The organism is Serratia sp. JKS000199 (assembly GCF_900215455.1).
GTDB lineage: Bacteria > Pseudomonadota > Gammaproteobacteria > Enterobacterales > Enterobacteriaceae > Serratia > Serratia ureilytica.
Genome location: NZ_LT907843.1, coordinates 1 through 57,671 on the forward strand (window position 1 = coordinate 1; position 57,671 = coordinate 57,671).

General features: G+C 60.5%; 50 protein-coding genes (1 of these 50 running past the window's edge). 35 read left to right on the forward strand and 15 right to left on the reverse strand.

Going from position 1 to position 57,671, the window contains the following annotated elements; translation table 11 throughout:
- On the reverse strand, positions 1–78 hold a 78-nt coding region (locus tag CPH57_RS24640), incomplete at its 3' end, for a hypothetical protein (RefSeq protein ID WP_231922842.1).
- Between the two features lie 872 nt (positions 79–950).
- On the opposite strand from CPH57_RS24640, the gene leuO reads away from it, so the two are divergent.
- From leuO to cra, 5 genes are all read left to right on the forward strand, one after another.
- The gene (gene leuO, locus CPH57_RS00010; RefSeq protein ID WP_033641849.1) at positions 951–1,898 is read left to right on the forward strand and encodes a transcriptional regulator LeuO; all 948 of its coding nucleotides are present in this window, start codon (positions 951–953) and stop codon (positions 1,896–1,898) included.
- A 465-nt stretch (positions 1,899–2,363) separates the two neighbouring features.
- Complete coding sequence (locus CPH57_RS00015; protein WP_047025199.1) at positions 2,364–4,172, forward strand: long-chain fatty acid--CoA ligase; 1,809 nt, start codon at positions 2,364–2,366, stop codon at positions 4,170–4,172.
- Between the two features lie 316 nt (positions 4,173–4,488).
- Positions 4,489–6,207: an acetolactate synthase 3 large subunit gene (gene ilvI / locus CPH57_RS00020; RefSeq protein WP_028127857.1), complete on the forward strand. Its 1,719-nt coding sequence runs from the start codon at positions 4,489–4,491 to the stop codon at positions 6,205–6,207.
- Positions 6,208–6,209: 2 nt separating this feature from the next.
- On the forward strand, positions 6,210–6,701 hold the full coding sequence (gene ilvN, locus CPH57_RS00025; protein WP_004932806.1) for an acetolactate synthase small subunit: 492 nt from the start codon (positions 6,210–6,212) through the stop codon (positions 6,699–6,701).
- Positions 6,702–6,919: 218 nt separating this feature from the next.
- Positions 6,920–7,924: a catabolite repressor/activator gene (gene cra / locus CPH57_RS00030; protein WP_004932801.1), complete on the forward strand. Its 1,005-nt coding sequence runs from the start codon at positions 6,920–6,922 to the stop codon at positions 7,922–7,924.
- Between the two features lie 34 nt (positions 7,925–7,958).
- Here cra and CPH57_RS00035 read toward each other — a convergent pair whose 3' ends face one another.
- A complete protein-coding gene (locus CPH57_RS00035; protein ID WP_096241892.1) occupies positions 7,959–8,399 on the reverse strand; it encodes an L-alanine exporter AlaE in 441 nt (146 codons plus the stop codon).
- Positions 8,400–9,261: 862 nt separating this feature from the next.
- On the opposite strand from CPH57_RS00035, the gene mraZ reads away from it, so the two are divergent.
- The 16 genes from mraZ to lpxC all read left to right on the forward strand — a co-directional run bounded on the left by mraZ (position 9,262) and on the right by lpxC (position 27,113).
- The gene (mraZ, locus tag CPH57_RS00040; protein WP_004932796.1) at positions 9,262–9,720 is read left to right on the forward strand and encodes a division/cell wall cluster transcriptional repressor MraZ; all 459 of its coding nucleotides are present in this window, start codon (positions 9,262–9,264) and stop codon (positions 9,718–9,720) included.
- A 2-nt stretch (positions 9,721–9,722) separates the two neighbouring features.
- On the forward strand, positions 9,723–10,664 hold the full coding sequence (gene rsmH, locus CPH57_RS00045; RefSeq protein WP_004932794.1) for a 16S rRNA (cytosine(1402)-N(4))-methyltransferase RsmH: 942 nt from the start codon (positions 9,723–9,725) through the stop codon (positions 10,662–10,664).
- Positions 10,661–10,981: a cell division protein FtsL gene (gene ftsL / locus CPH57_RS00050; protein ID WP_033651674.1), complete on the forward strand. Its 321-nt coding sequence runs from the start codon at positions 10,661–10,663 to the stop codon at positions 10,979–10,981. Before rsmH ends, ftsL begins: the two co-directional genes overlap by 4 nt.
- A 42-nt stretch (positions 10,982–11,023) precedes the next feature.
- Positions 11,024–12,787 (forward strand): peptidoglycan glycosyltransferase FtsI, encoded by a 1,764-nt coding sequence (locus tag CPH57_RS00055; RefSeq protein ID WP_004932790.1) that lies wholly within the window; start codon positions 11,024–11,026, stop codon positions 12,785–12,787.
- Entirely contained in the window at positions 12,774–14,261 is a 1,488-nt protein-coding gene (gene murE, locus CPH57_RS00060; RefSeq protein ID WP_033641853.1) for a UDP-N-acetylmuramoyl-L-alanyl-D-glutamate--2,6-diaminopimelate ligase, read from the forward strand. The genes CPH57_RS00055 and murE overlap by 14 nt, the downstream gene beginning before the upstream one ends.
- On the forward strand, positions 14,258–15,619 hold the full coding sequence (murF, locus tag CPH57_RS00065; RefSeq protein ID WP_096241893.1) for a UDP-N-acetylmuramoyl-tripeptide--D-alanyl-D-alanine ligase: 1,362 nt from the start codon (positions 14,258–14,260) through the stop codon (positions 15,617–15,619). The genes murE and murF overlap by 4 nt, the downstream gene beginning before the upstream one ends.
- Complete coding sequence (gene mraY / locus CPH57_RS00070; RefSeq protein ID WP_004932782.1) at positions 15,613–16,695, forward strand: phospho-N-acetylmuramoyl-pentapeptide-transferase; 1,083 nt, start codon at positions 15,613–15,615, stop codon at positions 16,693–16,695. The genes murF and mraY overlap by 7 nt, the downstream gene beginning before the upstream one ends.
- Positions 16,696–16,697: 2 nt before the next feature.
- Positions 16,698–18,017: a UDP-N-acetylmuramoyl-L-alanine--D-glutamate ligase gene (gene murD / locus CPH57_RS00075; protein ID WP_025301569.1), complete on the forward strand. Its 1,320-nt coding sequence runs from the start codon at positions 16,698–16,700 to the stop codon at positions 18,015–18,017.
- Positions 18,014–19,216 (forward strand): cell division protein FtsW, encoded by a 1,203-nt coding sequence (gene ftsW, locus CPH57_RS00080; RefSeq protein WP_015376649.1) that lies wholly within the window; start codon positions 18,014–18,016, stop codon positions 19,214–19,216. The genes murD and ftsW overlap by 4 nt, the downstream gene beginning before the upstream one ends.
- Before the next feature lie 3 nt (positions 19,217–19,219).
- Positions 19,220–20,284, forward strand: coding sequence for an undecaprenyldiphospho-muramoylpentapeptide beta-N-acetylglucosaminyltransferase (gene murG, locus CPH57_RS00085; RefSeq protein ID WP_004932773.1), 1,065 nt, complete (start codon positions 19,220–19,222; stop codon positions 20,282–20,284).
- An 84-nt stretch (positions 20,285–20,368) separates the two neighbouring features.
- A complete protein-coding gene (gene murC / locus CPH57_RS00090; RefSeq protein WP_025301571.1) occupies positions 20,369–21,844 on the forward strand; it encodes a UDP-N-acetylmuramate--L-alanine ligase in 1,476 nt (491 codons plus the stop codon).
- Positions 21,837–22,757 carry a D-alanine--D-alanine ligase gene (locus tag CPH57_RS00095; protein ID WP_033651670.1) on the forward strand — a complete coding sequence of 307 codons (921 nt, stop codon included), beginning with the start codon at positions 21,837–21,839 and terminating at the stop codon, positions 22,755–22,757. The genes murC and CPH57_RS00095 overlap by 8 nt, the downstream gene beginning before the upstream one ends.
- A gap of 1 nt (position 22,758) precedes the next feature.
- Positions 22,759–23,610: a cell division protein FtsQ gene (ftsQ, locus tag CPH57_RS00100; protein ID WP_004932761.1), complete on the forward strand. Its 852-nt coding sequence runs from the start codon at positions 22,759–22,761 to the stop codon at positions 23,608–23,610.
- The gene (gene ftsA / locus CPH57_RS00105) at positions 23,607–24,863 is read left to right on the forward strand and encodes a cell division protein FtsA (protein WP_004932758.1); all 1,257 of its coding nucleotides are present in this window, start codon (positions 23,607–23,609) and stop codon (positions 24,861–24,863) included. The genes ftsQ and ftsA overlap by 4 nt, the downstream gene beginning before the upstream one ends.
- A 74-nt stretch (positions 24,864–24,937) precedes the next feature.
- A complete protein-coding gene (ftsZ, locus tag CPH57_RS00110) occupies positions 24,938–26,092 on the forward strand; it encodes a cell division protein FtsZ (RefSeq protein WP_004932757.1) in 1,155 nt (384 codons plus the stop codon).
- Positions 26,093–26,195: 103 nt separating this feature from the next.
- On the forward strand, positions 26,196–27,113 hold the full coding sequence (gene lpxC, locus CPH57_RS00115) for a UDP-3-O-acyl-N-acetylglucosamine deacetylase (protein WP_004932754.1): 918 nt from the start codon (positions 26,196–26,198) through the stop codon (positions 27,111–27,113).
- Between the two features lie 114 nt (positions 27,114–27,227).
- Here lpxC and CPH57_RS00120 read toward each other — a convergent pair whose 3' ends face one another.
- On the reverse strand, positions 27,228–27,743 hold the full coding sequence (locus tag CPH57_RS00120; RefSeq protein WP_004932751.1) for a DUF721 domain-containing protein: 516 nt from the start codon (positions 27,741–27,743) through the stop codon (positions 27,228–27,230).
- Between the two features lie 26 nt (positions 27,744–27,769).
- Between CPH57_RS00120 and secM the strand changes: the two genes are divergently transcribed.
- From secM to mutT, 3 genes are all read left to right on the forward strand, one after another.
- A complete protein-coding gene (gene secM, locus CPH57_RS00125) occupies positions 27,770–28,300 on the forward strand; it encodes a secA translation cis-regulator SecM (RefSeq protein WP_033641856.1) in 531 nt (176 codons plus the stop codon).
- Positions 28,301–28,382: 82 nt separating this feature from the next.
- Entirely contained in the window at positions 28,383–31,091 is a 2,709-nt protein-coding gene (secA, locus tag CPH57_RS00130; protein ID WP_042783690.1) for a preprotein translocase subunit SecA, read from the forward strand.
- Between the two features lie 80 nt (positions 31,092–31,171).
- Positions 31,172–31,576: an 8-oxo-dGTP diphosphatase MutT gene (mutT, locus tag CPH57_RS00135; RefSeq protein ID WP_096241894.1), complete on the forward strand. Its 405-nt coding sequence runs from the start codon at positions 31,172–31,174 to the stop codon at positions 31,574–31,576.
- 39 nt (positions 31,577–31,615) lie between these two features.
- Here mutT and yacG read toward each other — a convergent pair whose 3' ends face one another.
- The 3 genes from yacG to coaE are packed head-to-tail and all read right to left on the reverse strand — an operon-like array spanning position 31,616 to position 33,231.
- Positions 31,616–31,807, reverse strand: coding sequence for a DNA gyrase inhibitor YacG (gene yacG / locus CPH57_RS00140; RefSeq protein WP_025301578.1), 192 nt, complete (start codon positions 31,805–31,807; stop codon positions 31,616–31,618).
- 51 nt (positions 31,808–31,858) lie between these two features.
- The gene (zapD, locus tag CPH57_RS00145; protein ID WP_033641859.1) at positions 31,859–32,611 is read right to left on the reverse strand and encodes a cell division protein ZapD; all 753 of its coding nucleotides are present in this window, start codon (positions 32,609–32,611) and stop codon (positions 31,859–31,861) included.
- A gap of 5 nt (positions 32,612–32,616) precedes the next feature.
- Positions 32,617–33,231 (reverse strand): dephospho-CoA kinase, encoded by a 615-nt coding sequence (coaE, locus tag CPH57_RS00150; RefSeq protein ID WP_047025205.1) that lies wholly within the window; start codon positions 33,229–33,231, stop codon positions 32,617–32,619.
- Positions 33,232–33,593: 362 nt separating this feature from the next.
- Between coaE and CPH57_RS00155 the strand changes: the two genes are divergently transcribed.
- On the forward strand, positions 33,594–34,637 hold the full coding sequence (locus CPH57_RS00155; RefSeq protein WP_015376656.1) for a GMP reductase: 1,044 nt from the start codon (positions 33,594–33,596) through the stop codon (positions 34,635–34,637).
- Positions 34,638–34,691: 54 nt separating this feature from the next.
- Here CPH57_RS00155 and hofC read toward each other — a convergent pair whose 3' ends face one another.
- From hofC to nadC, 4 genes are all read right to left on the reverse strand, one after another.
- A complete protein-coding gene (hofC, locus tag CPH57_RS00160; RefSeq protein WP_033651666.1) occupies positions 34,692–35,891 on the reverse strand; it encodes a protein transport protein HofC in 1,200 nt (399 codons plus the stop codon).
- Positions 35,888–37,330 carry a type II secretion system protein GspE gene (gspE, locus tag CPH57_RS00165; RefSeq protein ID WP_089194285.1) on the reverse strand — a complete coding sequence of 481 codons (1,443 nt, stop codon included), beginning with the start codon at positions 37,328–37,330 and terminating at the stop codon, positions 35,888–35,890. The genes hofC and gspE overlap by 4 nt, the downstream gene beginning before the upstream one ends.
- Positions 37,331–37,335: 5 nt before the next feature.
- Entirely contained in the window at positions 37,336–37,773 is a 438-nt protein-coding gene (ppdD, locus tag CPH57_RS00170; RefSeq protein ID WP_033651664.1) for a prepilin peptidase-dependent pilin, read from the reverse strand.
- A gap of 189 nt (positions 37,774–37,962) precedes the next feature.
- Entirely contained in the window at positions 37,963–38,853 is an 891-nt protein-coding gene (nadC, locus tag CPH57_RS00175; RefSeq protein WP_025301584.1) for a carboxylating nicotinate-nucleotide diphosphorylase, read from the reverse strand.
- Positions 38,854–38,937: 84 nt separating this feature from the next.
- Here nadC and ampD point away from each other — a divergent pair, with 84 nt between their 5' ends.
- Positions 38,938–39,534 carry a 1,6-anhydro-N-acetylmuramyl-L-alanine amidase AmpD gene (ampD, locus tag CPH57_RS00180; RefSeq protein ID WP_025301585.1) on the forward strand — a complete coding sequence of 199 codons (597 nt, stop codon included), beginning with the start codon at positions 38,938–38,940 and terminating at the stop codon, positions 39,532–39,534.
- Entirely contained in the window at positions 39,534–40,388 is an 855-nt protein-coding gene (ampE, locus tag CPH57_RS00185; protein ID WP_033631795.1) for a beta-lactamase regulator AmpE, read from the forward strand. The genes ampD and ampE overlap by 1 nt, the downstream gene beginning before the upstream one ends.
- Positions 40,389–40,450: 62 nt before the next feature.
- Here ampE and hemL read toward each other — a convergent pair whose 3' ends face one another.
- On the reverse strand, positions 40,451–41,740 hold the full coding sequence (gene hemL / locus CPH57_RS00190; RefSeq protein WP_096241895.1) for a glutamate-1-semialdehyde 2,1-aminomutase: 1,290 nt from the start codon (positions 41,738–41,740) through the stop codon (positions 40,451–40,453).
- A 174-nt stretch (positions 41,741–41,914) separates the two neighbouring features.
- On the opposite strand from hemL, the gene clcA reads away from it, so the two are divergent.
- Positions 41,915–43,354 carry a H(+)/Cl(-) exchange transporter ClcA gene (gene clcA, locus CPH57_RS00195; protein WP_033641864.1) on the forward strand — a complete coding sequence of 480 codons (1,440 nt, stop codon included), beginning with the start codon at positions 41,915–41,917 and terminating at the stop codon, positions 43,352–43,354.
- An 89-nt stretch (positions 43,355–43,443) separates the two neighbouring features.
- The gene (gene erpA, locus CPH57_RS00200) at positions 43,444–43,788 is read left to right on the forward strand and encodes an iron-sulfur cluster insertion protein ErpA (protein ID WP_033641865.1); all 345 of its coding nucleotides are present in this window, start codon (positions 43,444–43,446) and stop codon (positions 43,786–43,788) included.
- Between the two features lie 164 nt (positions 43,789–43,952).
- Here erpA and CPH57_RS00205 read toward each other — a convergent pair whose 3' ends face one another.
- From CPH57_RS00205 to mtnN, 3 genes are read right to left on the reverse strand one after another with little or no spacing between them, the layout of a single operon-like run.
- Entirely contained in the window at positions 43,953–44,567 is a 615-nt protein-coding gene (locus CPH57_RS00205; protein WP_096241896.1) for a TRIC cation channel family protein, read from the reverse strand.
- Positions 44,567–45,373, reverse strand: a complete 807-nt coding sequence (btuF, locus tag CPH57_RS00210) for a vitamin B12 ABC transporter substrate-binding protein BtuF (RefSeq protein ID WP_046688235.1) — start codon at positions 45,371–45,373, stop codon at positions 44,567–44,569. Before btuF ends, CPH57_RS00205 begins: the two co-directional genes overlap by 1 nt.
- Before the next feature lies 1 nt (position 45,374).
- Positions 45,375–46,076: a 5'-methylthioadenosine/S-adenosylhomocysteine nucleosidase gene (gene mtnN / locus CPH57_RS00215; RefSeq protein ID WP_019455094.1), complete on the reverse strand. Its 702-nt coding sequence runs from the start codon at positions 46,074–46,076 to the stop codon at positions 45,375–45,377.
- 129 nt (positions 46,077–46,205) lie between these two features.
- On the opposite strand from mtnN, the gene dgt reads away from it, so the two are divergent.
- Both dgt and degP read left to right on the forward strand, forming a co-directional pair.
- Positions 46,206–47,723, forward strand: coding sequence for a dGTPase (gene dgt, locus CPH57_RS00220; protein ID WP_033641868.1), 1,518 nt, complete (start codon positions 46,206–46,208; stop codon positions 47,721–47,723).
- A 181-nt stretch (positions 47,724–47,904) separates the two neighbouring features.
- The gene (gene degP / locus CPH57_RS00225; RefSeq protein WP_033641869.1) at positions 47,905–49,347 is read left to right on the forward strand and encodes a serine endoprotease DegP; all 1,443 of its coding nucleotides are present in this window, start codon (positions 47,905–47,907) and stop codon (positions 49,345–49,347) included.
- Between the two features lie 68 nt (positions 49,348–49,415).
- On the opposite strand, the gene barA is transcribed toward degP, so the two are convergent.
- Positions 49,416–52,142 (reverse strand): two-component sensor histidine kinase BarA, encoded by a 2,727-nt coding sequence (gene barA / locus CPH57_RS00230; RefSeq protein ID WP_033641870.1) that lies wholly within the window; start codon positions 52,140–52,142, stop codon positions 49,416–49,418.
- 66 nt (positions 52,143–52,208) lie between these two features.
- Between barA and rlmD the strand changes: the two genes are divergently transcribed.
- The 4 genes from rlmD to pyrG all read left to right on the forward strand — a co-directional run.
- The gene (gene rlmD, locus CPH57_RS00235; protein ID WP_069101114.1) at positions 52,209–53,558 is read left to right on the forward strand and encodes a 23S rRNA (uracil(1939)-C(5))-methyltransferase RlmD; all 1,350 of its coding nucleotides are present in this window, start codon (positions 52,209–52,211) and stop codon (positions 53,556–53,558) included.
- A 9-nt stretch (positions 53,559–53,567) separates the two neighbouring features.
- Entirely contained in the window at positions 53,568–55,799 is a 2,232-nt protein-coding gene (relA, locus tag CPH57_RS00240; RefSeq protein ID WP_033641872.1) for a GTP diphosphokinase, read from the forward strand.
- 99 nt (positions 55,800–55,898) lie between these two features.
- Entirely contained in the window at positions 55,899–56,693 is a 795-nt protein-coding gene (mazG, locus tag CPH57_RS00245) for a nucleoside triphosphate pyrophosphohydrolase (RefSeq protein ID WP_096241897.1), read from the forward strand.
- Positions 56,694–57,051: 358 nt separating this feature from the next.
- Positions 57,052–57,671 carry the 5' end (the start) of a glutamine hydrolyzing CTP synthase gene (pyrG, locus tag CPH57_RS00250; RefSeq protein ID WP_004932674.1) on the forward strand. The gene runs 1,018 nt beyond the window's last position, so only the first 620 of its 1,638 coding nucleotides appear in the window; it begins with the start codon at positions 57,052–57,054; its stop codon lies beyond the right edge, outside the window.

The window sequence follows — 57,671 nt, forward strand, 5'->3', positions numbered from 1 at the left end:
TTTTACGCTCAGGCTGGCCTGCAATGCCTGTTCGCCATCACGCAGCGTGGTATCGAAAATAATGACTTGTTGGCTCATCGGTGCATTCCTTATCGTGTTGATTTCACGCTAAGCGGGCAAAAAAAAACCCGCGCAGTAGCGCGGGTTTCTTATGGGTGATCGGCTGAGTCAGCTCCGAACTTCGTCCACAGGCATACCGCGCAAACAAGATGCGTTGAGTAGTAGGCCTAGTAGACGGTGAGTACGGATCATAATGGTTCAGCTTCTCTTAAATTGGGTGTCTGCCTAATTTGATACGTGATTGGCCTGGCGATGTCAACACCTGATTGAATGCGGGGACAATGCACCGGCTATGCGTCCAAACAGAGGATCATTCGGTAAAAATGCAGCGCTATAGAGAAAAAATGGGAGCAGTTTGCGTGCTGCTTAGCATAAACGAATCGAATATATACTGCGCTAATTGCTTCTGGATTTTGTTGGGTTAAGATTTGTGATGAAAAAATAAGGAGGATTAATCACGGGAGGAAACAAAATAACATTTTTAATGCGAATGATTTAAATTGAATTCATATGATTAATTGATTGTTTTAGTCATAATATAACAAAATAATGCGATTTTACACAAAGCGATTGATGTTTTTAGATGGTTTGATTGCTTATGATGTGTTTTTATAGTTTGTCTCATACAGTGGGGTTACGTTGTTTAATTGTATTAATCATTGTTAATACCTAATTATTAGTACCACCCAGGTGGCATTCTTCCTGCTGACGGTAGAAGTGACTGATATGCATTCCATATACGACTTAAATCGTGTCGATAACACGAGGTTTTTTATCGGCTGATGACGGTAATGGCAGGATTTGTCGTGCAAAGATAAGACAATGCGGCGTTTCATTGTTTGTCGAGCATAAGGATTAGATTATCTACACAGGATTTAGTGGAGTGAAATATGGCTGAATATGATTCAGAAATCGCCATGGTCAAAGAGCCGGCGGACATCCATTTGCGCAGCGTCGATCTTAATTTGCTGACGGTGTTTGACGCCGTGATGCAAATGCAAAATATTACGCGAGCCGCTAATTCGTTAGGGATGTCGCAGCCGGCGGTGAGCAACGCGGTAGCGCGTCTGAAGGTGATGTTCAACGACGAGCTGTTCGTGCGCTGCGGGCGCGGGATCCAGCCCACCATGCGGGCCAGGCAGCTGTTCGGGCCGGTGCGGCAAGCGCTGCAGCTGGTGCAAAATGAGTTGCCGGGATCTGAGTTTGAGCCGCTGACCAGCACGCGAGCGTTCTCCCTGTCCCTGTGCAGCCCGCTCGATTTGCGTCTGGGCGCCGGGATAATCAATCACGTCAAACAGATAGCGCCGCAGCTTAACCTGCAAATAAAGTCATACATTAACAATAATATTGAACATCAATTGCGTTATCAGGACGTCGAATTTGTCATCGGCTACAGCCGTTTCGAGTCGGCGGAGTTTCGCAGCCTGGCGATGTTCGACGACGAATTAGTGCTGGCGGTTGCGCAGGCGCACCCGCGAATAGGGGAGGAGGTGACGCCGGAACACATGTTGGCCGAACAGCATGCGGCGGTTTCCCTGGAAAGTTTTGGATCGTTCAGTAAACCTTTCTATTTAGAGGAGCCGATGCTGCGCGCCGTGACACAACAGTGCACGGACCTCTACAGCGTGTTGAATATGGTGTCGCAAACGGAAATGGTGGCGATTGCGCCCGCCTGGTTGGTGCGGCAACAGACGGAGGCGTTGAAAATAAAGGCGGTTCCTTTGTGCGCCAATCACAATAAAGCGACCTGCTATCTTTCCTGGCATGAATCCTCCGAACGGGATAAAGGGCACCAGTGGATGAAGTCCGTCCTGATTGAGGCGGGTAACCCAAAGTAAAGCGATAAAAAATGGGGATATATAAAGATAATATTCAACTGAGCGTTTTTTTCTCATGATAAAAACTAAGAACTATCTGGGTTTTTATTAAGATGTTTCTTGGTTTTGCGGCGATTAAATAACTTATTTTCAGGGTGAGTTGGTTCGTTTACCAAAAATAATTAATATAAATTAATATTCTGATTTTTACTTTACGACTGGTATTTTTAACTAACTCGATGCGGCGGCCCGGATGGGCCGCGTTTTATTGCCGCCAGCAAACCTTTTCCTTCCCGTTCTGTCCAACCCATGAAAACGCGAAAGCCGGCCTGAGTTTTGGCTCACACTTCTACGCTGAAATCGCTTTTCCCCCTGCCTGAGAGTAGGTAGACTGCGCGGAAAAAAGTAAACACGTGTAAGCTGAGATGAGGGCCGTAAGGCGTCGTTCAGGCTTAACTGTATGATTCATTTCAGGCTTAGAGCACTATGATCACTAATCTGCTGCAATACCATTTGATCCATCGTATACAGCATCAAATCACCCACCGAGCCGATCGCACAGCTTTTCGCCAATGGTCGCCCAACGGCGAGTTTCAACTGACCTGGGAAGAGGCCGCCGTTCGCATCGATCGCATTGCCGCCGGGCTGTTGGCCCTGGGGGCCGAAGTGCAAGAGCGCATCGGCATTTTCGCCAATAACGGCATGGCCTGGTCGCTGGCCGATCTCGCGATTCTCCACCTGCGCGGCGTCAGCGTGCCGCTCTATTCCACCAATACGCCGGCGCAGGCGGCCTTCGTCATCAACGACGCCGACATTCGCATACTGTTCGTCGGCGAACAGGCGCAGTTGGACGCGGCCATCGCGCTGCGCGGCGTTTGCCCACAGCTGCGCCATATTATCGTGTTTGACCAAGATGCCGACCTGCGCGGCTGCGAGATAGCGCGACACCTGAGCGCCTTCGAGCATGCCGCCGATCCGACGGCTTTTATCGCTCAACGTCGGCAGCGCATTGAAGAGTGCGACCTGCAGGACCTCTTCACCCTGATCTATACCTCGGGCACCACCGGCGAGCCCAAAGGGGTGATGCTGGATTACCGCAACCTGGCGGCGCAGCTCTACCTGCATGATGAGAGACTGACGGTCGGCGAAGAGGATGTGTCGCTCAGTTTCCTGCCGCTGTCGCATGTGTTCGAGCGTGCCTGGAGCTTCTTTGTCATGCATTCCGGCGCGCAGAACGTCTTCCTGCCGAACACCGACTGGGTGCGGGAAGCGATGGGGCAGGTTCGCCCGACGCTGATGTGCGCGGTACCGCGTTTCTACGAGAAGATTTTCAGCGCGGTGCATGAAAAAGTGGCGCGCGCGCCTTGGCTGCGCCGCGCGCTGTTCCACTGGGCGATCGTCTGCGGGGAGCGCAAGTTCCTTCAGGAGCGGGCCGGCAAACCGTTGGGTAAACTGTTCGAACTCTCTCATCGCTGGGCCGACAAGCTGGTATTGAGCAAGCTGCGCGGCATCCTCGGCGGCCGGGTGCGCTTCCTGCCGGCGGCGGGCGCCAAGCTGGATGACAATGTGATCCTGTTTTTCCAGGCGATGGGCGTCAACATCAAGTACGGCTATGGCATGACCGAAACCTGTGCGACCGTGTCCTGCTGGGAAGAAGGGCATTTCCGCTTCGGCTCTATCGGCAAACCGCTGCCGGAGGTCGAGGTGCGCATCGGTGAAGAAAATGAAATCCAGGTGCGCGGGCCGATCGTGATGCGCGGCTATTTCAACAAACCGTTGGAAACCGCCGCGACCTTTACCGCAGACGGCTGGCTGAAAACCGGCGATGCCGGGGCGATCGATGAAGAGGGCAATCTGTTCATCACCGAGCGCCTTAAGGATTTGATGAAAACCTCCGGCGGCAAATACATCGCGCCGCAGATGCTGGAAGGCACGCTGGCGCAGGACCGCTTTATCGAGCAGGTGGCGATCATCGCCGATGCGCGCAAGTTCGTTTCCGCGCTGATCGTGCCGTGCTTTGAGTCGCTGGAAGAGTACGCGAAGTCAGTCAACCTGAAGTATCAGGATCGCCTGGAGCTGCTGCGCAACGGTGAAATCCTCGAGATGTTCGAAAAGCGTCTGCGTGAGATGCAAAAGGAGCTGGCGCGCTTCGAGCAGGTGAAGAAGTTCACGCTGCTGCCGGCGGCCTTTTCCATGGAGCTGGGGGAGCTGACGCCAACGCTGAAGCTGCGCCGCAAAGTGATCCTGCAGCGCTATCAGCGTGAAATCGACTCCATGTACCAGGAACAGGGCTGAGGCCGCCGCCGGACCGCGCGTTCGGCGAAAAAAACGGCATATTCTTCGCCTGATTTAGTTCTGTAATTTTCCCTCTGTTCGAAACAATGCCTAGCCTGACGCCCCTGGGGCTAGCGCATTGTTTTTATAAAGTCGCGATCTCCAGCCGCTTGGCAATAACCCCGCCGTCGTTAAGCCATTTTGCCGTTTGCCTGCCCCATATTCTGACGTTATGTTAATTCGATAGCGACAACCCATAAAAATTTAGGGGCATTGCCCCGCAGCAGGCGCTACGTTCCGGCGCCAGAGAAGAATAAGCAAGCCTGGAGGCAAACCCATGGAGATGTTGTCAGGAGCCGAGATGGTCGTCCGATCGTTGATCGATCAGGGCGTTAAACATGTATTCGGCTACCCCGGCGGGGCGGTGCTCGATATCTACGACGCCCTGCATACGGTCGGAGGGATCGATCATATTCTGGTGCGCCACGAGCAAGGTGCGGTGCACATGGCCGACGGTTACGCGCGCGCCACCGGCGAAGTGGGCGTGGTGCTGGTGACCTCCGGCCCCGGCGCCACCAACGCCATTACCGGTATCGCTACCGCTTATATGGACTCGATCCCGATGGTCGTCCTGTCGGGGCAGGTGCCCAGCTCGCTGATCGGCTACGACGCCTTCCAGGAGTGCGATATGGTGGGGATTTCTCGGCCGGTGGTGAAACACAGCTTCCTGGTGAAACGCACCGAAGACATCCCGGCGGTGTTGAAGAAGGCCTTTTACCTGGCCTCCAGCGGCCGCCCCGGCCCGGTGGTGATCGATCTGCCGAAAGACATCGTCGGCCCGGCGGTGCGGATGCCTTATGCCTATCCGCAGGACGTGAGCATGCGTTCTTACAACCCGACGGTGCAGGGCCACCGCGGGCAAATCAAACGCGCGCTGCAAACCATTCTGGCGGCCAAAAAGCCGGTGATGTACGTCGGCGGCGGCGCGATCAACGCTGGCTGCGAAGCAGAACTGTTGGCGTTGGCGGAGCAGTTGAACCTGCCGGTGACCAGCAGCCTGATGGGGTTGGGGGCCTTCCCCGGTACCCACCGCCAGAGCGTTGGCATGCTCGGCATGCACGGCACCTATGAAGCCAATAAAACCATGCACCATGCCGACGTGATCTTCGCCGTCGGCGTGCGTTTCGACGATCGTACGACCAACAATCTGGCCAAATACTGTCCGGATGCCACCGTGCTGCACATCGATATCGATCCGACCTCGATCTCCAAAACGGTGGACGCCGATATCCCGATCGTCGGCGATGCCAAGCAGGTGCTGGTGCAGATGCTGGAGCTGCTGGCGCAGGACGAGAAAGCGCAGGATCACGATGCGCTGCGCGATTGGTGGCAGTCTATCGAGCAGTGGCGCGCCCGCGACTGCCTGGGCTACGACAAAAACAGCGGCACCATCAAGCCGCAGGCGGTGATTGAAACCCTGCATCGCCTGACCAAAGGCGACGCCTATGTGACCTCGGACGTCGGCCAGCACCAAATGTTCGCCGCGCTCTATTATCCGTTCGACAAACCGCGCCGTTGGATCAACTCCGGCGGCCTCGGTACCATGGGCTTCGGCCTGCCGGCGGCATTGGGCGTCAAGCTGGCACTGCCGGAGGAAACCGTGGTGTGCGTGACCGGCGACGGCAGCATTCAGATGAATATTCAGGAGCTGTCCACCGCGCTGCAATATAACCTGCCGGTGGTGGTGGTGAACCTCAACAACCGCTATCTGGGCATGGTCAAGCAATGGCAGGACATGATTTATTCCGGCCGTCATTCGCAGTCTTACATGGATTCACTGCCGGACTTCGTCAAGCTGGCCGAGGCTTACGGCCATGTCGGTATCGCCATCCGCACGCCGGATGAGCTGGAAAGCAAGCTGGCGCAGGCGCTGGCGGAAAAAGAGCGGCTGGTGTTCGTCGACGTGACCGTCGATGAAACCGAACATGTCTACCCGATGCAGATCCGCGGCGGAAGCATGGACGAAATGTGGCTTAGCAAAACGGAGAGGACCTGATCATGCGCCGTATTTTATCTGTCTTGCTGGAAAACGAATCCGGCGCCCTGTCGCGCGTGGTGGGGTTGTTCTCCCAGCGCGGTTACAACATCGAGAGCCTGACGGTGGCGCCGACCGACGATCCGACGCTGTCGCGCATGACTATCCAGACCGTCGGCGACGAGAAAGTGCTGGAGCAGATTGAGAAGCAGTTGCACAAGCTGGTGGACGTGTTGCGCGTCAGCGAGCTGGTGCAGGGCGCTCACGTTGAACGCGAGATCATGCTGGTGAAGCTGCAGGCCAGCGGCTACGGCCGTGAAGAGGTGAAACGCTGCGCCGATATTTTCCGTGGCCAGATCGTCGATGTGACGGCGACGCTGTATACGGTGCAGCTGGCCGGCACCAGCGACAAGCTGGACGCCTTCCTGAGCGCGGTGCGTGAAGTGGCGGAGATTGTGGAAGTGGCGCGTTCCGGCGTGGTCGGCGTGTCGCGCGGCGACAAAATCATGCGCTGAGCGCGGTCTGGCGGCGAATAATCGGGGGCGCGGCGTGGCTGCGCCCTTTGTTTTTCGGCCTTTTTTGCCCGATTGCCGGCACCTTTCGGCAAAAGCGGTTGCTAGGTAGTGTTTTCTGCTGTTAGATCGCAGAGGCTGGATTGAATAACCGCACGGGATGCCATGGTTAATCCGAGCACAGCCTTCACTTCTATTTTCAGCGTCATTAAGGGGTTAATGTGAAACTGGATGAAATCGCGCGTCTCGCGGGCGTTTCGCGCACGACGGCCAGTTATGTCATCAACGGCAAGGCGAAGCAGTATCGTGTCAGCGATAAAACCGTCGAGAAAGTGATGGCCGTGGTCAGGGAGCATAACTATCACCCGAATGCCGTCGCGGCGGGGCTGCGCGCCGGGCGCACCCGTTCTATCGGCCTGGTGATCCCGGATCTGGAAAATACCAGCTATACCCGCATCGCCAACTACCTGGAGCGCCAGGCGCGCCAGCGGGGTTACCAATTGCTGATCGCCTGTTCCGAAGATCAGCCGGACAACGAAATGCGCTGCATTGAGCACCTGCTGCAGCGTCAGGTGGACGCCATCATCGTCTCCACCGCCTTGCCGCCGGAGCATCCTTTCTATCAACGCTGGGCCAACGATCCGCTGCCGATCATCGCGCTGGACCGCGCGCTGGATCGCGAGCATTTCATCAGCGTTGTGGGCGCCGATCAGGAAGACGCTTTTGCGTTGGCGCAGGAGCTGCGCACCTTCCCGGCGGAGTCGGTGCTGTACCTGGGCGCCTTGCCGGAGCTTTCGGTCAGCTTCCTGCGTGAGCAGGGCTTCCGCCAGGCCTGGCAAGAGGATCCCCGCCACGTCGATTACCTGTACGCCAACAGCTACGAACGCGAAGCCGCCGGCGCGCTGTTTGCCGAATGGTTGAAAACGCACCCGATGCCGCAGGCGCTGTTTACCACGTCGTTCTCTTTATTGCAGGGCGTGATGGACGTGACGCTGAAGCAACGCGGCCGCTTGCCGACCGATCTGGCGATCGCCACCTTCGGCGATCATGAACTGTTGGATTTCCTTGAGTGCCCGGTATTGGCGGTTGCGCAGCGCCATCGCGACGTGGCCGAGCGCGTGCTGGAACTGGTGCTGGCCAGCCTGGACGAACCGCGTAAACCCAAGCCGGGGCTGACGCGCATTCGCCGCAATCTGTTCCGCCGCGGCAGTCTGAGCCGCAAGTAGTTTGGCTGACAGGGGCCCGCGTTGGCGGGCTCCTTTAGACGTAACCCGCTACCCGAAACAGCCGCCGGCAGTACTCCAGGAAGTAACCATACACCACGCCCATCGCCATGGAGACCAGCGCATTGCTGGTTACCGCCGCCAGCATTTGTTGGCCGTCGGCGCCCACGCTCCATAAAATTGCAGCATAAACCGGCGACTGGAAGCTGACATAGGCCAGCAGATCGGCGAGATTGCGCAGTAGGAACTGGCCGTGCGGGCAGCGGCGCGCCGTGCGGATAAACAGATCGCGATAGCGGCCATAAGGCCAGGCGATCAGAATGTTGACCGGGATCGACAACAGGCGTGAAGAGAGGGATTGCTGGAAGCTCATGCCGGAGATCAACACTTCAATCGCCATACCGGCGATAAAGCAGTACACCACCAGTGCAAACGTATCGGCAGCGGCGCTGCGCCAGTGTGCGGCGGGCGAAATCATGTATCTCTCCTTTGTGTTAATGTGCTGTTAATTTTATAATTTGTGGTTGTTAATTCTGGTTTTTTGCTTTTTATATAGTTTACTGATCTGGTTTGTGTTTTTTAACTAGGTTTATATTTTTATTTTTAACATTTGTTCGGTTTTTGTCCCGCAGGGCCGGGGCGCAGGAAGGGATGGAGAGATTAAAATCGGTGTTTTTAAATAAACCTATTAAAAACATGCTGTTGCGATTTTTTGTGTCCGCGGGGGGATTTTTCCGGCAAAAATTGTGGAAATAAAGGTGTAAGAAAATGAAACCATAATTGTAAACAGGTGTTTTGGGAATAATCTTACCAAATTGATTTAAATCGAAATTACTTCTGCTCGTAATATCCGAGCCATTTATTTTCGCCGTGCTCTCATCATGGCGGTGCAAATTGAAGTAAAATAGCGCTCGGTTTTACGGTGAATAACGATTGAGCGTTATTAACTCAAGGAGTTATAGCCTTATTCTGCGGTCGACTCGTCAGGCGCCGAGCCTTGGCGCGCGCGGGGCGGCAGCGGTTACAGCCCTGAGATTGCCGAGCTGAAAAATGAGACATGGCTTGCAGAAGGAAGTAATGAGTTAATTAATCGCCAGTTCGTCAGGTTTTTAATCAGATTCTTTCCGCCTAGAAAATTCTCTCCGTTTATCATGGTGTTAATTTTTAATCGTCGAATAATCAGAGTTTCTTTCGCGAGTCAGCTCCCAAAATGACCAGAGAAATATTGCCAAAGCGCTGGCGCTCTGGCTTGACAAGGTTTTCATACCCTCCGTAAACTCCATTGTGTGGGAATTTGTGGGGTAAAGTGGTGAAAACGGTCACTAAGGGGTAGCTCAGGAATGTTCCGTGGAGCGACGATGGTCAACCTCGACAGCAAAGGGCGGCTCGCCGTACCTACCCGATATCGGGAATTGCTCAACGAGGAATCGCAAGGCCAAATGGTCTGTACCATTGACCTCCATCAGCCCTGCCTGCTGCTTTATCCTTTGCCCGAATGGGAAATTATTGAACAAAAATTATCACGTCTGTCGAGCATGAATCCCGCCGAGCGCCGCGTTCAGCGCCTGCTGTTGGGACATGCCAGTGAGTGTCAGATGGATAGTGCCGGTCGTTTGCTGTTAGCCAGTACGCTGCGGCAACACGCCGGGCTCACGAAAGAAGTGATGCTGGTCGGTCAGTTCAACAAGTTTGAACTGTGGGATGAACAGACCTGGTATCAACAAGTCAAGGATGATATTGACGCTGAACAGTCGACTCAGGAACCGTTGTCTGAGCGGCTACAGGACTTGTCGCTATAAGCATGTTGGAAAACTATAAACACACCACCGTCCTGCTGGACGAAGCCGTCAACGGCCTCAATATCCGCAGCAACGGCATATATATCGACGGTACTTTTGGTCGCGGTGGCCATTCTCGTCTGATTCTGTCCCAACTGGGGCCGGAAGGGCGCTTGCTGGCAATTGACCGTGACCCTCAGGCGATTGCAGCCGCCAAATCTATTGAAGATCCTCGTTTTACCATCGTACACGGCCCATTTTCCGAGTTGTCGCACTATGTGCGGGAGCGCGAGCTGGTGGGCAAGATCGACGGCGTTCTGCTCGATCTGGGCGTTTCCTCGCCGCAGCTTGACGACGCGGAGCGCGGGTTCTCCTTTATGCGCGACGGTCCGCTGGACATGCGCATGGATCCGTCCACCGGCCTGTCTGCCGCAGAGTGGCTGATGAAGGCCGAAGCGGACGACATCGCCTGGGTGCTGAAAACCTTCGGCGAAGAGCGTTTCGCCAAGCGCATCGCGCGCGCCATCGTCGAAAGAAACCGCGTGGAGCCGATGACGCGCACCAAAGAGCTGGCGGATCTGATCGCCGATGCCAGCCCGTTCCGTGAAAAGCACAAGCATCCGGCGACGCGCAGCTTCCAGGCGATCCGCATTTATATCAACAGCGAGCTGGAAGAGATCGAGCGTGCGCTCGACGGCGCGCTGGAAGTGCTGGCCCCGCAGGGCCGTTTGTCGATCATCAGCTTCCATTCGCTGGAAGACCGCATCGTCAAACGCTTTATGCGACACCACAGCCGCGGCGCCCAGGTGCCGGCGGGCATTCCGTTGACCGAGGAGCAACTGCGCGGCATGGGCGGGCGAACGCTGAAAGCGCTGGGCAAAATGATGCCGTCGGAAGCGGAAGTGGCGGACAACCCGCGTGCGCGCAGCTCGGTGCTGCGCATTGCTGAGAGGATGCCCGCGTGATTGGCAACGAACGTCACGGCCTGGTCGGGGTGATTGGCGGCGATCTGCTGCGCAACGCCAAGATCCCCATGATTTTACTGATTGCGTCACTGGTCTCCGCGATTTTCGTGGTGACCACCGCGCACCGCACCCGCCTGCTGACCGCCGAACGCGAGCAGCTGGTTCTGGAGCGCGATGCGCTGGATATCGAGTGGCGCAACCTGATTTTAGAAGAGAACGCCCTCGGCGATCACAGCCGGGTTGAACGTATCGCGACAGAAAAACTGCAGATGCAACACGTTGATCCATCGCAGGAAAATATCATCGTTAAACAATGAATGGTTTAACCGGAATAATGACACGGAGTAGAAAGGAAACGCATGAAAGCAGCGCGCCCCGGTAAGTTGAGACGCCAGGAAGATCAGGCCAGCTTTGTCAGCTGGCGTTTTGCGTTGCTGTGCGGCTGCATTTTGCTGGCGATGGTTGGCCTGATGCTGCGCGTCGCGTACCTGCAGGTCATCAACCCCGATCGTCTGGTGAAAGAAGGCGACATGCGTTCGCTGCGCGTGCAGGAAGTGCCGACCGCGCGCGGCATGATCAGCGATCGCGCCGGCCGCCCGTTGGCGGTCAGCGTGCCGGTGAATGCGGTGTGGGCCGATCCGAAAGAGCTGAACGAACGCGGCGGCATCACGCTGGACAGCCGTTGGAAAGCGCTTTCCGATGCGCTCAACATCCCGCTGGACCAGCTTTCCAACCGCATCAACGCCAACCCGAAAGGGCGCTTCGTTTATCTGGCGCGCCAGGTTAACCCGGCGATCGGCGACTACATCCACAAACTCAAGCTGCCGGGGATCTACCTGCGGCAGGAGTCGCGCCGTTACTACCCGGCGGGGCAGGTGACGTCGCACATCATCGGCGTGACCAACATCGACGGGCAAGGCATCGAAGGCGTCGAGAAGAGCTTCGATCGCTGGCTGACCGGGCAACCGGGCGAGAGAACGGTGCGCAAGGATCGCTTCGGCCGAGTGATTGAAGATATCTCCTCCGTCGATAGCCAGGCGGCGCATAACCTGGTGCTGAGCGTCGATGAGCGCCTGCAGGCGCTGGTGTATCGCGAGCTGAACAACGCCGTGGCGTTCAACAAGGCCGAATCGGGCACTGCGGTGCTGATCGACGTGAACACTGGCGAAGTGCTGGCGATGGCCAACAGCCCGTCTTATAACCCGAACAACATGGCCGGTACGCCGAAAGAAACCATGCGTAACCGCGCTATCACCGATATTTTTGAACCCGGTTCAACCGTGAAGCCAATGGTGGTGATGACCGCGCTGCAAAACGGCGTGGTGAGAGAAAACAGCGTGCTGAACACCATCCCGTACCGCATTCAGGGCCACGAGATCAAAGACGTGGCGCGGTACTCGGAGCTGTCATTGACCGGGATCTTGCAGAAGTCGAGTAACGTCGGTGTTTCAAAGCTGGCGTTAGCGATGCCGTCCTCAGCGTTAGTAGATACTTACTCTCGTTTTGGGCTGGGAAAAGCGACCAATTTGGGGCTGGTCGGAGAAAGCAGTGGCATATACCCAAAAAAACAACGGTGGTCTGACATAGAGAGGGCCACCTTCTCTTTCGGCTACGGGCTGATGGTAACTCCGTTACAGTTGGCGCGAGTCTATGCAACGATCGGCAGTCTGGGCGTGTATCGCCCATTGTCGATCACCAAGGTTGACCCTCCGGTCGCCGGCGAACGCGTTTTCCCTGAACCTCTGGTGCGCACCGTGGTGCACATGATGGAAAGCGTGGCCTTGCCGGGCGGCGGCGGCGTGAAAGCCGCCATCAAGGGATACCGTATCGCCATCAAAACCGGTACCGCGAAAAAAGTGGGCCCGGACGGCAAATACGTCAACCGATACATCGCTTATACCGCCGGCGTCGCGCCGGCAAGTAACCCCCGTTTTGCCCTGGTGGTCGTCATCAACGACCCGCAGGGTGGGAAATACTATGGTGGCGCAATCTCCGCGCCGGTGTTCGGAGCCATCATGGGCGGCGTATTGCGCACCATGAACGTCGAGCCTGACGCGTTGCCCACCGGTGACAAAAGCGAATTAGTGATTAACAAGAAAGAGGGTTCAGGTGGCAGATCGTAATTTGCGCGACTTACTCGCCCCGTGGGTGCCGACGGCGCCCGGGCGCGCGCTGCGGGAAATGACATTAGACAGCCGTGTGGCGGCTGCCGGGGATCTGTTTGTCGCCGTGGTCGGCCATCAAACGGATGGACGCCGCTATATTCCGCAGGCCATTGCGCAGGGCGTCGCCGCCGTGATCGCCGAAGCTGAGGGTCAGGCCGAAGACGGCGCCATCGTTGAGATGCACGGCGTGCCGGTGATCTACCTGAGCCAACTGAACCAGCGCCTTTCCGCGCTGGCCGGGCGTTTTTACCATCAGCCGGGCGAGCGTCTGCGCCTGGTCGGCGTGACCGGCACCAACGGCAAAACCACCACCACGCAGTTGTTGGCGCAGTGGAGCCAACTGCTGGGCGAAACCAGCGCGGTGATGGGCACCGTCGGCAACGGTCTGCTGGGCCAGGTCTGCCCGACCGAGAATACCACCGGTTCTGCGGTGGATGTTCAACACGTATTAAACGACTTGGCGGAACAGGGCGCGACCTTCGCCGCGATGGAAGTCTCATCCCACGGTTTGGTGCAACACCGGGTGGCGGCGCTGCCGTTCGCTGCCGCGGTCTTCACCAACCTGAGCCGCGATCACCTGGATTACCACGGTGACATGGCCAATTACGAAGCGGCCAAATGGTCGCTGTTCGCCGCCCACAATGTGGGGCAGGCGATCATCAACGCCGACGATGAAGTCGGCCAGCGCTGGCTGAGCAAGCTGCCGGATGCGGTGGCGGTGACGATGCAGGGCAACCTGCAGCCGGGCTGTCACGGCCGCTGGCTGAAAACCACGGCGGTCGATTATCACGACAACGGTGCCACGGTTCGGTTCAGCTCCAGCTGGGGCGACGGCGAGATCGAAAGCCGCCTGATGGGCGCTTTCAACGTCAGCAATCTGCTGTTGGCATTGGCGACGCTGCTGTCGCTTGGCTACCCGCTGGAGGCGCTGGTGGAAACCGGCAACCGTCTGCAGCCGGTCTGCGGCCGCATGGAAGTGTTTAACGCGCCGGGCAAACCGACGGTCGTGGTGGATTACGCCCACACGCCGGATGCGCTGGAGAAAGCGCTGGAAGCGGCGCGCCTGCACTGCCAGGGGCAGCTGTGGTGCGTCTTCGGCTGCGGCGGCGATCGCGACAAGGGCAAGCGTCCGCTGATGGGCGGCATCGCCGAGCAGTTCGCCGATCGCGTGGTGATCACCGATGACAACCCGCGTACCGAAGAGCCGCGCGCGATTATCAACGATATCCTGACCGGATTGTTGGATGCCGGGCAAGCGCTGGTGATCCACGGCCGCGCCGAAGCGGTGACCAGCGCCATCATGCAGGCGCAGGAGCAGGATGTGGTGTTGGTGGCGGGCAAAGGCCACGAAGATTATCAGCTGGTGGGCAACCGCCGCCTGGATTACTCCGACCGCACGACGGTCGCCCGACTGCTGGGGGTGCTGGCATGATCCCTGTCTCTCTTCAGACACTGGCTGAGGTATTGAGCGCTGAACCGATCGGCGCCGATTGCCAAATTGTCGAGGTGACGACAGACACCCGCAAGGTGACCGCCGGTTGCCTGTTTGTGGCGCTGAAAGGCGAGCGTTTCGACGCTCACGACTTCGCGGCGGATGCCGTAGCCGCAGGCGCCGGGGCGTTGCTGGTCAGTAAGCGCTTATTGGTGGACGTGCCGCAGCTGGTGGTGAAAGACACCCGTCTGGCGCTGGGGCAGCTTGGCGCCTGGGTGCGTCAGCAGGTGCCGGCGCGCGTGGTGGCGCTGACCGGCTCCTCGGGCAAGACATCGGTGAAAGAAATGACCGCCGCCATTCTGCGTGAATGCGGCGAAGTGCTGTATACCGCCGGCAACTTCAATAACGACATCGGCGTGCCGTTGACGCTGTTGCGTCTGGAGCCGCAGCATGATTTTGCCGTGATAGAGCTGGGCGCTAACCACATTGGCGAAATTGCTTACACCACCGCATTGACGCGTCCGCAGACCGCTTTGGTGAACAACCTGGCGGCGGCGCACCTGGAAGGCTTCGGCTCGCTGGCCGGCGTCGCCCAGGCGAAAGGTGAAATCTTTACCGGCCTGCCGGCCGACGGCGTGGCGATCATCAACGCCGATAACAACGACTGGCCGCACTGGCAGAGCATGCTGGGCGGCAAAACCGTCTGGCGCTTCTCGCCGCAGGCGGCCGAAGGCGTGGACTTCTTCGCGCACGACGTGCGGGTGAACGGCGCAGGCACGCAGTTTACGCTGCACAGCCCGTTCGGCACCGCCGAGATCGCGCTGCCGCTGCCGGGGCGCCACAACGTGGCCAACGCGCTGGCGGCCACGGCGCTGGCGATGTCGGTGGGCGCGACCCTCGAAGCAGTGCGTCAGGGGTTGAAACAATTGCAGGCGGTGCCGGGGCGTTTGTTCCCGGTGGCGCTGGCCGAAGGCAAGCTGCTGCTGGACGACAGCTACAACGCCAACGTCGGGTCGATGACCGCGGCGGCGCAGGTGCTGGCGGAGATGCCGGGCTACCGCGTGATGGTGGTCGGCGATATGGCCGAGCTGGGCGCAGAAGCGGAAGAGTGCCACCGTCAGGTGGGTGAAGCCGCCCGCCAGGCCGGGGTCGATAAAGTGATCAGCGTCGGCGGGTTGAGCCGCGTGCTGAGCGAGGCTTCCGGCAATGGCGAACATTATCAGGACAAGACAGCAGTGATCGCGCGCGTGGCGGAATTACTGTCGGAACATGCGGTCATCACCGTGTTAATCAAAGGTTCACGTAGTGCCGCAATGGAGCAGGTAGTACGCGCGTTACAGGAGAAAGCACCATGTTAGTTTGGCTGGCCGAGCATTTGGTCAAGTATTACTCAGGCTTCAACGTCTTTTCTTATCTGACGTTCCGAGCCATTGTCAGCCTGCTGACCGCGCTGTTCCTGTCGCTGTGGATGGGCCCGCGGGTGATCAAGCGTCTGCAAGAAATGTCCTTCGGCCAGGTGGTGCGTAACGACGGCCCCGAGTCGCACTTCAGCAAGCGCGGCACGCCGACTATGGGCGGCATCATGATCCTGACCTCCATCACCATTTCGGTGCTGATGTGGGCCTACCCGTCCAACCCGTATGTCTGGTGCGTGCTGTTTGTGCTGGTGGGTTACGGCATCGTCGGTTTCGTCGATGACTACCGCAAGGTGGTGCGTAAGGACACCAAAGGGCTGATCGCCCGCTGGAAGTATTTCTGGCAGTCGGTGATTGCGCTGATTGTCGCATTCGCCATGTACGCCGTAGGAAAAGACACGCCAGCCACCGAGCTGGTTGTGCCGTTCTTTAAGGACGTGATGCCGCAGTTGGGCTTGCTGTACATCCTGCTGGCCTATTTCGTCATCGTCGGCACCAGCAACGCGGTCAATCTGACCGACGGTCTGGACGGCCTGGCGATTATGCCGACGGTATTCGTGGCGGCCGGTTTCGCGCTGGTAGCCTGGGCGACCGGTAACATGAACTTCGCCAACTACCTGCATATTCCGTATCTGCGTCATGCCGGTGAGTTGGTGATCGTCTGCACCGCCATCGTCGGCGCCGGCCTCGGCTTCCTGTGGTTCAACACCTACCCGGCTCAGGTGTTTATGGGCGACGTCGGTTCGCTGGCGCTGGGCGGCGCGCTGGGCACCATCGCGGTGCTGCTGCGCCAGGAGTTTTTGTTGGTGATCATGGGCGGCGTGTTCGTGGTAGAGACGCTGTCGGTGATCCTGCAGGTGGGATCGTTCAAGCTGCGCGGACAACGCATTTTCCGCATGGCGCCGATTCACCACCACTATGAATTGAAAGGCTGGCCGGAGCCGCGTGTGATCGTGCGCTTCTGGATCATTTCGCTGATGCTGGTGCTGATTGGCCTGGCAACGCTGAAGGTGCGTTAATCATGGCAGACTATCAGGGTAGAAAAGTCGTCATCATCGGGTTGGGCCTCACCGGCCTGTCCTGTGTCGATTTCTTCATGGCACGCGGCGTGACGCCGCGCGTGATGGATACCCGTATCGCGCCGCCAGGCTTGGACAAACTGCCTGAAAGCGTGGAGCGCCATCTGGGCGATCTGAACCAGGACTGGCTGCTGGCGGCGGATCTGATCGTCGCCAGCCCGGGCGTCGCGCTGGCGACCCCGGCGTTGAGCGCCGCGGCTGACGCCGGCGTGGAAATCGTCGGCGACGTCGAACTGTTCTGCCGCGAGGCGCAGGCGCCGATCGTGGCGATTACCGGCTCCAACGGCAAGAGCACCGTCACCACCCTGGTGGGCGAGATGGCGAAAGCCGCCGGTTGGGCGGTGGGCGTGGGCGGCAATATCGGCCTGCCGGCGCTGAGCCTGTTGCGCCAGGAATGTCAGCTTTACGTGCTGGAGCTGTCCAGCTTCCAGCTGGAAACGACGTATAGCCTGCGGGCGGCGGCGGCGACCATCCTGAACGTGACCGAAGATCATATGGATCGCTATCCGTTCGGCCTGCAGCAGTATCGCGGCGCCAAGCTGCGCGTGTATGAAAACGCCGCGGTGTGCGTGGTGAACGCGGACGATGCGCTGACCATGCCGGTGCGCGGCGCCGACGAACGCTGCGTTAGCTTCGGGGCGGACGTGGGCGACTATCACCTGAACCGTCAGCAGGGCGAAACCTGGCTGCGGGTGCGCGGTGAGAAGGTGCTGAACACGCGCGAGATGAAGCTGACCGGCCGCCACAACTACACCAACGCCCTGGCGGCGCTGGCGTTGGCGGATGCGGTCAATATCCCGCGTGCCTCCAGCCTGAAGGCGTTGACCACCTTCACCGGCCTGGCGCACCGCTTCCAGCTGGCCTGGGAGCACAACGGCGTGCGTTGGATCAACGATTCCAAAGCCACCAACGTCGGCAGCACCGAAGCGGCACTGAACGGCCTGCAGGTGGACGGCACGCTGCATCTGCTGCTGGGCGGCGACGGCAAGTCCGCCGATTTCTCGCCGCTGGCGCGCTATCTGCAGGGCGATAACGTGCGGCTGTATTGCTTTGGCCGCGACGGCGCCCAGCTGGCGCAGCTGCGGCCGGAAGTGGCGACGCTGACCGAGACCATGGAGCAGGCGATGCGCACCATCGCCGGCCGCGTACAGCCCGGCGATATGGTGCTGTTGTCGCCGGCCTGCGCCAGTCTCGATCAGTTCCGTAATTTTGAAGTGCGCGGCGATGAGTTCGCCCGCCTGGCGCAGGAGCTTGGCGGATGAAACTACGCTTGCCGAACTTCGGGCTGACAGAACGGCTGAAAGACTGGGTGACCGGCGCGCGCGACAACGACGCGGTCAACATGGTGCTGTACGATCGCACCCTGCTGTGGCTGACCTTCGGGTTGGCGATCATCGGCTTCGTGATGGTGACCTCGGCGTCGATGCCGATCGGCCAACGCCTGGCGGACGATCCGTTCCTGTTCGCCAAACGCGATGCGCTGTACCTCGGCCTGGCGTTCGGCCTGTCGTTGGTGACGCTGCGCATCCCGATGGAAGTTTGGCAGCGCTACAGCAACGTGATGCTGCTGATGTCGATCGTGATGCTGCTGATCGTCCTGGTGGTGGGGAGCTCGGTGAACGGGGCCTCGCGCTGGATCGCGCTCGGCCCGCTGCGTATTCAGCCGGCGGAGCTGTCCAAGCTGTCGCTGTTCTGCTACCTGGCGAGCTATCTGGTGCGCAAGGTGGAAGAGGTGCGCAGCAACTTCTGGGGCTTCTGTAAGCCGATGGGCGTCATGGTGGTGCTGGCGGTGCTGCTGCTGGCGCAGCCGGATCTCGGCACCGTGGTGGTGCTGTTCATCACCACGCTGGCGATGCTGTTCCTGGCTGGCGCGAAAATGTGGCAGTTCCTGGCGATCATCGGCTCCGGCGTGTTCGCCGTGGTGCTGCTGATTATCGCGGAACCGTACCGTATGCGCCGCGTGACCTCGTTCTGGAACCCGTGGGCCGACCCGTTCGGCAGCGGCTACCAGTTGACCCAGTCGCTGATGGCATTCGGCCGCGGCGAGTTCTGGGGGCAGGGGCTCGGCAACTCGGTGCAGAAACTGGAGTATTTGCCGGAAGCGCACACCGACTTCATCTTCTCCATTTTGGGTGAAGAACTGGGCTATATCGGTGTGGTTTTAGCCCTGTTAATGGTATTCTTCGTCGCTTTTCGCGCGATGTCCATCGGGCGCCGCGCGCTGGAGATCGACCAACGCTTCTCCGGCTTCCTGGCCTGCGCGATCGGCGTGTGGTTCAGCTTCCAGGCGCTGGTTAACGTCGGCGCCGCCGCGGGCATGTTGCCGACCAAAGGTCTGACGCTGCCGCTGATCAGTTACGGCGGCTCGAGCTTGCTGATTATGTCGACGGCGATCGTGCTGTTGCTGCGAATTGATTATGAAACGCGCCTGACCAAGGCTCAGGCGTTTGTGAAGAGGTAAGGGATGAGCGGGAAACCTAAGCGTTTAATGGTGATGGCAGGCGGTACCGGCGGGCACGTGTTCCCGGGGCTGGCGGTCGCGCATCATCTGATGGCGCAGGGCTGGCAGGTGCGCTGGCTCGGAACCGCAGACCGAATGGAAGCCGATCTGGTGCCGAAGCACGGGATCGAGATTGATTTTATCCGCATCTCCGGCCTGCGCGGCAAGGGCCTGAAGGCCCAGTTGACGGCGCCGCTGCGGATCTGGCAGGCGGTGCGGCAGGCGAAAGCCATCATGCGCAGTTATCAGCCGGATGTGGTGCTGGGGATGGGCGGTTACGTTTCCGGCCCCGGCGGCCTGGCGGCCTGGCAGTGCGGCATCCCGGTGGTGCTGCACGAGCAGAACGGCATCGCCGGCTTGACCAACCGCTGGCTGGCGCGCATCGCCGCCAAAGTGATGCAGGCCTTCCCCGGCGCGTTCCCGAACGCCGAGGTGGTGGGCAACCCGGTGCGCACCGACGTGTTGGCGCTGCCGTTGCCGGCGGAGCGGTTGCAAGGGCGCGAAGGCCCGATCCGCGTGCTGGTGATTGGCGGAAGTCAGGGCGCCCGCGTGCTGAATCAGACAGTTCCTGAAGTCGCGGCGCGTTTGGGCGATAGAATTACGCTCTGGCATCAGGTTGGCAAGGGCGCGCTGGAAACGGTGCTGCGCGACTACGAGAGGGTAGGGCAGACACAGCACAAGGTGACCGAGTTCATCGACGACATGGCCGCCGCCTATGCCTGGGCCGACGTAGTGGTCTGCCGCTCCGGCGCGTTGACCGTCAGCGAAATCGCGGCGGCGGGGCTGCCGGCGATCTTCGTGCCGTTCATGCACAAGGATCGTCAACAGTACTGGAACGCACGCCCGCTGGAAGAAGCCGGCGCGGCGAAGATTATCGAACAGCCGCAGTTCAACGCCGATGTGGTGGCCGAACTGCTGGCGAGCTGGGATCGCAAGACGCTGCTGGCCATGGCCGAGAAAGCGCGCGCGGTCGCCATTCCGGACGCCACCGAGCGCGTGGCGGCGGAGCTGGTGCGGCTCGCCAAGTAACGAGTGCAGGGGTTCGGCGCGCCGAACCTGAATAAAAGCAATGTGATGTAGGGCCGGGGTACCGGATCCGGATTAGAGAGAGTGATGAATACACAACAACTGGCGAAACTACGTACTATCGTGCCCGAGATGCGTCGCGTCCGGCACATTCACTTTGTCGGCATCGGTGGCGCCGGCATGGGTGGTATCGCCGAAGTGTTGGCAAACGAAGGGTATCAGATCAGCGGCTCCGACCTGGCGCCGAATCCGGTGACCCAGCAGTTGAGCGCGCTCGGGGCGACGATTTATTTCAATCACCGTCCGGAAAACGTGCTGGATGCGAGCGTGGTGGTGGTGTCTACCGCCATCTCCGCCGACAACCCGGAGATCGTCGCCGCCCGTGAAGCGCGCATCCCGGTGATCCGCCGCGCTGAAATGCTGGCGGAGCTGATGCGTTTTCGCCACGGCATCGCTATCGCCGGCACGCACGGCAAAACCACCACCACGGCGATGGTCTCGAGCATTTACGCCGAAGCCCGTCTGGACCCGACCTTCGTCAACGGCGGGCTGGTGAAGGCGGCGGGGACCCACGCACGACTGGGGTCCAGCCGTTATCTGATCGCGGAAGCGGATGAGAGCGATGCGTCGTTCCTGCATCTGCAGCCGATGGTGGCCGTGGTCACCAACATCGAAGCCGACCATATGGACACCTACCAGGGCGACTTCGAGAACCTGAAGCAGACGTTTATCAATTTCTTGCACAACCTGCCGTTCTACGGTCGCGCGGTGATGTGCATCGACGATCCGGTGGTGCGTGAGCTGCTGCCGCGCGTGGGTCGCCATATCACCACCTACGGTTTCAGTGAAGATGCCGATGTGCGCATCGAAGACTACCGGCAGATTGGGCCGCAGGGGCACTTTACCCTGAGCCGTCAGGACAAACCGTTGCTGACGGTGACGCTGAACGCGCCGGGCCGCCACAATGCGTTGAACGCAGCGGCGGCGGTGGCGGTAGCGACCGAAGAAGGCATCGACGACGAAGATATCCTGCGCGCGCTGGCGGGCTTCCAGGGCACCGGGCGCCGCTTCGATTTCCTCGGCGAGTTTCCGCTGGAGCCGGTCAACGGCAAAGCGGGCAGCGCGATGCTGGTGGACGATTACGGCCACCATCCGACCGAAGTGGACGCCACGTTGAAAGCGGCGCGCGCCGGTTGGCCGGACAAGCGTCTGGTGATGATCTTCCAGCCGCACCGCTACACGCGCACCCGCGATCTGTACGACGATTTCGCCAACGTGCTGTCGCAGGTGGATGTGCTGCTGATGCTCGACGTGTACGCCGCCGGCGAAGCGCCGATCCCGGGCGCGGACAGCCGCTCGCTGTGCCGCACCATCCGCAGCCGCGGCAAGCTGGATCCGATCCTGGTTTCCGATGCCGATACCGTGCCGGAAACGCTGGCGCAGCTGCTGCAGGATGAAGACCTGGTGCTGGTGCAAGGCGCCGGCAACGTGGGCAAAATCGCCCGTAAACTGGCCGAGCTGAAGCTGCAGCCGCCGAAGAAAGAGGAGGAGCACCATGGCTGATAAAGTTGCAGTTCTGCTGGGCGGCACCTCCGCTGAACGTGACGTTTCTCTGCAGTCCGGCGCCGCGGTGCTGGCCGGGTTGCGCGAAGCCGGTATCGATGCGCACGGCGTCGATACCCGCGATTTCCCGGTGACCCAGCTGAAAGAGCAGGGGTTCACCAAAGTGTTTATCGCGCTGCACGGCCGCGGCGGCGAGGACGGCACCCTGCAGGGGCTGCTGGAGTTTCTCGAGTTGCCTTATACCGGCAGCGGCGTGATGGCCTCGGCGCTGACCATGGACAAATGGCGCACCAAGATGGTGTGGCAATCGATGGGCTTGCCGGTGGCGCCTTACGTGGCGCTGAATCGCCAGCTGTATCTCGGCGCCGAAAAAGCGGCGCTGCTGGCGCGCGTGGCGGATCTCGGTCTGCCGGTGATCGTCAAGCCGAGCCGTGAAGGCTCCAGCGTTGGCATGAGCAAGGTCACCGAAAGCGCGGCGTTGGCAGCGGCGTTGGAAGAAGCCTTCCGCCATGACGACGATGTGCTGGTGGAGAAGTGGTTGAGCGGCCCGGAATACACCGTGGCGATGCTGGGCGACCAGGTGCTGCCGTCTATTCGTATCCAGCCGGCCGGCGTGTTTTACGACTATCAGGCCAAGTACATTTCGGACGACACGCAGTACTTCTGCCCGAGCGGTTTGAGCGCCGAGCAGGAAGCCGAGATGGCGGCGTTGGCGCTGCGCGCCTACCGCGGTCTGGACTGCAGCGGCTGGGGCCGCGTCGATGTGATGCAAGACAGCGATGGCAGCTTCTATCTGCTTGAGGTGAATACCTCTCCGGGCATGACCAGTCATAGCCTGGTGCCGATGGCGGCGCGCCAGTTTGGATTAAGCTTCTCGCAGCTAGTGGCGAGAATTTTGGAGTTGGCCGACTGATATGTCGCAAGCTGCCCTGAATGCGCGCGATCGCGAGGTGGATAACGGCCCGCGCCGCAGCAATGGAACCCAGTTGGCGGGAATGATTTTCCTGCTGATGGTGTTGGGAACGGTCGTGTGGAGCGGTTGGGCGGTGCTTGGCTGGATGAAAGACGCCAGTCGCCTGCCGCTCTCAAGGCTGGTGGTGACCGGCGAACGCCATTACACCACCAACGATGATATTCGTCAGGCGATCCTGGCGCTGGGCGCGCCCGGCACCTTTATGACGCAGGATGTGGACGTCATCCAGCAGCAGATCGAACGTCTGCCGTGGATCAAGCAGGCCAGCGTGCGCAAACAATGGCCGGATGAGCTGAAGATCCATCTGGTGGAGTATGTCCCGGTGGCGCGCTGGAACGATTTGCACATGGTGGACGCCGAGGGCAAAGCGTTCAGCGTGCCGGCGGAGCGGGCGGGCAAGCAGAAGTTGCCGCTGCTCTACGGGCCGGAAGGGAGCGAGCAGGATGTGTTGGAAGGCTATCGGGCGATGAGCGCCACGTTGGCGGCCAGCAAATATACGCTGAAAATGGCGGCGATGACCGCGCGCCATTCCTGGCAGCTGGCGCTGGACAACGATGTCCGGCTTGAGCTGGGGCGCGATGACCGCAACGGGCGTTTGCAGCGGTTTATCGAGCTTTACCCGGTATTGCAGCAGCAGGGCCAGGCGGAGAGCAAGCGTGTCAGCTATGTCGATCTGCGCTACGAGTCCGGCGCTTCGGTAGGGTGGGCTCCGGTGTTGGTCGATCCGCAGGCGCTTGGCGGTCAGCAAAACAGTAATCAGCAACAGAATCAGGCACAGGCAAAACAACAATGATCAAGTCGACGGACAGAAAACTGGTAGTTGGACTGGAGATCGGTACTGCAAAAGTCTCCGCGTTGGTAGGGGAAGTTCTGCCCGATGGCATGGTCAACATTATCGGGGTGGGCAGTTGCCCGTCTCGCGGCATGGATAAGGGCGGCGTAAACGACCTGGAGTCGGTGGTGAAGTGCGTACAGCGCGCCATCGATCAGGCCGAGCTGATGGCGGACTGCCAGATCTCGTCGGTGTACCTGGCGCTGTCGGGCAAACACATCAGCTGCCAGAACGAAATCGGCATGGTGCCTATCTCGGAAGAGGAAGTGACGCAGGACGACGTGGAGAACGTGGTGCACACCGCCAAATCGGTGCGCGTGCGCGACGAACACCGCATCCTGCACGTGATTCCTCAGGAATACGCCATCGATTATCAGGAAGGCATCAAAAACCCGGTTGGGCTGTCCGGCGTGCGCATGCAGGCCAAGGTGCATCTGATTACCTGCCATAACGATATGGCGAAGAACATCGTCAAGGCCGTGGAACGTTGCGGCCTGAAAGTTGACCAACTTATTTTCGCCGGTCTGGCCGCGAGCTACGCGGTGCTGACCGAAGATGAACGCGAACTCGGCGTTTGCGTGGTGGATATCGGCGGCGGCACCATGGATATGGCGGTGTACACCGGCGGTGCGCTGCGCCACACCAAAGTGATCCCTTACGCCGGGAACGTGGTCACCAGCGATATCGCTTACGCCTTCGGCACGCCGCCGACCGACGCGGAAGCGATTAAAGTTCGACACGGTTGTGCGCTTGGGTCGATTGTTAGCAAGGATGAGAATGTAGAGGTGCCTAGCGTCGGGGGACGTCCTCCGCGCAGTCTGCAAAGACAGACGCTGGCTGAAGTCATTGAGCCACGCTACACCGAACTGTTGAATCTGGTTAACGATGAAATTTTGCAATTGCAGGAGCAACTGCGTCAGCAAGGGGTGAAGCATCATCTGGCGGCCGGTATCGTGCTGACCGGTGGCGCCGCCCAGATTGATGGCCTGGCAGCCTGTGCGCAACGGGTGTTCCACACCCAGGTACGCATCGGCCAACCCTTGAACATCACGGGTCTGACGGATTATGCGCAGGAGCCTTACTACTCGACGGCGGTAGGTCTGCTGCACTATGGAAAAGAGTCTCACCTGAGCGGTGAGACAGAAGTAGAAAAACGCGCCTCGGTGGGCAATTGGTTTAAACGCATCAATAGCTGGCTGAGAAAAGAGTTTTAATGTTTCAACAAAGAGATCATGCTGAGTAATCTTTTTATGATCTCGCAGCGACAGGCACAAAACGGAGAGAAACTATGTTTGAACCAATGGAACTAACCAATGACGCGGTGATTAAAGTCATCGGCGTCGGCGGCGGCGGTGGCAACGCCGTTGAACACATGGTGCGCGAGCGCATCGAAGGTGTTGAATTCTTCGCTGTGAACACGGACGCCCAGGCGCTCCGCAAAACGGCGGTTGGCCAAACCATCCAGATTGGTAGCGGTATTACCAAAGGTCTGGGTGCGGGCGCGAACCCGGAAGTGGGTCGCAATTCAGCGGAAGAAGACCGCGAAGCCCTGCGCGCAGCGCTGGACGGCGCAGACATGGTCTTCATCGCAGCCGGCATGGGCGGCGGCACCGGTACCGGTGCGGCGCCAGTGGTGGCTGAAGTGGCTAAAGATTTGGGTATTCTGACCGTGGCCGTGGTGACCAAGCCTTTCAACTTCGAAGGCAAAAAGCGCATGGCATTCGCGGAGCAGGGTATCGCTGAACTGTCCAAACACGTGGACTCACTGATCACCATCCCGAACGACAAGTTGTTGAAAGTTCTGGGGCGCGGCATCTCCCTGCTGGACGCGTTCGGCGCGGCCAACGACGTGCTGAAAGGCGCGGTGCAGGGTATCGCTGAGCTGATCACCCGTCCGGGCCTGATGAACGTCGACTTCGCCGACGTGCGCACCGTGATGTCCGAAATGGGCTACGCGATGATGGGTTCCGGTGTGGCTTGCGGTGAAGACCGCGCCGAAGAAGCGGCCGAAATGGCGATCTCCAGCCCACTGCTGGAAGACATCGACCTGTCCGGCGCGCGCGGCGTGCTGGTCAACATTACCGCCGGCTTCGACCTGCGTCTGGATGAGTTCGAAACCGTGGGTAACACCATCCGCGCGTTCGCGTCCGACAACGCTACCGTGGTTATCGGTACCTCGCTGGATCCGGAAATGAACGACGAACTGCGCGTAACCGTGGTTGCAACCGGTATCGGTATGGACAAGCGTCCTGAAATCACCCTGGTGACCAATAAGCAGGCCAGCCAGCCGGTGATGGATCACCGTTATCAGCAGCACGGCATGTCGCCTCTGCCGCAGGAAGTGAAACCTGCCGCGAAGGTGGTCAACGACCAAGCTGCGCAGCCGAATAAAGAGCCCGACTATCTTGATATTCCAGCCTTCCTGCGTAAACAGGCAGACTAAGAATATCCTGAGAATTTGGAATCTCCGCTCTTTGTGCTAAACTGTCCCGCCAGCCATGCTGTATGCTTGGCTGGTAGGATGGATAACATTGCGAGATAAAACGATGATCAAACAAAGGACATTAAAACGTATTGTTCAGGCGACTGGCGTCGGTTTGCATACCGGCAAGAAAGTCACGCTGACAATGCGCCCAGCGCCGGCTAATACCGGGGTCATCTATCGTCGCACTGACTTGAATCCACCGGTTGATTTTCCGGCTGATGCAAAATCCGTGCGTGATACCATGCTCTGTACTTGCCTGGTGAATGAGCATGACGTGCGTATTTCGACCGTTGAGCATCTTAACGCCGCGCTGGCTGGGCTGGGCATCGACAACATCGTCATCGAAGTCGACGCCGCTGAAATCCCAATCATGGACGGCAGCGCCAGTCCGTTCGTGTTCTTGCTGCTGGATGCCGGCATCGAAGAACTGAACTCGGCGAAGAAATTCCTGCGTCTGAAAGAGACCGTACGCGTTGAAGATGGCGACAAGTGGGCCGAGCTGTCCCCGCATAACGGGTTCCGCCTGGACTTCACCATCGACTTCAACCACCCGGCCATCGACGCCAGCTCTCAGCGCTATCGTCTTGATTTCTCGGCTGAGTCGTTCGTGCGTCAAATCAGCCGCGCGCGCACCTTCGGGTTCATGCGTGATATCGAATACCTGCAGTCCCGCGGCCTGGCCTTGGGCGGCAGCTTCGACTGCGCCATCGTGGTAGACGACTACCGCGTGCTGAACGAAGACGGTCTGCGTTTCGAAGACGAATTCGTACGTCACAAAATGCTGGACGCCATCGGCGACCTGTTCATGTGCGGCCACAACATCATTGGCGCGTTCACCGCGTTCAAGTCTGGCCACGCGCTGAACAACAAACTGCTGCAGGCCGTGCTGGCCAAGCAGGAAGCGTGGGAATACGTGACCTTCCAGGACGAGGCAGAAATGCCATTGGCATTCAAGGCACCGTCTACCGTATTGGCGTAAGGTCTGCATTCCTCGCCTGCGAATAACGGCAGGCGCATCCCCTGAGAGCCTGAGAATTCAGGCTCACGATGGTGTGGTGCCGGCTGTCCGGTATTTTGCAGTCCGTGTCGCTGATTACTTATCACGACTGGTTGTGTTGGTACCCTCTCCGGCCAATGCAGCCAGCCGTTCCAATATCTTGCGCAGTTTCTCTGGGCTACGGCTCGCCAATCCCCTCAGCTCTTCCGCACTCTCCAGACTCAAATGCCGCATCGGCACGGGTTTTTCCGGCGCTTTTTCGGCGTTTTGCACCTGGTTGCTGCCTTTCGCCATCAAGGCCGGATTAATCCTGATGTCGATCGACGACAATGATGGTAGAATTTGCGCTCGTAGTGCAGACAGCAAAGCGGGTTGTTCGTAGCGCAAGCGCATCATCCAACTGGCATTTGCCGTTTCGAGCACTAAAATACCCTGTCGGAAATTCGCGACGCGGCACCAGGGATGCAGGGGAGCGGGCAACAGGCCCTTCACTGCACGGTTAAGCTTGAGCAGCGCCACCGCGCGTTGCTGGACGTTATGCAGCGGCCCTTTGCTGCCGGCAGACGCGTCGTCGAACAGGACATCTAATAATTGTGGACGGCTATCGCGCATAATGGGCTCCGGCGGATTATAAACTCGTGATCGGTATTCTAAATCGTTGGCGACAATTTGGCAGACGTTATTTCTGGCCCCATCTCCTGTTAGGGATGGTTGCGGCCACGCTTGGCGCGCCTTCCAATTTGTCCGGCGCGCCCGATCAGGCCGCATTGCCGAGCACATCGTCCAGCCTTAACCGGCAAAATTCGGCCAACGGCACCTTCAACAGCCTGGCCCTGCTGCAGGACGCGCATCGCCGTCCTACCTTCAGCGTAGATTATTGGCAGCAACATGCGCTGCGCACCGTCATTCGTCACCTCTCTTTCGCGCTGGCGCCGCAGGCGGTTTATGCGCGTGTGCAGGAGAGCGAAGCCGAAGCGGAACCCCCTTTGCAGGTAGCGCAACTGGCGCTGCTTTCTACTCTAAACGCGCTGCTGACGCACGAGCCGAAGCCGCCGACCATCATTCGCCACACCCACCTTGAGGTGCTGCCAACGCTGGCGCGGCACCAGACCGGCCTGTGGGTGGCGCAGGTGCAGGGCATTCGCGCCGGGCCCGTCGCCCTCGTCTGATTTCGCCCTTTGGGCACAAAAACCATAAATAATAGCAAGTTGACTGCCGTGCTCGGCGGTCATGACAGAGATATCAAACATCATGTTAGTGAAATTATTAACCAAAGTTTTTGGCAGCCGTAACGATCGTACCCTGCGCCGCATGCGCAAAGTGGTTGAGCAGATCAACCGCATGGAACCGGACATGGAAAAGCTGTCCGATGACGAGTTGAAAGCGAAAACCAACGAATTCCGCGCGCGCCTGGAGAAGGGCGAATCGCTGGAAAGCCTGATCCCGGAAGCCTTCGCCGTGGTGCGTGAGGCGAGCAAGCGCGTGTTCGGCATGCGTCACTTCGACGTGCAGCTGCTGGGCGGCATGGTACTGAACGACCGCTGCATCGCCGAGATGCGCACCGGTGAAGGTAAAACCCTGACCGCGACGCTGCCGGCCTACCTGAACGCCCTGAGCGGCCGCGGCGTGCACGTCGTGACCGTCAACGACTATCTGGCGCAGCGCGACGCCGAAAACAACCGTCCGCTGTTCGAGTTCCTCGGTCTGAGCATCGGCATCAACCTGCCGGGCATGCCGGCGCCGGCCAAGCGCGAAGCTTACGCTGCCGACATCACCTACGGCACCAACAATGAGTACGGCTTCGACTACCTGCGCGACAACATGGCGTTCAGCCCGGAAGAGCGCGTGCAGCGCAAACTGCACTATGCGCTGGTGGATGAGGTGGACTCCATCCTGATCGATGAAGCGCGTACGCCGCTGATCATCTCCGGCCCGGCAGAAGACAGCTCCGAGATGTACATCAAGGTCAACAAGCTGATCCCTAAACTGATCCGCCAGGAAAAAGAAGACTCCGACACCTTCAAAGGTGAAGGGCACTTCTCGGTGGACGAGAAGGCGCGTCAGGTACACCTGACCGAACGCGGCCTGATCCTGATTGAAGAGATGCTGGTGGAAGCCGGCATCATGGATGAAGGCGAATCGCTATACTCGCCGACCAACATCATGCTGATGCACCACGTTACCGCCGCGCTGCGCGCTCACGTGCTGTTCACCCGCGACGTGGACTACATCGTGAAAGACGGCGAAGTGATCATCGTCGATGAGCACACCGGCCGTACCATGCAGGGCCGCCGCTGGTCCGACGGTCTGCACCAGGCGGTGGAAGCCAAAGAAGGCGTGGAGATCCAGAACGAGAACCAGACGCTGGCTTCGATCACCTTCCAGAACTACTTCCGTCTGTACGAGAAGCTGGCCGGGATGACCGGTACCGCCGATACCGAAGCCTTCGAATTCAGCTCGATCTACAAGCTGGACACGATCGTGGTGCCAACCAACCGTCCGATGATCCGTAAGGATATGCCGGATCTGGTGTACATGACCGAGAAAGAGAAGATCGGCGCCATCATTGAAGACATCCGCGAGCGTACCGCCAAAGGCCAGCCGGTGCTGGTGGGGACCATCTCGATTGAGAAATCCGAAGTGGTGTCCCGAGAGCTGACCAAAGCGGGCATCGACCACAAGGTGTTGAACGCCAAATTCCACGCCATGGAAGCGGACATCGTCGCCCAGGCCGGCCAGAGCGGTGCGGTGACCATCGCCACCAACATGGCGGGCCGTGGTACCGATATCGTGCTGGGCGGCAGCTGGCAGGCCGAAGTGGCGCTGCTGGAAGAACCGACCGAAGAGCAGATCGAAGCTATCAAAGCCGCCTGGAAAGAGCGCCACGACGCGGTGCTGGCGGCGGGCGGCCTGCATATCATCGGCACCGAGCGCCATGAATCGCGCCGTATCGATAACCAGCTGCGCGGCCGTTCCGGTCGTCAGGGCGACGCCGGTTCATCCCGCTTCTACCTGTCGATGGAAGATGCCCTGATGCGTATCTTCGCCTCGGATCGCGTGTCCGGCATGATGCGTAAACTGGGCATGAAAGAAGGCGAAGCGATTGAGCACCCGTGGGTGACCAAGGCGATCGCCAACGCGCAGCGCAAAGTGGAAAGCCGCAACTTCGATATCCGTAAGCAACTGCTGGAATACGACGACGTCGCCAACGATCAGCGCCGCGCCATCTACAGCCAGCGTAACGAATTGCTGGACGTGTCCGACGTGAGCGAAACCATCGCCAGCATCCGCGAGGACGTGTTCAAGAGCACCATCGACAACTACATCACGCCGCAGTCGCTGGAAGAAGAGTGGGACATTCAGGGGCTGGAAGAGCGTCTGAAGAACGACTTCGATCTGGAGATGCCGATCGCCCAGTGGCTGGACAAAGAGCCGGAGCTGCACGAAGAGACGCTGCGCGAACGTATTCTGGAGAACGCCAAAGAGCAGTACCTGCGTAAGGAAGAAGTGGTCGGCAGCGAAATGATGCGCAACTTCGAGAAGGGCGTGATGCTGCAGACGCTGGATTCCCTGTGGAAAGAGCACCTGGCGGCGATGGACTACCTGCGTCAGGGCATCCACCTGCGCGGCTATGCGCAGAAGGATCCGAAGCAGGAGTACAAGCGCGAATCCTTCAACATGTTCGCCACCATGCTGGAATCGCTGAAATATGAAGTGATCAGTGTGCTGAGCAAGGTACAGGTGCGGATGCCGGAAGAGGTGGAAGCGCTGGAACAGCAGCGCCGTGAAGAGGCCGAGCGTCTGGCGCAGCAGCAACAGCTGAGCCACCACGACGAGAACGCGCTGGTGACCGAAGATCCGAACGCGCCGGCGACCGCCGAGCGCAAAGTGGGCCGCAACGATCCTTGCCCATGCGGTTCCGGCAAGAAATACAAGCAGTGCCACGGCCGCCTGCAGTAATGCCGGCCGCGGTTGACCGATAATACCCGGGGGTTCAGCTTGCTGAGCCCCTGTTTTTTGGCACCCATCAGGAGGGTGAGATGAAACATCTGAATATCGCCGTGGGCATCATCCGCAATGCTCAACGGGAGATCTTTATTACCCGCCGCGCCGCTGACGCGCACATGGCCGGATTTTGGGAGTTTCCCGGCGGCAAGATCGAACCGGGTGAGACGCCGGAACAGGCGCTGAACCGCGAGCTGCGTGAAGAGACCGGTATCGAAGCCGAGCGTGCCGAACTGCTGGAGGTGGTGGAACATCGCTTCAGCGATCGCATCGTGACGCTGAATTTTTATCTGGTGGAGCATTGGGCGGGCGAGCCGTTTGGCCGTGAGGGGCAGCCGATGCGCTGGGTAAAACAGGCGGAGCTGCGTGAAGAGGAGTTCCCGGAAGCCAACGCCGGCATTATCCAACTGCTGGTGGCGCAGGCTGGCGCCGCGCAATAACACTATCGGCCTGGCGTGCGCCAGGCCTTCAATCGGCGATTAGCGGTCGTCGAGTTCGCTCCAGTCCTCACTTTCCGACAGATCGCTGTTGCTCGGAATGCGCTTCTCTTCATCGGCCCACTCGCCAAGATCGATCAGCTGGCAGCGCTTGCTGCAAAACGGCCGGAACGGGCTGACTTCGCCCCAAACCACGCCGGTGCCACAGGTTGGGCATTTCACTACGGTCGTCATAACGGTTCCTTACGCCTTCTGGCGGTGCTGAGAAGGCTTGCTTTCATGAGTTCAACAACAGGCCAGTTCGAACGTCAGGCGTTCAGGCACCATGCCATGTTCGCTGTCCAACGGCAGGAAACGAATGGCATAACGCGTCTTGTGGCCGGAAATTTGCGGATAAAGCTGCGGCGCCAGATGAAGGCGCAGGCGCAGCAGGTCCGCCCCTTCGGCGTTGTCCTGGAAAAAGCCGTTCAGACTGATTTGATTGCGGAACGGCCCCGACTGACGGATCAGATCCAGCACCATGATCAGCGCCTGGTTCAGCGGATCCAGCGACTGCAGCCAGGCGGCGACGTCGGCATCGCGATCCTGCTGCGGCGCATGCATCCACATGTGCAGGGTCGGCAAATCGAAGCTGCAGCAGCCGCCGGGAATGTTCAGACGCTGGCGCACCAGGCCGATCAGCCGGTCTTCACGCAGTGCCTGACCGAGGCGCGGTGCCGCCATCAGCGCCGATGAACGCGATTTCAACTGGCCGCGCAACTGCTCGATCAGCGCCATATCCACGCCCGGCACATCGGCCCAGGCCAACAGTTTTTGCTGCTGACGCTCCAGCTCTTTGAGCAGTTCGGTGCGTACCTCGCCGCGCTCCAGTACGTCCAGCAAATCGGAGACGGTGCGGAAAAAGGTAAGGGCGATGGCGGTTTCGCTCAGGGCGCGCTGGCCGTGCAGCTGTTGCAGTAAAAACTCGATGCGCAGCCAGGTACGCATTTTTTCGTTCAGCGGATGTTCAAAGAGAACGGTTGGGGAAACATCACTCATGCAGTTTAATCCTGTTGGGGCGCTGTTGCCGCCAGTTCAAGGTAGCGACGATGCAGTGCGGCGACCCGTGGCTCTATCCCCTGAGCGGCGCCGCTGTTGTCAATAATGTCATCCGCCACGGCGAGGCGCTGCTGGCGCGTGGCCTGGGCGGCGAGAATGCTCTGCGCTTGCTCGCGGCTGATGCCGTCGCGCGCGATGGTGCGAGCCAACTGGGTTTCGGTGTCGACGTCGATCACCAGCACCCGGTCGGCGCGATCCTGCAGGCCGTTTTCCACCAGCAGCGGCACGACCCACAGCGCGTACGGGCTGGCCGCCTGCGCCAGTTGGCGTTGGGTCTCGCGGTGTATCAGCGGATGCAGCAGTTGGTTCAGCCAGGTTTTATCATCGGGGCGGCTGAAGATGCGCTGACGCAGCGCAGCGCGGTTGAGCGCGCCGTCCGGCAGCAACATTTCATTACCAAATCGCTCGGCGATCGCGGCCAGAGCAGGGGTGCCCGGCTCAACGACCTGACGGGCGATCACGTCGGCATCGACAATGGCTGCGCCGTGGCGCGCAAAGGCGTTCGCAACGGTCGTTTTGCCGCTGCCTATGCCCCCGGTCAACGCAACAATGTAGGCCATGGTGTTAGGTGCATCCGATGTTCATAAAAAAATAATAGACGAATCATAAAGCGATCGCGCAGAAGTGCAAGTCGGCAGGCGGCGCTTGCGCCTCGGCCCCGTTTGGACGGCGAGAAAAAGCGCAGCGGCACGGCAGAAATGAGCGGGCAATCACACTGCGATTATGCAGGTAAATTTGTCGGATTGTAGCGTAAATAAAGGCGAATTCGCAGTCTTGTTCGGCGATTATTAGCGCGTATTATAACGTCACTGGAACTGGCATTAATCTCGCCGTCATCTTTCCGCGCCACGGGAAAGCGGTCGGGCAGAGGTTCGAATATCCTCCTTGCGATCCGTCGCCATTAACCAGGAAATCATAAGTCATGCGTATTGAAGAAGATTTGAAGTTAGGCTTTAAAGACGTGTTGATCCGCCCTAAGCGTTCCACGTTGAAAAGCCGTTCCGAGGTTGAACTGGAACGTCAGTTTACCTTCAAGCATTCAGGTTGCAGCTGGTCCGGCGTGCCGATTATCGCCGCCAACATGGACACGGTGGGCACCTTCCGCATGGCTGAGGCCCTGGCTTCTTTCGACGTTCTCACCGCCGTACACAAACATTACAGCGTCGAGCAATGGGCTGACTTCGTGCAGCGCATGCCGGAATCGGTGCTGCGCCACGTGATGGTGTCCACCGGCACCTCAGAAGCCGACTTCGCCAAAATGCAGCAGATCCTGGCCCTGTCTCCGGCGCTGAAATTCATCTGTATCGACGTGGCCAACGGCTACTCTGAACACTTCGTCGCCTTCCTGCAGAAAGCGCGCGAAGCCTGCCCGAATCACGTCATCTGCGCCGGCAACGTAGTGACCGGCGAGATGGTGGAGGAGCTTATCCTCTCCGGCGCCGACATCGTTAAAGTCGGCATCGGGCCGGGATCGGTATGCACCACCCGCGTGAAGACCGGCGTGGGCTATCCGCAGCTGTCGGCAGTGATCGAATGCGCCGATGCGGCCCACGGGCTGGGCGGCCAAATCGTCAGCGACGGCGGCTGCTCGGTGCCGGGCGATGTCGCCAAAGCCTTCGGCGGCGGCGCGGACTTCGTGATGCTGGGCGGTATGCTGGCCGGCCACGACGAGTGCGAAGGCACCGTGGTGGAAGAGAACGGCGAGAAATTCATGCTGTTCTACGGCATGAGCTCCGAGTCAGCGATGAAGCGCCACGTCGGCGGCGTGGCGGAGTATCGCGCGGCCGAAGGCAAAACCGTCAAGCTGCCGCTGCGAGGCGAGGTGGAGTTCACCGTGCGTGATATCCTCGGCGGCCTGCGTTCCGCCTGCACCTACGTCGGCGCCGAGCGTTTGAAAGAGCTGACCAAGCGCACCACCTTTATCCGCGTGGCGGAGCAGGAAAACCGCGTCTTCGGCAGCAAATAAGCCGCACCTTGCATTCGGGCGCAGCGCACCGCGGCGCCCGCTATCCTTTTACCCTTATCCCAACACGCTGCCCAGTTGAAAGATAGGCAGATACATGGCGATCACCAAAGCGCCGACAATCCCACCTACCACCAGCATCAGCAGCGGCTCCAGCGTTTGCGCCAGCGTATCGGCCAGCTCGTGCGTCTGCCGTTCATACCACTGCGCCAATTTATCCAGCAAGGCGTCCAGTGAACCGGACTCTTCGCCCACCCGCACCAGCTGCCGGCACAGCGGCGGAAACAGCGGTTGCAGGCCCAGGGCATGATGAAAGGCTTCGCCTTCGGCGATCTGCCGTTGCACCTGCTCCAGCGCCTGTTTGTACAGCAGATGGTCAGCCGCCAACGCCGCCGCGTTCAACCCTTCCACCAGCGTCAGCCCGGCGCGTTGGGTCATGGTCAGGATGCGAAATGTTTGGCTCAGCGCGCCGCCGCTCACCAGCCGGGCGATCAGCGGCAGGCGCAGCAAGAGAGCCTGTTCACGTCTGCGCCACGGCGGGCGCGGGTGCAGCCAGCGGCCATAGCCGAACAGCGACGCGCCCAGCAGCAGCGCCAGATAGGGGCCGGTGGCGATCAACTGCGCAGACAATGCCAGCAACCCTTGGGTAAACCAGGGCAGCGGCGCATCGAACGATTGATAAACCTTGGCGAATTCCGGCAGCACCATCACCAGCATCAACACGCTGACCATCAGCGCCACCGCGCAGATGAAGAGGGGATAACGCAGCGCTTTGGTCACCTTGCGGCGCAGCAGCAACTGGGCCTCCTGTTGTTGCGCCAGCTGCAGGCAGCAGCGATCGAGGTTGCCGGTCAGTTCACCGATGGCGATCAGCTGGCGATAGATCAGGGGAAAAATCCCCGGTTGTTCGGCGAGGGTTTCGGAAAGCGGTTGCCCTTCGCGCACCTGGTCGGCCAGCTGGCGCAACAGGCAGCGCCAGGCTGCCGAAGGATGCTCTGCTGCCAGCAACTGCAGCGCATTGACCAGCGGCAACCCCGCCTGCAGCAGAGTGGCGAGCTGGCGGGTGAAGTGGATTAACGGTTCTCCACGCCATTGGCCGGGCGTAACGCGTTTGCCGTGCCCGATTCGGCACGGTTGCAGGCCTTGTTCGATCAGCAACCGGCTCACCTGCCGTTTTTCCTCGCTCATCAGTTCGCCGCGGCGTAAGGCGCCCTGTGCGTCGAAAGCCTGCCAAAGAAACAGCCGGCGCGCTTTCATGGCGCGGCTATGCCAGGCTGGACGACGTCGATCACGCGGTACAGTTCTTCCAGCGAGGTCGTGCCTTCGGCGGCCAGCGCCAGGCCCGCTTGCAGCAGCGAAAGCTGCCCCTGTTCGCGGGCGATATCCGCCAGCAGACTGGGAGCGGCGTTCGCCAGCAATGCCGCCTGTATTTCCGGCGTAATGGCCAACAGTTCATACACGCCGATGCGCCCATAGTAACCGCCGAAGCAATGCTCGCAGCCATCGGCGCGCCAGACAGTGAGCGGTTCCGGCCAGATCGCGCTGGGAAAATGCGTCGGCTGGCTGTGCGGATAGCGGCAGTGGCGGCACAGTCTACGCACCAACCGCTGCGCGACGATCAGCTTCAGACAGCCGGCGAGCAGGTAGCCGGGGATCCCCATGTGCATCAGCCGCGTCAGGGTTTCGCCGGTGGAGTTGGTATGCAGCGTCGACAGCACCAGGTGGCCGGTTTGCGCGGCCTTGACCGCGATCTCGGCGGTTTCCGCATCGCGGATCTCGCCGATCATGATGACGTCTGGATCCTGGCGCAGCAGGGCGCGCAGCACCCGGGCGAAGCTCAGCTCGGTTTTTGCGTTGATCTGGGTCTGATTAACGCCGAACAGCGGGATCTCGACCGGATCCTCGACGCTGCACAGGTTGCTCTGCGCATCGTTCAACTGGCGCAGACCGCTGTACAGCGTCACCGTTTTGCCGCTGCCGGTCGGGCCGGTCACCAGGATCAACCCTTGCGGGCAGGCCAGCGCCGTCGCGTAGTGCGCCAGATCCGCCCGGCTCATGCCTAACTGATCCAGCGGCAGTTCTTGTTGCTCGCCCTGCTGAACGCGCAGCACCACCTTTTCGCCGTGCAGCGTCGGCAGAGTGGCGATACGCATGGCATAGCGCGCGCTGTCCAGCGTCAGGCTGAGCTGCCCGTCCTGAGGCTGACGGCGCTCGGCGATATCCAACTGGCCGAGGATCTTCAGCCGGGCGATGAGGCGCGCGGTCAGCTGCGGCGGCGGTGAGGCGAGGGTTTGCAGCACGCCGTCGATGCGCAGACGAATGCGAAAATGCTGCCGAAAAGGCTCGAAGTGGATGTCAGAGGCGCGGCGCTGGATGGCCAGGCGCAGCGTCTGGTTGATGAATTGCACCACCGGCGCATCGCCGTCGTCGGGGTAGGCGATGTCGGTCGTGTCCTCTTCGGCCGCCAGCGGCGCCGAGAGCGGTTCGTGGCGCTGGTTAAGCGCCAGCTCCAACCTGGCCGCCGGCCATTGTTCCAGATGGATGCGTTTACCGGTGGCGAAACGCAGCGCCGCCAGCAGCCCCTGCGGCGCTTCTTCGCTGAGCGCGACCGTCAAGGTGGTCGGGTCCTCGCTCAGCGCCAGCGCCTGATAGCGCCGACACAGGGTGTGAACCTCTTCGCTGATTTGCGCGTTCATCGCCGTTACTCCGCCGCGTCGTCGAAGCGGAAGACTTCCCGGCACACCTCAACCAGCGTCGCGTTTTCGCTGCTGCACAGCCGGGTCCAGCGGGTCAGCCCATCGGCGTTCGACTTGGGGGTTAACGCCACCGCCAGCCCCTGCAGCGTTTGGGTGCCGGTCAGCGTGATTACGCCTTTAACGACTTTCACCCCGCTGACGTAACGCGACGCGCCGCCGCTGGGAATGCCTTTGCTGCCGGCTTCACAGCCGGCGGGCGCGCCTTCATCCAGCACGCACAACTCGACCGCCAGCTTATATGGCGCCATGGTTTGCAGCATGTCGGTCATCGCCGCTTTCTGGATGTAGCGCTGGTAGGCGGGAATGCCGATGGCGCTGAGGATGGCGATGATGGCGATCACCACCATCAGTTCGATCAGGCTAAAGCCGCGTTGCGTTTCCATGCGTTGTTTCCTCCATAAGGGTGTGGAAGACAACGGTAGCGGTTTGCGCGGGGGAACGGCGAGCGGGTTTTACGCGTTTCTCGGCGTACTTCCATCAGTATTGATGTCGTTTGCAACGGAGGAAAAAACGGTGCGAGGGGCTTCGCAAATCTGCGTTAACGCCCCCGGCGGCGGCCGGGGGCGAGGGGATCATTTGAAGCGCATCGACAGATCGAGCGCGGTCACATGTTTGGTCAGCGCGCCGACCGAAATGTAATCCACGCCGGTCTCGGCGAAGGTGCGCAGCGTCTCGCTGGTGACGTTGCCGGACACCTCCAGCTGGGCGCGGCCCTGGGTTTGGGCGACCGCCTGACGCATCATCTCGACGCTGAAGTTGTCCAGCATGATGATGTCGGCGCCGGCGTCCAGCGCCTGCTGCAGCTCATCGAGCGACTCGACTTCCACTTCCACCGGCACGTCGGCGTGCAGCCAGAAGGCTTTTTCCACCGCGTTTTTGATCGAGCCGGAGGCGATGATGTGGTTTTCCTTGATCAGGAAGGCATCGGACAGCCCCAGCCGGTGGTTGCTGCCGCCCCCGCACAGCACGGCGTATTTCAGCGCGGTGCGCAGGCCGGGCAAGGTCTTGCGGGTATCGAGCAGGCGAGTCTGGGTGCCTTCCAGCAGAGCCACGTAGCGGCTGACCTCGGTCGCCACGCCGGAGAGCATCTGCACGAAGTTCAGCGCGGTGCGCTCGCCGGTCAACAGCACCCGCGCAGGGCCGCGCAGCCGGCAAAGCGGTTGGTTCGGTATCAGACGGTCGCCGTCTGCCACCAGCCACTCCACCTGCACCTGGTTGCCCAACTGAATAAAGACTTCGTTCAGCCAGCGGCGGCCGCAGAACACGCCGGCTTCGCGGGTAATGACGGTGGCTTCGGCCTGCTTGTCCGCCGGTAACAATTGCGCGGTAATATCGCGCCCGGCGTCAACTTCACCTCCCAGGTCTTCGCGCAGCGCCTGGGCGACGGAATAGGGAATATCACTTTCAATACGTTCAAGAAGCTCGGTGCGGCGACGGTCGGCACTGTAGCGGCGTGTCGGCATGGAAAACTCCGAAATGGACGGTTAGTTCGTAGGGGAACATGCTACTCTGTTGCAGGAATAAGTACCACCGCAGAGAGGTGTCTGATGCAGTTGGAAAATGGCTGGATTGTCGGGGTGACGCGAGTGGTTTCGCCGCACTGCGATCGGCGCCCGGATGACGAGCCGCCCTCGCTGCTGGTCATCCATAACATCAGCCTGCCGCCCGGCGAATTCGGTGGCCCCTATATCGACCAGCTGTTCACCGGCACGCTCGATCCCGCGCAGCACCCTTATTTCGCCGAGATCCATCAGCTGCGAGTGTCTGCGCACTGTCTGATCCGCCGCGACGGGGAGATCGTGCAGTATGTGCCCTTCGACCAGCGCGCGTGGCACGCGGGCGTTTCTCTGTATCAGGGGCGCGAACGGTGCAACGATTTCTCCATCGGCATCGAGCTGGAAGGCACCGACCAGTTAGCCTACACCGAGGCGCAATATCGCACGCTGCAGGCGGTCACCGCGCTGCTGGCCGAACACTATCCGCCGTTGGCGGCGCATATCGCCGGGCATTGCGATATCGCCCCCGGCCGCAAAACCGATCCCGGGCCGGCGTTCGATTGGGATCGCTATCTGGCATCTCTGGAACAACGCGGCGCGCCCGCCGACGCTATGCTTGAGACAAGAAAAAGGGAGAGGAATCGCTAATGACGCTGTTTACGCTGTTGCTGGTTTTGGCCTGGGAGCGCCTGTTCAAGCTGGGGGAACACTGGCAGCTGGATCATCGCCTCGAAGTGGTATTTCAGCGGCTGCATCGGGTTTCGCTGGCGCAGACGCTGGCGATGACCGCCGCCTGGATGGTGATCGTCTGGGGCGTTCTGTGGTTGTCGCACGGGTTATTCTTCGGCGTGGTGACGCTGCTGCTGTGGATCGTCATCGATCTGCTGTGCGTCGGCGCCGGCATCAAGCGCAAACACTATCGCGCCTACCTGAAAGCGGCGCGGCAGGGGGATACCCATGCCAGCGATCAGATGGCGGAAGAGCTGGCGTTGATCCACGGTTTGCCGGTGGACTGCAGTGAAGAGCTGCGCCTGCGCGAGCTGCAAAACGCGCTGCTGTGGATCAACTTCCGTTATTACCTGGCGCCGCTGTTCTGGTTCGTGGTCTTTGGGCCGTACGGGCCGATCGCGCTGGCGGGATATGCCTTCCTGCGCGCCTATCAAACCTGGCTGGCGCGCCACAATACGCCGCTGGAGCGTTCGCAGTCGGGCATTGATCATCTGCTGAACTGGCTGGACTGGATCCCGGTGCGTTTGGCCGGGGTGGCCTATGCGTTGTTCGGCCACGGCGAGCGCGCGTTGCCGGCCTGGTTCGCCTCACTCGGCGATCGGCATTCGTCGTCGTATCAGGTGTTGACGCGGCTGGCGCAGTTCTCGCTGGCGCGCGATCCGCATATGGACCCGGTGCAAACGCCGCGGGCGGCGGTGACGCTGGCGCGCAAGGTGACGATGATCATCGTGGTGGTGGTGGCGCTGTTGACCATTTACGGCACGCTGCTGTAAACCGCCGTGAAAAACAAAACGGGCGCCTCGGCGCCCGTTTCTTTTTGGCCATCCGGCCGGGATTACAGCTTGGCGAAGCAGCGACGCGCGGCGTCGATGGTGCGCTGGATGTCTTCCTTGCTGTGCGCCACGGACATGAAACCCGCTTCGAAGGCGGACGGCGCGAGATACACCCCCTCTTCCAGCATCAGGTGGAAGAAGCGCTTGAAGCGTTCCACGTCGCACTGCATCACGTCCTGGTAGCAGGTGACCGCCGGCGCGTCGGTGAAGAACAGGCCGAACATGCCGCCGACGTTGTTGACCACCAATGGAATATTCTCTTCCTGCGCCGCGTGCAGCAGGCCAGCGGACAGCATCTCGGTCAGTTCGGTCAGCGTCTGGTGCACGCCAACCTGCGACACTTCGGTCAGGCAAGCGTAGCCCGCCGCCATGGCGATCGGGTTGCCGGACAGGGTGCCCGCCTGGTAGACCGGGCCGGTCGGCGCCAGCGCGTCCATCACCTCGCGACGGCCGCCGAAGGCGCCCACCGGCATGCCGCCGCCGATGATTTTTCCGAGGCAGGTCAGATCCGGCTCGACGCCGTAATAGGATTGCGCGCCGGCCAGCGCGACGCGGAAGCCGGTCATCACTTCGTCGATGATCAAGAGCGCGCCGTACTTGTCGCACAGGGCGCGCAGGCCCGGCAGGAATTCCGGCAGCGGTGGCACGCAGTTCATGTTGCCGGCGACCGGCTCGACGATGATACAGGCGATCTCGGACGGGTACTGTTCGAAGGCGGCGCGCACCGAATCCAGATCGTTATAGGTGCAGGTCAGGGTGTGTTTGGCGAAGTCGGCCGGCACGCCCGGTGAGTTCGGCTGGCCGAGGGTCAGCGCGCCGGAGCCGGCTTTCACCAGCAGGCAGTCGGCGTGGCCGTGGTAGCAGCCTTCGAACTTGATGATTTTATCGCGGTTGGTGTAGCCGCGCGCCAGGCGGATAGCGCTCATGGTGGCTTCGGTGCCCGAGTTCACCATGCGCACCATATCCATCGTCGGCACCAGTTCGGTGACCAGCTGCGCCATTTTGACTTCCATCTCGGTCGGCGCGCCGAAGCTCAGGCCGCGCTGCGCCGCTTCAATCACCGCGTCGCGGATCGCCGGGTGGTTATGCCCCAGCACCATCGGCCCCCAGGAACCGACATAGTCGATATAGGCCTTGCCGTCGGCATCGAACAGGTAAGCCCCGTCTGCGCGCTCGATAAACAGCGGCACACCGCCCACGCCGGTGAATGCACGCACCGGAGAGTTTACCCCGCCGGGGATCAACTGTTGCGCCTGGGCGTACAGACTTTCGGACTTGCTGTGTAGGCTCATAAATCGGCTCCTGGATTCTCTTTTGAATGATTTGACCGCGCTATTCTAGAGGAGAGCGCCGCGTTATGAAACGATCACAGTCAGATACCATTAACGGCAGCGCCCGCCGCCGGGTTGGGGTAGAATTATCGCCCTGCCTATTTGTATTACAAATTACCTGACGAATCACTCGCGATGACAGAATCACAATCACAGCCAGTCGGGACGTTGAGCCCGCGTCTTAGCCGCAGCGATGCGGTGCGCCAGTTTATCCGCCGCGATAAAACGCCGGTGGCGATCCTGTTGATGGCCGCGCTGGTGGGGACGCTGGCCGGTTTGCTCGGCGTGGCCTTCGATAAAGCGGTGGAGTGGGTGCAGCAGCAGCGGCTGGCTTCGCTGGCGCAGGTCGCCGACTTCTGGATCCTGGTGTGGCCGCTGGCGTTTATCTTGTCCGCCGCGCTGGCGGCGCTGGGTTATTACCTGGTGCGGCGCTTTGCGCCTGAGGCTGGCGGTTCGGGCATTCCGGAGATCGAAGGCGCGCTGGAGGAGCTGCGGCCGGTGCGCTGGTGGCGCGTGATACCGGTGAAATTCATCGGCGGCATGGGAACGCTGGGGGCGGGCATGGTGCTGGGGCGCGAAGGGCCTACGGTACAGATGGGCGGCAACGTCGGGCGCATGGTATTGGACGTGCTGCGCATTCGCGGCGCCGAGGCGCGCCATTCGCTGCTGGCGACCGGGGCCGCCGCCGGGCTGTCCGCCGCGTTCAACGCGCCGCTGGCCGGCATTCTGTTTATCATCGAAGAGATGCGGCCGCAGTTTCGCTACAACCTGATCTCGATTAAAGCGGTGTTTATCGGCGTTATCATGTCGAGCGTGGTGTTCCAGCTGTTCAACGGCCAAGGCTCGGTGATCGCGGTCGGCAAACTCGCCTCGGCGCCCATCAACACCTTGTGGCTCTATCTGGTGCTGGGCGCGATATTCGGCGCGGTGGGTGTGGGATTCAACGCGCTGATCTTTCGCACTCAGGACATGTTCGCGCGCCTGCACGGCGGCAGAATGCGCAATGTGCTGCTGATGGGCGGGCTGCTCGGCGGCGTGTGCGGCATTCTGGGGCTGATCCAGCCGGAGGCGGCGGGCGGCGGCTTTGGGCTGATCCCGATCGCCGCGGCGGGCAATTACAGCGTCGGCATGTTGATGTTCATTTTCATTACCCGCATCTTCACCACGCTGCTGTGCTTCGGTTCCGGCGCGCCGGGCGGCATCTTTGCGCCGATGCTGGCGCTGGGCACGCTGTTCGGCACCGCCTTCGGGCTGGCGGGGGCGCATTTGTTCCCGCAGTACGGCATCGAGGCGGGCACTTTCGCCATCGCCGGCATGGGGGCGTTGTTCGCCGCCACGGTGCGCGCCCCGCTGACCGGTATCGTGTTGGTGCTGGAAATGACCGACAACTACCAGCTGATTTTACCGATGATCATCACCTGCCTCGGCGCTACGGTGGTGGCGCAACTGCTCGGCGGCAAGCCGCTGTATTCGTCGATCCTGGCGCGCACCCTGCAACGGCAGGAGGCGCAGTTGGCGCGGGAAGCGGCGGAGAAAACAAGTAAAGAAAATACAACAAATGCGGTGAATACTTGAACGCAACACTCAGGTATCGGATAATCGTTAATATTAATCAGGCAGCCCTGGTCGCGATCTGATGCTGAACAATGTTGGGAGTAAAGAGTATGAGTGATGAAACGGCACTGCCCCTGCAATTTACCGAGGCAGCAGCAAACAAGGTCAAGTACCTGATTGCTGACGAAGAAAATCCGAACCTGAAGTTGCGGGTTTACATTACCGGCGGCGGCTGCAGCGGATTCCAGTACGGTTTCACTTTTGACGACAAGGTCAACGATGGCGACATGACCATCGAGAAGCAGGGCGTGGCGCTGGTGGTCGATCCGATGAGCCTGCAGTATCTGGTTGGCGGTTCGGTGGACTACACCGAAGGGCTGGAAGGATCGCGCTTCGTGGTGACCAACCCGAATGCCAAAACCACCTGCGGTTGCGGTTCGTCGTTCAGCATCTGAGTTTGCCTGTCAGAATATCAACCCGCTCGCTTTCCGGCCGGCGGGTTTTTTTATGCCTACCACTCCACGAGGATCACTGCCACGCCGTTCTCCTGGGCCGGTGGGCTGTGGATGATATTCGGCTGTGCCGTCGCGTGGCTGCATTCGCCCCGCAGGGCGGCGGCTCAGCGTTCGAGAATAAAGGCGGGCAGCTTGAGGTGCCAGCGGATGGCCGCCAGCCGAATGGCCAGCGTGATGACCATGCCCAGCATCATGGCTTGTTGCAGCGGCATGTTTAAGGTGTAAAACGCCGTGGCGTGCGCGATGCCACCGATGATGCAGGCAGTGGCGTAAATTTCGGTGCGCAGGATCATCGGGATCTCGCGCGCCAGCACGTCGCGGATAATGCCGCCGCCGACGCCGGTGATCACCCCCATGCAGATCGCCACCAGCGGGCCGGTACCGGCCGCGAAAGCCTTGTTGACGCCGATGCCGACGAACACCGCCAGCCCGACGGCATCGAGCACCGGCAGCACCCATTTCGGCAGGCGGCGCGGCTGGCGCACCAGCAGCAGCGTCAATACGCAGGTGATCATCGCCACCACCAGATCGGTGGGATCCTTGACCCAGAACACCGGGCCGTTGGCCAGCGCCATATCGCGGATGGTGCCGCCGCCGACCGCGGTAACCACGCCCAACACCAACACGCCGAACGGATCCATGCGCAGTTTGCCGGCCAGCAGTACGCCGGAGACGGCGAACACCGCCGTACCGAGAATATCCAACCAGAACACCAGCATCAGCGGATCTCCGCCAGCTGGCGGCACAGTTGCTGCGCCGCCAACAGCAGCCGCGGGCCGCCGCGATTGAACCAGTCTTCATTCAGCGCGATCACCGGCACCTGCAGCTGCGGCGCCCAGAAGGCTTTCACATTGGCGGCCTCTTTCGCGCCGCCGGTGATGACGATGGCCTGGGGTTGGCGCGCCAGCACCTGCTCGCGGCTGATCTGCGGCCAAGGCGTGCGGCTGTCGGCGAAGACGTTCTGCGCGCCGCACAGCGCCAACACCTGGCTCTGCAGCGTGGCGCCGGAGCTGGTGAACAGCGGCTGGGTGCCGAACTGCAGCAACACGCGTCGCGGAGGATTATCGGCGTACTGTTGTCTGAGAGCAGCGAACTGACGGCGAAGGCCGGCGGCGGCCTGATGCGCCTGGTCCGGGTGCGGGCTGTATTGCGCCAGCTTATCCAGCAAGCCGGCGATCCCTTCGAGATTATCGGCGTCCGCATAGAAGATCGGGATGCCGAATGCGGCGAGCTGATCCAGCACGCGCTGCGGATTGCCGCCGCGCCAGGCGAGGATCAGATCCGGCTTGAGCGCCAGCACCCGCTCCAGATTGATGCCCTGCCAGGAGGCCACCTGCTCCAGCCTGGCGGCCTGCGGCGGATAATCGGAATAGGCGCTCGCCGCCACCAGCACCTCGCCCATGCCGGCGGCATAGGCGAGTTCGGTCGCATTGGGCGCCAGGCTGATCACTCGCTGGGCGGCCCCGGCCGGCAGGGCTAGCCAGAACGCCAGCAGCCAGAGCGCCGAGGTGAAGCGCAGCCTCACATCAACCGCGCTTGGCCAGGGTTTGCAGCATGGCGTTGACCATCAGCGTAGACTGCTTGGCCGCTACCACCAGGAACTCGTCAAAGCTCATGTGCGACTCGCTGTCGGCGACGTCGGAAATGGCGCGCACCACCACGAACGGCGTGCCGAACAGATGGCAGACGTGGGCGATCGCCGCGGCTTCCATTTCCACGGCGGCGACGCGCGGGAAGGTGGCGCGGATGCGCGCCAGCGGCTCGGCGCCGTTGATGAAGGCGTCACCGCTGCAGATCAGGCCGCGCACCGCGTGCAGATCCAGCTGTTTGATGCAGCTTTCCGCCAGCGCGATCAGTGCGTCGTCGGCGACGAACGCCGCCGGGCAGCCGGCCATCTGGCCCGGCTCGTAGCCGAAGGCGGTGACGTCGGCGTCGTGGTAGCGCACTTCTTCCGACACTACGATATCGCCCACGCGCAGCGTGCTGGCCAGGCCGCCGGCGGAGCCGGTATTGATCACCACGTCCGGGCTGCAGTGCTCCAGCAGCAGGGTGGTGCCCATGGCTGCGGAGACTTTGCCGATGCCGGATTTCAGCAGGGCCACTTCAACGCCGCCGATCTGGCCGGTGTAGATTTCGCAGCCCGCGCGCTGGATGGTTTGACGGTTTTCGATTTGATCGCGCAGCAGGGTGACTTCCTGCTCCATTGCGCCGATGATGCCTACTTTCATAAATAACACTCGCTGATTGGCCGTGAGAATTGCGGCATAGTCTATCATGGCTGTGTATCAGAGATAATGCGTTGCATCCGCCGCCGGGAATTGTTATCACGGGGGCAGGGCGCAACGGCGGAGAAACAGATGTCCGGGATCGACTTCAAGCAAAAAATCAGCTTCCAACGGCCTTTCAGCAAACCGATCGAGGCCGAGGAAGAGTACGACATCGTGCGGCAGTTCGAGAGCGATCGCGGGCGCATCGTCAACTCGGCCGCCATTCGCCGTTTGCAGCAAAAAACCCAGGTGTTTCCGCTGGAGCGCAACGCGGCGGTGCGCAGCCGCCTGACGCACTCGATGGAGGTGCAGCAGGTCGGGCGCCATATCGCCAAAGAGATCCTCAACCGCTTCAAACAGGCGGGTAAGATCGATGAATTCGGCCTGACCCGGCTGCTCGATCCGTTTGAGAGCATCGTGGAAATGGCCTGTCTGATGCACGATATCGGCAATCCGCCGTTCGGTCACTTCGGCGAGTCGGCGATCAACGACTGGTTCACCCAGCGGCTCGATCCTGCCAGCTGCGGCAGCGAGCCGGGCAGTCACGATCGCTGCCAGGTCGCGTCGCTGCGGCTGCATGAAGGGGAGAGCGATCTGAACCGGCTGCGCAGCCGGATCCGTCAGGATCTCAGCCATTTCGAGGGCAACGCCCAGGCGATCCGCATGGTGTACAGCCTGCTGAAACTCAATCTGACCTACGCGCAGGTCGGCTGCATTTTGAAATACACCCGCCCGGCTTATTGGGCGGGCGACATCCCCGCCAGCCACAGCTATTTGATGAAAAAGCCCGGCTATTATCTGGCGGAAGAAGCCTTTGTCGATAGGCTGCGGCGCGAGCTGCACATGGGCGAGTTCGATCGTTTTCCGCTGACCTACATCATGGAGGCCGCCGACGATATCTCGTACTGCGTGGCCGATCTGGAAGACGCGGTGGAGAAGAGCATTTTCACCGTCGAGCAGCTGTATCAGCATCTGATTCAGGAGTGGGGCGAGGTGGCGCCGGGCGATCTGTTCGACAAGACCGTCGCCAGCGCGTTTCGCAAGATCGACCGCGGCGGCGCGCGGCGCAGCGCGGAAGATCAGTTCTTCATGTATCTGCGGGTGTTTACCGTGGCGCGGCTGGTGCCGCACGCGGCGCAGCGCTTTATCGACAATCTTGACGCGGTTTATCAGGGCAGTTTCAATCAGGCGCTGCTGGAAGATTCCAGCCCGGCCTATCAGCTGCTGAAAATATTTAAAAATGTGGCGTTCAAGCACGTGTTCAACCACCCGGAGGTCGAGCAGCTCGAGCTGCAAGGCTACCGGGTGATCAGCGGCCTGCTGGACATTTACAGCCCGCTGCTGGCGATGTCGCTGGCGGACTTCAGCCGGTTGGTGCGCGAGGACAGCCATCGCGCTTACCCGATCGAAACGCGCCTGTTCCACAAGCTGTCCACCAAGCATCGGCTGGCTTATGTGGAGGCGGTAGAAGGGCTGCAGCATTTATCGCCGGAGCAGCAAACCATTCGGGAATATTATTTCCGCGCGCGTTTATTGCAGGACTATATCAGCGGAATGACCGACCTTTATGCCTATGATGAATATCGTCGATTAATGGCGGCGGAATAATTAAGCGGAGGAATAATTATCAGCAATTCCAACCGGTTGGCTGTCTCGAGTTTTGTAAAGACGAACAATATTTGTTTACTATTGCCAATCATCTGTGCCGGAACTTCGGGCTATTAATTAACTCTGAATAAGCACGCAAGACAGCCATTCTTTTTTGAACGACTTTATAAGAGACACACAGATGAAAAAAACCGCATTAGTTCTGAGCGCACTGGCATTCAGCATCGGTATGGCGATGGGCCCGGTTACGGCCAGCGCCGCTGAAACCGCGTCTTCCAGCACCCAGCAGTTGCCGAGCCTGGCGCCGATGCTGGAGAAGGTGATGCCTTCCGTCGTGAGCATTAACGTTGAGGGCAGCACCACGGTCAATACGCCGCGCATGCCGCAACAGTTCCAACAGTTCTTCGGTGAAGATTCGCCGTTCTGCCAGGACGGTTCACCGTTCCAGGGCTCGCCGATGTGTCAGGGCGCTGAACAGCCCGGACCGGATGGCCAGCAGCCGCAGGGCACGCAGCAGAAATTCCAGGCGCTGGGCGCCGGGGTGGTTATCGATGCCGCCAAGGGCTATGTGGTGACCAACAATCACGTGGTGGACAACGCCAACAAGATCCAGGTGCAGCTGAGCGACGGCCGCCGTTTCGACGCCAAAGTGATCGGCAAGGATCCGCGTTCCGACATCGCCCTGATCCAGCTGAAAGACTTCAAGAACCTGACGGCGATCAAGATGGCGGACTCCGATCAGCTGCGCGTCGGCGATTACACCGTGGCGATCGGCAACCCGTACGGGCTGGGTGAAACCGCCACCTCGGGCATCGTGTCCGCCCTGGGGCGCAGCGGCCTGAACATCGAAAACTACGAAAACTTTATCCAGACCGATGCGGCAATCAACCGCGGCAACTCCGGCGGCGCGCTGGTTAACCTGAACGGCGAGCTGATCGGCATCAACACCGCGATCCTGGCGCCGGACGGCGGCAACATCGGCATCGGCTTCGCCATTCCGAGCAATATGGTGAAAAACCTGACGGCGCAAATGGTCGAGTATGGCCAGGTGAAACGCGGCGAGCTGGGCATCATGGGCACCGAGCTGAACTCTGAGCTGGCCAAGGCGATGAAGGTCGACGCGCAGCGCGGCGCCTTCGTCAGCCAGGTAATGCCGAAATCTTCCGCCGCGAAGGCGGGCATCAAGGCCGGTGACGTGATCGTCACTATGAACGGCAAGGCCATCTCCAGCTTCGCCTCGTTCCGGGCAGAGATCGGCACGTTGCCGGTCGGCAGCAAGATGTCGCTGGGCATTATCCGCGACGGCAAGCCGATAACGATTGACGTCACGCTGGAGCAAAGCGCGCAGACCCAGGTGGCCTCGGGCAATATCTACACCGGCATTGAAGGCGCCGAGCTGAGCAATACCCAGGTCGGCAACGTGAAAGGCGTTAAGGTCGACAGCGTGAAAGCCGGCAGCGCCGCCGCGCGCATCGGCCTGAAAAAGGGCGACGTGATCCTGGGCGTGAACCAACAGCCGATCCAGAACCTGGGCGAGCTGCGTAAAATCCTCGACAGCAAACCGTCGGTGCTGGCGTTGAATATTCAGCGCGGCGATAGCCAGCTGTACCTGCTGGCGCAGTGATAAACGTCAGGCGCTAAAAGCAACAAAGGCACGCTACGGCGTGCCTTTTTGCATTATGGCCTGAGGATTCAGGCCGGTTGCGCCAGATGCGCACGCGCCGCGTGGATCACCAGTTCAATCTCATCCAACAGCTCCAGCCACTCCGGCTCCAGCTCGTCGTTGGTGATGCCCTGGCGCAGTTGCCGCTCGAGGTAGAAACACAGCTGCTTGAGGCGCGGCACGCCGCTGTAGCTGCAGCTGCCGTGCAGCTTATGGACCAGGTCGAGGATCTCGTCGTCGTGTTGCCCCTCGAGCAGCGCCTGCACCCGTTCGCGTACCTGCGGCAGGAAATCGAGCAGCATTTGCAGCAGATCGCGCGCCAGATCCGGTTTATTGGCCGCCTGGCGCAGCGCCAGCGGCCAGTCGAGCGACAGCGGGGCATCGTCGGCGACGGCGCTTTCCACGTCGCCGCTGTGGTAGCGCGACAGCACGCGGGTCAGCATTTTCTCGTCGATCGGCTTGGCCAGGTAGTCGTCCATCCCCGCCTGCAGCAGATGCTCGCGTTCGCCGCTGGCGGCATGGGCAGTGACGGCGACGATCGGCGTGGAGTTGTGGTGCGGCAGTTGGCGGATCAGTTCGCTGGCGTGAATGCCGTCCATCTTCGGCATTTGAATGTCCATCAGGATCAGATCCAGCACGTTGTTGCGCGCCAGCGCCAGCGCTTCCTCACCGCTCTCGCACAGCAGCGTTTTTTCCACCTGTTCGCCCAGCAGCGTGCCGATCAGCTTCAGGTTGGCCGGGTTGTCGTCGACCGCCATCACCGTCAGCGGCAGACGTTTACGCTCAGGCGGGGCGGCGAGCCGATCGGGCGTTTCCATTCTCAGCAGCGGGAACAGACGCGTGCTGGTGATAGGCTTGATCAGGCAGCCGAGCGCGCCTTGTTGCTTAAGCAGCTCGGCGTCGATCTGCGCCTGGCACGGCAGCGCCAGAATGACCCGATCGGCCAGCTTCAGCGAGGCCAACAATTTGTCCTGATGCTGCGCCATGTTGTCGCGGAACGGGATCGGCACGCCGGCCAGCAGGAAATCGTAATGGCCTGACGGCAGTTGGCCCAGCGTCGGCGAGTGGGTGATCACCAGCTGCGTGACGCTGAGCATGTTGAGCGTCGCCTGTGCCGCCGTCGGGTTGGACTCGATGTAGGCGAGCGTTTTGCCGTTCAGATCCGGCAGGTTCGGCGCCAGCGACAGCATGCCCTCGTTCAGATCCAGCGTGATGTGGAACCAGAAGGTCGAGCCGCGATTCAGCTGGCTGTGGAAGCAGATGTCGCCGCCCATCTCCTTCACCAGCTTTTGCGTGATCACCAACCCCAGCCCGGTGCCGCCGTGGCGGCGGGAGATGCTGGCGTCCGCCTGGCGGAACGCCTGGAACAGCTGCGACTGCTGGCGTTCGGAGATGCCGATGCCGGTGTCGTGGATCTGCACTTCCACTTCCACCCGGCGCTCCAGCTGTTTGCGCAGCTCGACGCGAATATCGATATTGCCGGTTTCGGTGAACTTGATGGCGTTGCCCAGCAGGTTGGTGATGATTTGCTGCAGGCGCAGCGAGTCGCCGATCACCTGCTCCGGCACGTCGTTGTGCACATCCAGCGTCAGCTCCAACCCTTTGTCATGGGCGCTGGGGGCCAGCAGCACCACCACTTCGTCCAGCGTTTCGCGCAGGGCGAACGGAATATGCTCCAGCACCAGTTTGCCGGCCTCCAGCTTGGAGAAGTCCAGCACGTCATTGATGATGGTCAGCAGGTTGTTGGCCGAGCGCTCGATGGTCTGCAAATAGTCGGTTTGGGTCGCGCTCAGATCGGTTTTCAGCATCTGGCGGGTAAAACCGATCACGCCGTTGAGCGGGGTACGCAACTCGTGCGACATGTTGGCCAGGAATTCGGACTTGATGCGCGCCGCCTCCTGCGCGCGTTTTTTCGCCAGATCCAGTTCGACGTTCTGGATCTCCATCTGCTCCAGCGTTTCACGCAGGTCAGACGTGGCTTGATCGATGTTCTGCTGCATCTCTTCGTGATAGGCGGTGAGCGACATCGCCATCGAGTTGATGCCGTTCTTCAGCATGTGCAGCTCGCCGAGCATGTAGCCCTCCACGCGGCTGTCGAGCTGGCCGCGGCGGATGCGATCGACGGTGTTCACCATGTTGCGGATCGGACCGGTCACGTCGCGCATCAGGCGGTAAGCGAACAGGATGGCGATGCACATGCACAGCAGCAGCAGCAGGGTGGAGACGAACACCTCTTTATACTGCTGCAGCCGCACCGACTGCAGATCCAGCTCGATCGCCACATAGCCCAGGTTGTTGTCGGGGTGGCTGCCGCCGTCGGCGGTTTCATCCGGATACTGATTTTCCGACAGGATCGGCGTGCGCAGGATCAGCGAATCGCCGCGCCGGGTGAGCATCAGTTCGGTGGGCAACGGCACGCCTTTCGGCAACTGCAGCTGGGCGAAGTTGTGGTGATAATTGGAGGTGACGAACAGGTTGTTCTGCGCATCGAACACGGTGATCGACCGCACGATGTCCGAATGGCGGCGGTGCAGCAGGCTGACCAGTTGCCTGACCGATTCGCGGCTGCGGAACGTCATGCCGTACTCGCTGGCTACCGCCAGCGGCTCGATGATGCTGGCGCCGGCGTCGACCAATTGCTCCTGCAGCTCGTTATAGCGGTGCACCACGAAGAAGGTGCTGAGCAGCAAACCAATCAGCAAGGTCGGGGCCAGAATCAGGATCATCATGCGCGCACGCAGGCTGTATTTGGTCATGGGATTCCAATGTGGGAGAATTGACAGCTGACACTAGCTTAATGAACCAGCACACAATCGACAAATATGGCGCAATTCTACTCTCCCAAACGCCGCGTGACGACCCGGCAGAGCTCACAAATCTTCACCGTGACGGTGAGCGATCTCGATCCTTTCGGCCAGGGCGTGGCGCGCCACGACGGCAAAGCGGTGTTCGTGCCGGGCGTATTGCCGGGCGAGCAGGCGGAAATCCAGCTGACCGAAGACAAGCGCCAGTTCGCCAAAGGCAAGCTCAAGCGCCTGCTGAGCCGCAGCCCGCAGCGGGTGGAGCCGCGCTGCCCGCATTTCGGCGTGTGCGGCGGCTGCCAGCAGCAACATGCGGATGAGGCGCTGCAACAGCAGAGCAAGGCGGCGGCGCTGGTGCGCATGATCGCCCGCGAAACCGGAGTAACCCCGCAACAGGAACCGGTGATCGCCGGCCCGGAATACGGCTATCGCCGCCGCGCCCGCCTGAGCCTGGCGTGGCAGCCGAAGCTGCAGCGCCTGATGATGGGGTTTCGACAGGCGGCCTCCAGCGAGCTGGTGGCGGTGGAGCACTGCCCGGTGCTGCGCCCGGAGCTGGAACAGCTGCTGGCGCCGGTGCGCGCCTGCCTGAGCGGGCTGCAGGCGGTGCGGCGGCTGGGGCATGTGGAGCTGGTGCTGGCGGATAACGGTCCGCTGCTGGTGCTGCGCCATCTCGATGCCCTGAAAGAGGCGGATCGCCAGGCGCTGTTGGCGTTTGGCGAGCGGGAAAAGGTCGCCGTTTATCTGGCGCCGGACAGCGATCGGGTGGAAAAACTGTGCGGTGAAACGCCGTATTATCAGGTTGACGGGCTACGCTTAGACTTCAGTCCGCGCGACTTTATTCAGGTCAATGACGCCGTAAACCAACAAATGGTGGCGCAGGCCCTTGAATGGCTCGACATTCAACCCAATGATCGGGTGCTGGACCTGTTCTGCGGCATGGGGAATTTCACCCTGCCGCTGGCGCGCCGCGCCGCTGCGGTGGTGGGCATCGAAGGTGTTGCCACGCTGGTAGCGAATGGGCAATATAATGCACATAAGAATAAGCTGAATAATGCGTCGTTCTTCCATGAGAATCTGGAGGACGACGTTGAGCGGCAACCTTGGGCAGCACAAGGGTTTGATAAGGTGATGCTGGATCCCGCCCGCGCCGGTGCGGCCGGGGTGATGTCACACATTGTAAAATTGGCGCCGGCGCGGGTGGTGTATGTTTCCTGTAACCCCACCACGCTGGCTCGCGACAGCAAAGTGCTGTTGAACGCCGGTTATCGTCTTGCGCGCGTGCGGATGTTGGATATGTTTCCGCACACGGGGCATCTTGAATCAATGGCGCTGTTTATCAACGAGCGCGCGCCAGAGGTCGCTGCAAAGTAGGGAGAAGTTATGGTTGCGGTAAGAAGTGCACATCTGAATACGGCGGGTGAGTTCGCTCTCGATGAGTGGATCGCCGGCTTGGGGCTACCCAACCCGCAGTCATGTGAGCGATTGGCCGCAACCTGGCGTTATTGTGAGCAGCAGACCCAAAACCATCCCGACGCCTCGCTGCTGTTGTGGCGCGGCCTGGAGATGGTGGAAATCCTCTCGACGCTGAGCATGGACAACGACAGCATGCGCGCCGCGCTGCTGTTCCCGCTGGTGGATGCCGGCATCGTGCAGGAAGAGATCCTGACGGAAACGTTCGGCAAGGGCATCGTCGCCCTGGTGCATGGCGTGCGGGACATGGACGCTATTCGCCAACTGAAAGCCACCCAAAACGACTCGATGGCCTCCGAACAGGTCGACAACGTGCGCCGCATGCTGCTGGCGATGGTGGAGGATTTCCGCTGCGTCGTCATCAAGCTGGCGGAGCGCATCGCCCACCTGCGCGAGGTGAAAGACGCGCCGGAAGACGAACGCGTGCTGGCGGCGAAAGAGTGTTCCAACATCTATGCGCCGTTGGCTAACCGGCTCGGCATCGGCCAGCTGAAGTGGGAGCTGGAGGATTTCTGCTTCCGCTACCTGCACCCGGAAGAATACAAGCGCATCGCCAAGCTGCTGCATGAGCGCCGCATCGATCGCGAACAGTTCATCGACGACTTCGTCGCCGGGCTGCGCGCCGAGATGGCCAAAGAAGGCATTCGGGTGGAGATTTACGGCCGGCCGAAACACATCTACAGCATCTGGCGCAAGATGCAGAAAAAGCACCTGGCGTTCGACGAACTGTTCGACGTGCGCGCGGTGCGCATCGTGGCGGAGCGTCTACAGGATTGCTACGCGGCGTTGGGCATCGTGCATACCCACTTCCGCCACCTGCCGGACGAGTTCGACGACTACGTCGCCAACCCGAAACCCAACGGCTACCAGTCGATCCACACCGTGGTGCTGGGGCCGCGCGGCAAAACCGTCGAGATTCAGATCCGCACCCGGCAAATGCATGAAGACGCCGAGCTGGGCGTGGCCGCACACTGGAAGTACAAAGAGGGCGCGGGGGTTACCGTGCGCTCCGGCTATGAAGAGCGCATCGCCTGGCTGCGTAAGCTGATCGCCTGGCAGGAAGAGATGGCGGACTCCGGCGAGATGCTCGACGAAGTGCGCAGCCAGGTGTTCGACGATCGGGTCTATGTATTTACCCCGAAAGGCGACGTGGTCGATCTGCCGGCCGGCTCCACGCCGCTCGATTTCGCCTACCACATTCACAGCGACGTTGGTCACCGCTGCATCGGCGCCAAGATCGGCGGCCGCATCGTGCCGTTTACCTATCAGCTGAAGATGGGCGATCAGATTGAGATCATCACCCAGAAACAGCCGAACCCGAGCCGCGACTGGCTGAACCCGAACCTGGGCTACGTGACCACCAGCCGCGGGCGCTCGAAGATCCACAACTGGTTCCGCAAGCAGGATCGCGACAAGAACATTCTTGCCGGCCGCCAGATGCTGGACAACGAGCTGGAACACCTCGGCATCAGCCTGAAAGAGGCCGAGAAGCTGCTGATCCCGCGCTACAACATGAACTCGCTGGACGAGGTGCTGGCGGCGATCGGCGGCGGGGACATTCGCCTGAACCAGATGGTGAATTACCTGCAGGGCAAGTTCAACAAGCCGAGCGCCGAAGAGCAGGATCGCGAGGCGCTGCGCCAGCTGGTGCAGCAGAAAGCGCCGCCGCCGGCCCGCAACAAGGATAACGGCCGCGTGGTGGTGGAGGGCGTGGGCAACCTGATGCACCACATCGCCCGCTGCTGCCAGCCGATCCCGGGCGACGACATCGTCGGCTTTATCACCCAGGGGCGCGGCATCTCGATCCACCGTGCGGACTGCGATCAGCTGGCCGATTTGCAATCGCATGCGCCGGAGCGCATCGTCGATGCGGTGTGGGGAGAAAGCTACTCCAGCGGTTATTCGCTGGTGGTGCGCGTGATGGCCAACGATCGCAGCGGGCTGCTGCGCGATATCACCACCATTCTGGCCAACGAAAAGGTCAACGTGCTGGGCGTCGCCAGCCGCAGCGATACCAAGAAGCAGTTGGCCACCATCGATATGGACATTGAAATTTATAACCAGCAGGTGCTGGGCCGGGTGCTGGCGAAGCTGAACCAGCTCCCGGACGTGATAGACGCCAAGCGTCTGCACGGCAACTAACTCCTGCGCCTTTCGGGCCGCATCCGAGGTTGATGCGGCCCGAACTCCATCAGTTCCGGCGGACATGTCCGTGCGCCCCCATTTTCTCAGAGATTTTTTATGACTCAATCCACTTCGCTGCAGCGCCTGCTGAACATCATGAAAACGCTGCGCGACCCGCAGAACGGTTGCTCATGGGACCGTAAGCAAACCTTCGCCACCATCGCGCCCTACACGCTGGAAGAGACTTACGAAGTGCTGGACGCCATCGAACGGCAGGACTACGCCGATCTGCGCGACGAACTGGGCGACTTGCTGTTCCAGGTGGTGTTCTACGCCCAGATGGGGCAGGAACAGGGGCTGTTCGATTTTGATGAGGTGTGTACCGCCATCAGCGACAAGCTGGAGCGCCGTCATCCGCACATCTTCGGCGACGCCGAGGGCGGAGACAGCGAAGCCGTGGCGGCGCGCTGGGAGCAGCTCAAGGCCGGCGAGCGCGCCGAAAAAGCGCTGCACTCAGTGCTGGACGACATTCCGCAGGCGTTGCCGGCGTTGATGAAGGCGCACAAGATCCAAAAACGCTGCGCCTCGGTCGGCTTCGACTGGAACACGCTGGGGCCGGTGCTGGACAAAGTGTATGAAGAGATCGACGAAGTGATGCACGAAGCCCGCCAGGCGGTGGTCGATGAGCGTAAACTGGAAGAGGAGATCGGCGATCTGCTGTTCGCCACGGTGAACCTCTCGCGCCATTTGGGCCACAAGGCCGAGAACGCATTGCAGGCGGCCAACCGCAAGTTCGAACGCCGCTTCCGCGAGGTGGAGGCGATCGTCAAGCAACGCGGGCTGCGGCTTGAAGACGCCACGCTGGAGCAGATGGAAGACGCCTGGCAGCAGGTGAAACGCCAGGAAAGTTGAATCGCTGCAACGACAATGTTGAATGTTGATCACAAACAAGGTTCACTCAAGCTGAAACGGTTAAGCTTACGGTCAGGTCACAGGCGCAGGGCTGCCGTCGGCAGCAAAAGGCCAACAAACTGAAATCTAAGGTGTTTTATCGCTCGAGAGGGGCGGTAAAAAGAAATTTTCTCCGCTAACTCTTTGTATTTCCTGGAGGGTTTTGGGCGCGCCGGCGGAGTAAACCCTGATGAACACGGGAGGGCGGCCGAGATGATGGACAGCAAAACGATCGTTTGTAGGTCAGGAGAGGTTCGGGTATACTACTTTCCCGTCCTGGTTCTTCCATCGTCTTTAAACCTAAACTCTCAGGTTCAGCATGACAACTAATTATATTTTTGTGACCGGCGGGGTCGTATCCTCTCTGGGTAAAGGCATTGCCGCAGCCTCTCTGGCGGCTATTCTTGAAGCCCGTGGCCTCAACGTTACCATCATGAAACTGGACCCGTACATCAACGTGGATCCGGGCACCATGAGCCCGATTCAGCATGGGGAAGTTTTCGTCACCGAAGACGGCGCAGAAACCGATCTGGATTTGGGTCACTACGAGCGCTTCATCCGCACCAAAATGTCGCGTCGCAACAACTTCACCACCGGCCGCATCTACTCCGACGTGCTGCGTAAAGAACGCCGCGGCGACTATCTGGGCGCGACCGTGCAGGTCATTCCGCACATCACCAACGCGATCAAAGAACGCATCATCGAAGGCGGCGAAGGCCATGATGTGGTGCTGGTGGAAATCGGCGGCACCGTCGGCGATATCGAATCGCTGCCGTTCCTCGAAGCCATCCGTCAGATGGCGGTGGAAGTGGGCCGCGAGCACACCCTGTACATGCACCTGACGCTGGTGCCGTACATGGCGGCGGCGGGCGAAGTGAAAACCAAGCCGACCCAGCATTCCGTAAAAGAGCTGCTTTCCATCGGTATTCAGCCTGATGT

Excerpts from the sequence above, each read along its gene's own strand:
- leuO (WP_033641849.1), top strand. The coding sequence starts at position 951 with ATGGCTGAATATGATTCAGAAATCGCCATGGTCAAAGAGCCGGCGGAC.
- CPH57_RS00015 (WP_047025199.1), top strand. The coding sequence starts at position 2,364 with ATGATCACTAATCTGCTGCAATACCATTTGATCCATCGTATACAGCAT.
- ilvI (WP_028127857.1), top strand. The coding sequence starts at position 4,489 with ATGGAGATGTTGTCAGGAGCCGAGATGGTCGTCCGATCGTTGATCGAT.
- ilvN (WP_004932806.1), top strand. The coding sequence starts at position 6,210 with ATGCGCCGTATTTTATCTGTCTTGCTGGAAAACGAATCCGGCGCCCTG.
- CPH57_RS00035 (WP_096241892.1), bottom strand. The coding sequence starts at position 8,399 with ATGATTTCGCCCGCCGCACACTGGCGCAGCGCCGCTGCCGATACGTTT.
- mraZ (WP_004932796.1), top strand. The coding sequence starts at position 9,262 with ATGTTCCGTGGAGCGACGATGGTCAACCTCGACAGCAAAGGGCGGCTC.
- rsmH (WP_004932794.1), top strand. The coding sequence starts at position 9,723 with ATGTTGGAAAACTATAAACACACCACCGTCCTGCTGGACGAAGCCGTC.
- CPH57_RS00055 (WP_004932790.1), top strand. The coding sequence starts at position 11,024 with ATGAAAGCAGCGCGCCCCGGTAAGTTGAGACGCCAGGAAGATCAGGCC.
- murF (WP_096241893.1), top strand. The coding sequence starts at position 14,258 with ATGATCCCTGTCTCTCTTCAGACACTGGCTGAGGTATTGAGCGCTGAA.
- mraY (WP_004932782.1), top strand. The coding sequence starts at position 15,613 with ATGTTAGTTTGGCTGGCCGAGCATTTGGTCAAGTATTACTCAGGCTTC.
- murD (WP_025301569.1), top strand. The coding sequence starts at position 16,698 with ATGGCAGACTATCAGGGTAGAAAAGTCGTCATCATCGGGTTGGGCCTC.
- ftsW (WP_015376649.1), top strand. The coding sequence starts at position 18,014 with ATGAAACTACGCTTGCCGAACTTCGGGCTGACAGAACGGCTGAAAGAC.
- murG (WP_004932773.1), top strand. The coding sequence starts at position 19,220 with ATGAGCGGGAAACCTAAGCGTTTAATGGTGATGGCAGGCGGTACCGGC.
- murC (WP_025301571.1), top strand. The coding sequence starts at position 20,369 with ATGAATACACAACAACTGGCGAAACTACGTACTATCGTGCCCGAGATG.
- CPH57_RS00095 (WP_033651670.1), top strand. The coding sequence starts at position 21,837 with ATGGCTGATAAAGTTGCAGTTCTGCTGGGCGGCACCTCCGCTGAACGT.
- ftsQ (WP_004932761.1), top strand. The coding sequence starts at position 22,759 with ATGTCGCAAGCTGCCCTGAATGCGCGCGATCGCGAGGTGGATAACGGC.
- ftsA (WP_004932758.1), top strand. The coding sequence starts at position 23,607 with ATGATCAAGTCGACGGACAGAAAACTGGTAGTTGGACTGGAGATCGGT.
- ftsZ (WP_004932757.1), top strand. The coding sequence starts at position 24,938 with ATGTTTGAACCAATGGAACTAACCAATGACGCGGTGATTAAAGTCATC.
- lpxC (WP_004932754.1), top strand. The coding sequence starts at position 26,196 with ATGATCAAACAAAGGACATTAAAACGTATTGTTCAGGCGACTGGCGTC.
- CPH57_RS00120 (WP_004932751.1), bottom strand. The coding sequence starts at position 27,743 with ATGCGCGATAGCCGTCCACAATTATTAGATGTCCTGTTCGACGACGCG.
- secA (WP_042783690.1), top strand. The coding sequence starts at position 28,383 with ATGTTAGTGAAATTATTAACCAAAGTTTTTGGCAGCCGTAACGATCGT.
- mutT (WP_096241894.1), top strand. The coding sequence starts at position 31,172 with ATGAAACATCTGAATATCGCCGTGGGCATCATCCGCAATGCTCAACGG.
- yacG (WP_025301578.1), bottom strand. The coding sequence starts at position 31,807 with ATGACGACCGTAGTGAAATGCCCAACCTGTGGCACCGGCGTGGTTTGG.
- zapD (WP_033641859.1), bottom strand. The coding sequence starts at position 32,611 with ATGAGTGATGTTTCCCCAACCGTTCTCTTTGAACATCCGCTGAACGAA.
- coaE (WP_047025205.1), bottom strand. The coding sequence starts at position 33,231 with ATGGCCTACATTGTTGCGTTGACCGGGGGCATAGGCAGCGGCAAAACG.
- CPH57_RS00155 (WP_015376656.1), top strand. The coding sequence starts at position 33,594 with ATGCGTATTGAAGAAGATTTGAAGTTAGGCTTTAAAGACGTGTTGATC.
- hofC (WP_033651666.1), bottom strand. The coding sequence starts at position 35,891 with ATGAAAGCGCGCCGGCTGTTTCTTTGGCAGGCTTTCGACGCACAGGGC.
- gspE (WP_089194285.1), bottom strand. The coding sequence starts at position 37,330 with ATGAACGCGCAAATCAGCGAAGAGGTTCACACCCTGTGTCGGCGCTAT.
- ppdD (WP_033651664.1), bottom strand. The coding sequence starts at position 37,773 with ATGGAAACGCAACGCGGCTTTAGCCTGATCGAACTGATGGTGGTGATC.
- nadC (WP_025301584.1), bottom strand. The coding sequence starts at position 38,853 with ATGCCGACACGCCGCTACAGTGCCGACCGTCGCCGCACCGAGCTTCTT.
- ampD (WP_025301585.1), top strand. The coding sequence starts at position 38,938 with ATGCAGTTGGAAAATGGCTGGATTGTCGGGGTGACGCGAGTGGTTTCG.
- ampE (WP_033631795.1), top strand. The coding sequence starts at position 39,534 with ATGACGCTGTTTACGCTGTTGCTGGTTTTGGCCTGGGAGCGCCTGTTC.
- hemL (WP_096241895.1), bottom strand. The coding sequence starts at position 41,740 with ATGAGCCTACACAGCAAGTCCGAAAGTCTGTACGCCCAGGCGCAACAG.
- clcA (WP_033641864.1), top strand. The coding sequence starts at position 41,915 with ATGACAGAATCACAATCACAGCCAGTCGGGACGTTGAGCCCGCGTCTT.
- erpA (WP_033641865.1), top strand. The coding sequence starts at position 43,444 with ATGAGTGATGAAACGGCACTGCCCCTGCAATTTACCGAGGCAGCAGCA.
- CPH57_RS00205 (WP_096241896.1), bottom strand. The coding sequence starts at position 44,567 with ATGCTGGTGTTCTGGTTGGATATTCTCGGTACGGCGGTGTTCGCCGTC.
- mtnN (WP_019455094.1), bottom strand. The coding sequence starts at position 46,076 with ATGAAAGTAGGCATCATCGGCGCAATGGAGCAGGAAGTCACCCTGCTG.
- dgt (WP_033641868.1), top strand. The coding sequence starts at position 46,206 with ATGTCCGGGATCGACTTCAAGCAAAAAATCAGCTTCCAACGGCCTTTC.
- degP (WP_033641869.1), top strand. The coding sequence starts at position 47,905 with ATGAAAAAAACCGCATTAGTTCTGAGCGCACTGGCATTCAGCATCGGT.
- barA (WP_033641870.1), bottom strand. The coding sequence starts at position 52,142 with ATGACCAAATACAGCCTGCGTGCGCGCATGATGATCCTGATTCTGGCC.
- rlmD (WP_069101114.1), top strand. The coding sequence starts at position 52,209 with ATGGCGCAATTCTACTCTCCCAAACGCCGCGTGACGACCCGGCAGAGC.
- relA (WP_033641872.1), top strand. The coding sequence starts at position 53,568 with ATGGTTGCGGTAAGAAGTGCACATCTGAATACGGCGGGTGAGTTCGCT.
- mazG (WP_096241897.1), top strand. The coding sequence starts at position 55,899 with ATGACTCAATCCACTTCGCTGCAGCGCCTGCTGAACATCATGAAAACG.